50 protein-coding genes and 2 pseudogenes (1 of these 52 running past the window's edge) are annotated in these 57671 nt (G+C 68.4%); 33 read left to right on the forward strand and 19 right to left on the reverse strand.

All coding sequences use genetic code 11. From position 1 onward, the window contains the following. Window positions 1–576: 576 nt before the first annotated feature. Window positions 577–1373: pseudogene (locus ACWEKR_RS17605) on the reverse strand (IS5 family transposase). Window positions 1374–1470: 97 nt separating this feature from the next. Next, window positions 1471–2439, reverse strand: a complete 969-nt coding sequence (locus ACWEKR_RS17610; RefSeq protein WP_452355336.1) for a helix-turn-helix transcriptional regulator — start codon at window positions 2437–2439, stop codon at window positions 1471–1473. Between ACWEKR_RS17610 and ACWEKR_RS17615 the strand changes: the two genes are divergently transcribed. The 6 genes from ACWEKR_RS17615 (at window position 2440) to ACWEKR_RS17640 (ending at window position 10019) form a co-directional block, all read left to right on the forward strand. Continuing rightward, complete coding sequence (locus tag ACWEKR_RS17615) at window positions 2440–4794, forward strand: ATP-binding cassette domain-containing protein (protein ID WP_452355337.1); 2355 nt, start codon at window positions 2440–2442, stop codon at window positions 4792–4794. 100 nt (window positions 4795–4894) lie between these two features. Then, entirely contained in the window at window positions 4895–5773 is an 879-nt protein-coding gene (locus ACWEKR_RS17620; protein ID WP_452355338.1) for a glycosyl hydrolase family 32, read from the forward strand. Between the two features lie 109 nt (window positions 5774–5882). Next, window positions 5883–7295 carry an L-fucose/L-arabinose isomerase family protein gene (locus tag ACWEKR_RS17625; RefSeq protein ID WP_452355339.1) on the forward strand — a complete coding sequence of 471 codons (1413 nt, stop codon included), beginning with the start codon at window positions 5883–5885 and terminating at the stop codon, window positions 7293–7295. A gap of 2 nt (window positions 7296–7297) precedes the next feature. Further along, complete coding sequence (locus ACWEKR_RS17630; RefSeq protein WP_452355546.1) at window positions 7298–8782, forward strand: FGGY-family carbohydrate kinase; 1485 nt, start codon at window positions 7298–7300, stop codon at window positions 8780–8782. A gap of 56 nt (window positions 8783–8838) precedes the next feature. Continuing rightward, the gene (locus ACWEKR_RS17635) at window positions 8839–9012 is read left to right on the forward strand and encodes a hypothetical protein (RefSeq protein WP_452355340.1); all 174 of its coding nucleotides are present in this window, start codon (window positions 8839–8841) and stop codon (window positions 9010–9012) included. After that, entirely contained in the window at window positions 9009–10019 is a 1011-nt protein-coding gene (locus tag ACWEKR_RS17640; RefSeq protein ID WP_452355341.1) for a glycoside hydrolase family 172 protein, read from the forward strand. The genes ACWEKR_RS17635 and ACWEKR_RS17640 overlap by 4 nt, the downstream gene beginning before the upstream one ends. Here ACWEKR_RS17640 and ACWEKR_RS17645 read toward each other — a convergent pair. Next, a complete protein-coding gene (locus ACWEKR_RS17645) occupies window positions 10010–10501 on the reverse strand; it encodes a hypothetical protein (protein WP_452355342.1) in 492 nt (163 codons plus the stop codon). The two genes, ACWEKR_RS17640 and ACWEKR_RS17645, sit on opposite strands and share 10 nt — an antisense overlap. Window positions 10502–10730: 229 nt before the next feature. On the opposite strand from ACWEKR_RS17645, the gene xylB reads away from it, so the two are divergent. Together xylB and ACWEKR_RS17655 are read left to right on the forward strand one after the other, a co-directional pair. Then, complete coding sequence (gene xylB / locus ACWEKR_RS17650) at window positions 10731–12137, forward strand: xylulokinase (RefSeq protein ID WP_452355343.1); 1407 nt, start codon at window positions 10731–10733, stop codon at window positions 12135–12137. Between the two features lie 153 nt (window positions 12138–12290). Continuing rightward, the gene (locus tag ACWEKR_RS17655) at window positions 12291–12920 is read left to right on the forward strand and encodes a maleylpyruvate isomerase family mycothiol-dependent enzyme (protein WP_452355344.1); all 630 of its coding nucleotides are present in this window, start codon (window positions 12291–12293) and stop codon (window positions 12918–12920) included. 63 nt (window positions 12921–12983) lie between these two features. Here ACWEKR_RS17655 and ACWEKR_RS17660 read toward each other — a convergent pair whose 3' ends face one another. Together ACWEKR_RS17660 and ACWEKR_RS17665 are read right to left on the reverse strand one after the other, a co-directional pair. Then, complete coding sequence (locus tag ACWEKR_RS17660; protein WP_452355345.1) at window positions 12984–13376, reverse strand: hypothetical protein; 393 nt, start codon at window positions 13374–13376, stop codon at window positions 12984–12986. Window positions 13377–13579: 203 nt separating this feature from the next. Beyond that, window positions 13580–15250 (reverse strand): 2-isopropylmalate synthase, encoded by a 1671-nt coding sequence (locus ACWEKR_RS17665; protein WP_452355547.1) that lies wholly within the window; start codon window positions 15248–15250, stop codon window positions 13580–13582. A 257-nt stretch (window positions 15251–15507) separates the two neighbouring features. Between ACWEKR_RS17665 and ACWEKR_RS17670 the strand changes: the two genes are divergently transcribed. From ACWEKR_RS17670 to ACWEKR_RS17680, 3 genes are all read left to right on the forward strand, one after another. Then, window positions 15508–16179 (forward strand): FadR/GntR family transcriptional regulator, encoded by a 672-nt coding sequence (locus ACWEKR_RS17670; RefSeq protein WP_452355346.1) that lies wholly within the window; start codon window positions 15508–15510, stop codon window positions 16177–16179. Beyond that, window positions 16176–16982, forward strand: a complete 807-nt coding sequence (locus ACWEKR_RS17675) for an ABC transporter ATP-binding protein (protein ID WP_452355347.1) — start codon at window positions 16176–16178, stop codon at window positions 16980–16982. Before ACWEKR_RS17670 ends, ACWEKR_RS17675 begins: the two co-directional genes overlap by 4 nt. A 140-nt stretch (window positions 16983–17122) precedes the next feature. Further along, complete coding sequence (locus ACWEKR_RS17680; protein ID WP_195091252.1) at window positions 17123–17620, forward strand: hypothetical protein; 498 nt, start codon at window positions 17123–17125, stop codon at window positions 17618–17620. Between the two features lie 239 nt (window positions 17621–17859). Here ACWEKR_RS17680 and ACWEKR_RS17685 read toward each other — a convergent pair whose 3' ends face one another. Further along, a complete protein-coding gene (locus ACWEKR_RS17685) occupies window positions 17860–18360 on the reverse strand; it encodes a hypothetical protein (RefSeq protein WP_452355348.1) in 501 nt (166 codons plus the stop codon). Beyond that, the gene (locus ACWEKR_RS17690) at window positions 18357–18722 is read right to left on the reverse strand and encodes a hypothetical protein (protein WP_452355349.1); all 366 of its coding nucleotides are present in this window, start codon (window positions 18720–18722) and stop codon (window positions 18357–18359) included. Before ACWEKR_RS17690 ends, ACWEKR_RS17685 begins: the two co-directional genes overlap by 4 nt. Window positions 18723–18743: 21 nt before the next feature. On the opposite strand from ACWEKR_RS17690, the gene ACWEKR_RS17695 reads away from it, so the two are divergent. Beyond that, entirely contained in the window at window positions 18744–19337 is a 594-nt protein-coding gene (locus ACWEKR_RS17695; RefSeq protein ID WP_452355350.1) for a TetR/AcrR family transcriptional regulator, read from the forward strand. A gap of 8 nt (window positions 19338–19345) precedes the next feature. On the opposite strand, the gene ACWEKR_RS17700 is transcribed toward ACWEKR_RS17695, so the two are convergent. Beyond that, window positions 19346–19996 (reverse strand): HAD family hydrolase, encoded by a 651-nt coding sequence (locus ACWEKR_RS17700; protein WP_452355351.1) that lies wholly within the window; start codon window positions 19994–19996, stop codon window positions 19346–19348. A gap of 199 nt (window positions 19997–20195) precedes the next feature. Between ACWEKR_RS17700 and ACWEKR_RS17705 the strand changes: the two genes are divergently transcribed. After that, the gene (locus tag ACWEKR_RS17705; RefSeq protein WP_195091261.1) at window positions 20196–20873 is read left to right on the forward strand and encodes a PaaI family thioesterase; all 678 of its coding nucleotides are present in this window, start codon (window positions 20196–20198) and stop codon (window positions 20871–20873) included. A gap of 493 nt (window positions 20874–21366) precedes the next feature. On the opposite strand, the gene ACWEKR_RS17710 is transcribed toward ACWEKR_RS17705, so the two are convergent. The 3 genes from ACWEKR_RS17710 to ACWEKR_RS17720 are packed head-to-tail and all read right to left on the reverse strand — an operon-like array spanning window position 21367 to window position 24479. After that, window positions 21367–22530, reverse strand: a complete 1164-nt coding sequence (locus ACWEKR_RS17710) for a sulfotransferase family protein (protein WP_452355352.1) — start codon at window positions 22528–22530, stop codon at window positions 21367–21369. A 9-nt stretch (window positions 22531–22539) separates the two neighbouring features. Further along, on the reverse strand, window positions 22540–23316 hold the full coding sequence (locus ACWEKR_RS17715; protein ID WP_195091266.1) for an SDR family oxidoreductase: 777 nt from the start codon (window positions 23314–23316) through the stop codon (window positions 22540–22542). Further along, the gene (locus tag ACWEKR_RS17720) at window positions 23316–24479 is read right to left on the reverse strand and encodes a hypothetical protein (protein ID WP_452355353.1); all 1164 of its coding nucleotides are present in this window, start codon (window positions 24477–24479) and stop codon (window positions 23316–23318) included. The genes ACWEKR_RS17715 and ACWEKR_RS17720 overlap by 1 nt, the downstream gene beginning before the upstream one ends. Window positions 24480–24563: 84 nt before the next feature. Between ACWEKR_RS17720 and ACWEKR_RS17725 the strand changes: the two genes are divergently transcribed. Genes ACWEKR_RS17725 through cysC form a run of 3 tightly spaced genes read left to right on the forward strand, consistent with a single transcriptional unit; the run spans window position 24564 to window position 28240 of the window. Beyond that, window positions 24564–25463 carry a helix-turn-helix domain-containing protein gene (locus tag ACWEKR_RS17725; protein WP_452355354.1) on the forward strand — a complete coding sequence of 300 codons (900 nt, stop codon included), beginning with the start codon at window positions 24564–24566 and terminating at the stop codon, window positions 25461–25463. Between the two features lie 9 nt (window positions 25464–25472). After that, window positions 25473–26405, forward strand: a complete 933-nt coding sequence (cysD, locus tag ACWEKR_RS17730) for a sulfate adenylyltransferase subunit CysD (protein ID WP_452355355.1) — start codon at window positions 25473–25475, stop codon at window positions 26403–26405. Then, on the forward strand, window positions 26405–28240 hold the full coding sequence (gene cysC / locus ACWEKR_RS17735; protein WP_452355356.1) for an adenylyl-sulfate kinase: 1836 nt from the start codon (window positions 26405–26407) through the stop codon (window positions 28238–28240). The genes cysD and cysC overlap by 1 nt, the downstream gene beginning before the upstream one ends. A gap of 97 nt (window positions 28241–28337) precedes the next feature. Here cysC and ACWEKR_RS17740 read toward each other — a convergent pair whose 3' ends face one another. Beyond that, window positions 28338–28628: a hypothetical protein gene (locus tag ACWEKR_RS17740; RefSeq protein ID WP_452355357.1), complete on the reverse strand. Its 291-nt coding sequence runs from the start codon at window positions 28626–28628 to the stop codon at window positions 28338–28340. Window positions 28629–28830: 202 nt separating this feature from the next. On the opposite strand from ACWEKR_RS17740, the gene ACWEKR_RS17745 reads away from it, so the two are divergent. From ACWEKR_RS17745 to ACWEKR_RS17760, 4 genes and pseudogenes are all read left to right on the forward strand, one after another. After that, entirely contained in the window at window positions 28831–29262 is a 432-nt protein-coding gene (locus ACWEKR_RS17745) for an ATP-binding cassette domain-containing protein (protein ID WP_452355358.1), read from the forward strand. After that, window positions 29259–29501: a hypothetical protein gene (locus ACWEKR_RS17750; RefSeq protein WP_452355359.1), complete on the forward strand. Its 243-nt coding sequence runs from the start codon at window positions 29259–29261 to the stop codon at window positions 29499–29501. Before ACWEKR_RS17745 ends, ACWEKR_RS17750 begins: the two co-directional genes overlap by 4 nt. An 825-nt stretch (window positions 29502–30326) precedes the next feature. After that, window positions 30327–30548: pseudogene (locus ACWEKR_RS17755) on the forward strand (adenylyl-sulfate kinase); the annotation flags it as partial. Between the two features lie 291 nt (window positions 30549–30839). Then, window positions 30840–31337: a helix-turn-helix domain-containing protein gene (locus tag ACWEKR_RS17760; RefSeq protein ID WP_452355360.1), complete on the forward strand. Its 498-nt coding sequence runs from the start codon at window positions 30840–30842 to the stop codon at window positions 31335–31337. Window positions 31338–31353: 16 nt separating this feature from the next. Here the strand turns inward: ACWEKR_RS17760 and ACWEKR_RS17765 are convergent, their stop codons facing one another. The 4 genes from ACWEKR_RS17765 to ACWEKR_RS17780 form a co-directional block, all read right to left on the reverse strand. Continuing rightward, entirely contained in the window at window positions 31354–32343 is a 990-nt protein-coding gene (locus ACWEKR_RS17765) for an FAD-dependent monooxygenase (RefSeq protein ID WP_452355361.1), read from the reverse strand. A 4-nt stretch (window positions 32344–32347) separates the two neighbouring features. Next, the gene (locus ACWEKR_RS17770; protein ID WP_452355362.1) at window positions 32348–33484 is read right to left on the reverse strand and encodes a hypothetical protein; all 1137 of its coding nucleotides are present in this window, start codon (window positions 33482–33484) and stop codon (window positions 32348–32350) included. Further along, window positions 33481–34029, reverse strand: a complete 549-nt coding sequence (locus tag ACWEKR_RS17775) for a hypothetical protein (RefSeq protein ID WP_452355363.1) — start codon at window positions 34027–34029, stop codon at window positions 33481–33483. The genes ACWEKR_RS17770 and ACWEKR_RS17775 overlap by 4 nt, the downstream gene beginning before the upstream one ends. A 285-nt stretch (window positions 34030–34314) precedes the next feature. Next, window positions 34315–35235: a LysR family transcriptional regulator gene (locus ACWEKR_RS17780; RefSeq protein ID WP_452355364.1), complete on the reverse strand. Its 921-nt coding sequence runs from the start codon at window positions 35233–35235 to the stop codon at window positions 34315–34317. 24 nt (window positions 35236–35259) lie between these two features. Here ACWEKR_RS17780 and ACWEKR_RS17785 point away from each other — a divergent pair, with 24 nt between their 5' ends. Both ACWEKR_RS17785 and ACWEKR_RS17790 read left to right on the forward strand, forming a co-directional pair. Continuing rightward, a complete protein-coding gene (locus tag ACWEKR_RS17785; RefSeq protein WP_452355365.1) occupies window positions 35260–36831 on the forward strand; it encodes an MFS transporter in 1572 nt (523 codons plus the stop codon). A gap of 54 nt (window positions 36832–36885) precedes the next feature. Next, complete coding sequence (locus ACWEKR_RS17790) at window positions 36886–37170, forward strand: hypothetical protein (RefSeq protein WP_452355366.1); 285 nt, start codon at window positions 36886–36888, stop codon at window positions 37168–37170. A 315-nt stretch (window positions 37171–37485) separates the two neighbouring features. On the opposite strand, the gene ACWEKR_RS17795 is transcribed toward ACWEKR_RS17790, so the two are convergent. Continuing rightward, window positions 37486–37827: a hypothetical protein gene (locus ACWEKR_RS17795; protein ID WP_452355367.1), complete on the reverse strand. Its 342-nt coding sequence runs from the start codon at window positions 37825–37827 to the stop codon at window positions 37486–37488. Between the two features lie 188 nt (window positions 37828–38015). Here ACWEKR_RS17795 and ACWEKR_RS17800 point away from each other — a divergent pair, with 188 nt between their 5' ends. Beyond that, window positions 38016–39239: a helix-turn-helix domain-containing protein gene (locus tag ACWEKR_RS17800; protein WP_452355368.1), complete on the forward strand. Its 1224-nt coding sequence runs from the start codon at window positions 38016–38018 to the stop codon at window positions 39237–39239. A gap of 139 nt (window positions 39240–39378) precedes the next feature. Here ACWEKR_RS17800 and ACWEKR_RS17805 read toward each other — a convergent pair whose 3' ends face one another. Both ACWEKR_RS17805 and ACWEKR_RS17810 read right to left on the reverse strand, forming a co-directional pair. Then, window positions 39379–40524, reverse strand: a complete 1146-nt coding sequence (locus ACWEKR_RS17805) for an epoxide hydrolase family protein (RefSeq protein ID WP_452355369.1) — start codon at window positions 40522–40524, stop codon at window positions 39379–39381. 138 nt (window positions 40525–40662) lie between these two features. Beyond that, entirely contained in the window at window positions 40663–43503 is a 2841-nt protein-coding gene (locus tag ACWEKR_RS17810) for a hypothetical protein (RefSeq protein ID WP_452355370.1), read from the reverse strand. A gap of 892 nt (window positions 43504–44395) precedes the next feature. On the opposite strand from ACWEKR_RS17810, the gene ACWEKR_RS17815 reads away from it, so the two are divergent. The 10 genes from ACWEKR_RS17815 to ACWEKR_RS17860 form a co-directional block, all read left to right on the forward strand. Then, entirely contained in the window at window positions 44396–47374 is a 2979-nt protein-coding gene (locus ACWEKR_RS17815) for a helix-turn-helix transcriptional regulator (protein ID WP_452355371.1), read from the forward strand. A gap of 375 nt (window positions 47375–47749) precedes the next feature. Then, entirely contained in the window at window positions 47750–49543 is a 1794-nt protein-coding gene (locus ACWEKR_RS17820) for an acyl-CoA dehydrogenase (protein WP_452355548.1), read from the forward strand. A gap of 46 nt (window positions 49544–49589) precedes the next feature. Further along, window positions 49590–50201, forward strand: coding sequence for a QsdR family transcriptional regulator (locus ACWEKR_RS17825; protein WP_324198408.1), 612 nt, complete (start codon window positions 49590–49592; stop codon window positions 50199–50201). Further along, window positions 50198–51193, forward strand: a complete 996-nt coding sequence (locus ACWEKR_RS17830) for a 1-aminocyclopropane-1-carboxylate deaminase/D-cysteine desulfhydrase (protein WP_452355372.1) — start codon at window positions 50198–50200, stop codon at window positions 51191–51193. The genes ACWEKR_RS17825 and ACWEKR_RS17830 overlap by 4 nt, the downstream gene beginning before the upstream one ends. Window positions 51194–51429: 236 nt before the next feature. Further along, complete coding sequence (locus ACWEKR_RS17835; protein ID WP_452355373.1) at window positions 51430–52185, forward strand: GntR family transcriptional regulator; 756 nt, start codon at window positions 51430–51432, stop codon at window positions 52183–52185. Continuing rightward, window positions 52186–52413, forward strand: a complete 228-nt coding sequence (locus ACWEKR_RS17840; RefSeq protein WP_039797742.1) for a 4Fe-4S dicluster domain-containing protein — start codon at window positions 52186–52188, stop codon at window positions 52411–52413. Between the two features lie 12 nt (window positions 52414–52425). Next, entirely contained in the window at window positions 52426–53853 is a 1428-nt protein-coding gene (locus tag ACWEKR_RS17845) for an ABC transporter substrate-binding protein (RefSeq protein ID WP_452355374.1), read from the forward strand. Further along, window positions 53850–54707, forward strand: a complete 858-nt coding sequence (locus tag ACWEKR_RS17850; protein WP_452355375.1) for an ABC transporter permease — start codon at window positions 53850–53852, stop codon at window positions 54705–54707. Before ACWEKR_RS17845 ends, ACWEKR_RS17850 begins: the two co-directional genes overlap by 4 nt. Next, window positions 54704–55444 carry an ABC transporter ATP-binding protein gene (locus ACWEKR_RS17855; protein WP_452355376.1) on the forward strand — a complete coding sequence of 247 codons (741 nt, stop codon included), beginning with the start codon at window positions 54704–54706 and terminating at the stop codon, window positions 55442–55444. Before ACWEKR_RS17850 ends, ACWEKR_RS17855 begins: the two co-directional genes overlap by 4 nt. Further along, window positions 55441–57671, forward strand: partial view of a fumarate reductase/succinate dehydrogenase flavoprotein subunit gene (locus tag ACWEKR_RS17860; protein WP_452355377.1) — the 5' portion only. Its footprint extends 478 nt past the window's final position; the window shows 2231 of its 2709 coding nt (coding positions 1–2231); its start codon is at window positions 55441–55443; the stop codon falls past the right edge of the window. Before ACWEKR_RS17855 ends, ACWEKR_RS17860 begins: the two co-directional genes overlap by 4 nt.

Here is a 57671-nt window from a genome sequence, read left to right on the forward strand (position 1 = left end):
TCAAACTCTCCGTTGAAGACTCACAATCACACCCCGAAAGATGCAATCAGATCAAAAACCAGAGTCCGAAAACCCAGCAAAACAATCGCCAGCCGGAAAATAGCTGACAAAAAATGCCCGACCCTCCACACGGGGAGCGGAAGAGCCGGAACCAAAAAATATTTGGCACTGACATTCATCGACACACTATTGAGTTCTCAAAGAACACACGCACACACGTTCATTCCGGAACAACCGAAACTTCAGTGAGGCAACTTTCCCAGCTTAGCCCATTCGTTCACCCGATCAAAATCGGGCTCCCTATCGAGCCAGTGTGATCGCCAGGCGCTCCTCGTCCTACCTCGTTTCCCAGTCCTTCCGCTCAGCGTCTCCGCCTTGCTTCTCGGCTCCGGGTCGGTGTCCGTGTCGCTCTGACCTGGAATAAGTTACGCGGCGTCGAACGCTTCGTCAAATCGCCTGCCCAGCGCGCTAATTCGCAGGTCAGAGGCGCGCGACCCGCGCGATCACGGCCTGAATGACACAAGTGTGATTCAGACCACGACAAGATCGATTCGCGCCTAGGGCCTGTCCTGTAACTCATCGCAGCCAGAGGATGATCGCAGCGATGGTGATTTCGGCCTGGTAGTACGCGGCACGCTTGGCGTAACGGGTCGCCAGCCCACGGAACTGTTTGAGCCGGTTGAAACAGCGTTCGACCACATTGCGCTGCTTGTAGACCTCGGAATCGAAGGCCGGTGGCCGGCCACCGGCCGAGCCCTTCGAAGCGCGGCGAGCGATCTGATCGTCGCGTTCGGGACTGACGAACCGGACCCGCCGTCGCCGCAGCGCGGCCCGTGTCGAGGGATGGGAGTAGCCCTTGTCCGCGATCACGACCTCCGGCCGCATACGTGGCCGGCCCAGTCCGAGCCGCGCCACCCTGATCCCGTCCAACAGCGGCAGGATCTGCGGGTTGTCACCGGCCTGACCACCGGTGATCAGAACCCGCATCGGCAGGCCACGGCCATCAACAGCGAGGTGGATCTTGGTGCTCAGCCCGCCCCGGGATCTGCCGAGTGCTTCACCGTCGACGCCGACGGCGCCCCCTTTTTCCGGGCTCCGGCAGCATGCTGATGGGCCCGCACGACGCTCGAATCGACCGAGACGATCCATTCGACCTCACCGATCGAGTCGTCCTTGACGATCACCTCGTCGAGAATCTTCTGCCAGGTCCCATCAGCCGTCCAGGTCCGCAGCCGCTCATGCGCGGTTTTCCACGGTCCATACCGTTCGGGCAGGTCACGCCACGGGGCGCCGGTGCGGAGTTTCCACAGGATCGCGTTAATCACCTGCCGGTGATCACGCCACCGCCGCCCACGTCCCGAGACCGGCAGCATGGGCTCGATCCGAGCCCATGCCCGATCGGTCAACTCACCACGACCAACCACACCCGAAAGCTAACACCAACCACCACAACGAATTACAGGACAGACTCTAGCCGGCGTTCCCCGATGCCCGGAGCAATTTGGCGCCGAGCCTTGCCAGGAGGTCTTTCATTTCGGTGGGTTCGACGACCTCGAAGTCCAGGTCCAAGTGCGCGATGCGAACGGCGGTCCATTCCAGTGAATCCGCGGAGGTGCGCAGGAGACAGGTCCGCCCGTCCAGCGGTTCGATCTCCTGCGCGCGCACACGGAACCCCTCCACCAGGACGTCCGCGGCGGCATGGACCCGCAGGACCACGTGGCGAACCGGCCGGGAGCGCGCCCATTGGCTGGTGACGAAACTCGCCGCGTCTTCGGCGGGCAGGGGCCGGGGCGCGCAACGTATGCCGATCGGCTGAGGTGACGACAACCGGTCCACGCGGAAGGTACGCCAATCTGCGCGGTCGACGTCCCAGGCCACCAGATACCAGCGGCGGCCCGCGGAAACGAGGCTGTGCGGTTCGGCGAGACGGCGGCTGTCCGCGTCCGTCTTGTCGCGATAGCGGAATCGGATCCGTTCGCTGTCGCGCGCGGCGGCGGCCAGGGTGACGAGCACCTCGGGATCGACCATCGGACCGGCGGCCGGTCCCCCGAGCGACACGGTGGTGGCGTCTATCGCGTCGACCCGGCGGCGCAATCGGGACGGCAGGACTTGCTGCAGTTTCACCAGGGCGCGGGCGGCCGATTCCTCGATCCCGATGACCGCGCCCTGCGCCGCGCCACGCAGTCCGAGGGTGATCGCGACCGCCTCCTCGTCGTCGAGCAACAGCGGTGGCAGCGCCGCGCCCGCTTCCAGGCGGTATCCGCCGAGGGGGCCGAGGCCGGCCACCACCGGATATTCCAGCTCGCGCAGACGGTCGACGTCGCGGCGCACCGTGCGCACCGTCACCCCGAGCCGCGCGGCGAGCTCGGGGCCGCTCCATTCGCGGCGGGTCTGCAACAGCGAGAGCAGTTGCAGCAAGCGCGCGGCGGTCTGGGTCACATGGCCCAGTATGGCCGCGAAGGAGGACAGATTCCGACCTCATCGGCCCCTAGCGTGACGATCGTGCAAGCTCATCGAGACTCCATCACGATCGTCGGCGCGCGCGAGAACAACCTCCGCGACGTCTCACTGACGATCCCCAAAGGCAAGATCGTGGTCTTCACCGGCGTCTCCGGATCGGGCAAGTCGTCGCTCGTCTTCGGCACCGTCGCGGTCGAGTCGCAGCGACAGCTCAACGAGACCTTCACCTGGTTCATCCGCAACCGGCTGCCCAAATACGAGCGGCCGGAGGCGGATGCGATCGACAATCTGGCGCCCGCCGTGGTCGTCGACCAGAAGCCGATCGGCGGCAACTCCCGCTCGACGGTGGGAACGATGACCGATATCCAGTCGATCATCCGCGTGCTGTTCTCCCGGCACAGCGTGCCGAGCGCGGGCGAGGCGACGCGCTACTCGTTCAACGATCCGCTGGGCATGTGCCCCGCGTGCGGCGGCCTGGGGCAGGTGGTGCGCCCGGATCTGGACAAACTGCTCGATACCGGCAAGTCGCTCAACGAGGGCGCGATCACCTTCGGGCCGTTCGCGGTGGGAACGTTCCAGTGGCAGCTCTACGCCGAGTCCGGGCTTTTCGATCCCGACAAGCCGCTGCGGGATTTCGGTCCGGAGGAATGGCGACTGTTCCTGCACGGCAAGGGATTCCGGGTGCCGCGCAAGAACCGGAACGGCTCGGCGGGGAACAACGCCTACGAGGGTCTGCTGGAGCGGTTCGATCGCCTGTATATCAAGCGCGACCTCGCCGCGTTGTCGGACAAGAATCGGGAAGCCGCCTGCGCGGTGGTCACCGAGGAGGTCTGCCCGGACTGCGGGGGCGCCAGGCTCAACGCCGCCGCGCTGGCGAGCCGCATCGACGGGCTCGGCATCGCGGACTACGGCAGGCTGGAGGTCACCGACCTCATCGAGGTGCTCACGGGCCTGGCTGATCCGGTGGCTCGCCCGATCGCGCAGGCGGCCATCGCCCGGCTGCGCCGGATCGAGGAGGTCGGGCTCGGCTATCTGTCGCTCGATCGGGAGACCGCGACCCTGTCCGGCGGCGAGGCGCAGCGGCTGAAGGTCGTCCGGCATCTGGGCTCCAGCCTCACCGGCATGACCTACATCTTCGACGAGCCGAGCGTCGGCATGCATCCCCGCGATGTCGGACGCCTCAACTCACTGTTGCGGCGGCTCCGGGACAAGGGCAACACCGTGCTGGTGGTGGAGCACTCCCCCGATGTCATCGCCGTCGCCGACCATGTGGTCGACATGGGGCCCGGCGCCGGTTCGCACGGCGGGCAGGTCGTGTTCCAGGGCACGGTCGATCAGCTGCGGGTCGCACCGACACCCACCGGCGCGGGATTGCGCCGCGCGCGGCGGGTGAAGGAAGAGGTCCGTCGGCCGACCGGTTGGCTCACCGTCGCCGATGCCGACGCCTACAACCTCGAAAACCTGACCGTCCGGTTCCCGACAGGCGTGCTCACGGCGGTGACCGGCGTGGCCGGGTCCGGCAAGAGCACGCTGGTATCGGGGGCGTTCGTCACCGCGCACCCACAGGTCATCGCGGTGAACCAGTCCGCGATCGCCGCCTCGCGACGTTCCAGCCCCGCCACCTATCTCGGCATCATGGACCCGCTGCGTCAGCTCTTCGCCAAGCGACACGGCGTCCGACCGGGGTTGTTCAGTTTCAACTCGGACGGCGCCTGCGGCGAATGCGACGGCGCGGGAGTGATCTTCACCGACTTGGCATACATGGACCCGGTCACCACGGTCTGCCAGAGCTGTCACGGGCGCAGGTACCGGCCCGAAGCGCTCGCCTACGAGATCCACGGCGCGTCGATCGCCGACGTCCTGGAGATGTCCGCGGAAGCGGCGCTCGATTTCTGGGCACACGACGGAGACCGGCGGATTCGCACACCGTTGCGCGCACTGCTCGACGTCGGTCTCGGCTACCTGACTCTCGGCCGCGCACTCTCCTCGCTGTCCGGCGGCGAGCGCCAGCGCGTCAAGTTGGCCGATCATCTCCAGCGGCGCGACGGCACGGGGGTCTACGTGCTGGACGAGCCGACCACCGGGCTGCACATGTCCGACGTCGACACCCTGGTGGGGCTGCTGGACCGGCTGGTCGACGCGGGCAACACGGTGATCGTCGTCGAGCACGACCTGGACGTCGTCGCGCGCGCGGATTGGGTGATCGATCTCGGACCCGGCGGCGGAAAGCACGGTGGCGAGATAGTTTTCGCCGGCACCCCGGCGGCCTTGCTGGCGGATCACCGGTCGCTGACGGCGAAGTATCTGCGGCGCAGTGTCGCCGTTCGCGTATGACCGCGCGCAAGCAACTGTCCCGGCAGACGACGCCGATGCCGGGATCCACCGATATCCGCAGGATGGCACACGGACGCACACCCCGGCGCATTATGAACCTATGACGACACGGGAGGTGGTTCGGGCGGGAGCTTTCGGACGGATCTACGACCCGAGCGCCGGTGAAACGGAACCGTGGTACATCAACGACCACACGATTGTTCGTGACGATGCCGGGCGGTGGCATCTTTTCGGAATCACCCATCCCGAACCGGCGGACCCGTTCGACGAGACCGAGTTCGCCCACGCCGTCGCGGACCGGCTGCACGGGCCGTGGACCAAGCACGATTGCGCCCTGCGAGTGGACCCGGACTACGGCGAAACGCATCTGTGGGCGCCTTACGTGGTCGACGCCCATGGGCAGTACTACATGTTCTACGCGGCGGGTGGTGCCGACCGCACCGGCGCGGCGATGAATCTGGCGATCTCGCCGGACCTGTTCCGCTGGACCAGATCGCCGGCGGGGCCCGTGTTCCACGACGGCTACGACGCGCGCGACCCCATGGTGGTGCGCGTGGGCGACCAGTGGGTGCTGTACTACTGCGCGACCAGCACCCCCGCGGGGGGGCATCACGTCGTCGCCTACCGCACCAGCACCGATCTCGTGCACTGGGGCGAGCGGCACATCGCCTACACGGACCCCGTCAAAGGCACCGAAGCGGGCAATACCGAATCCCCTTACGTCGTCCGGCATGACGGGTGGTGGTATCTGTTCATCGGTCCACGCCCGCGATATGTCGGCACCGATGTCTTCCGCAGCGACAGCCCTTTTCGCTTCCGCATCGGAGACAAGGTCGGCCACATCGCCGCGCACGCCGCCGAAGTGATCCACGACGACGGCCGGTGGTGGATCACCAGCGCGGGCTGGGGGCAGGGCGGGGTCCATCTGGCGCCGCTCCGCTTTCCGCGGTCGCGCGTCGTCAAAACGGTTCCGCGCTAGGCGGACCGGCGCGCGGGATTTCGGCGAATCGCCTCTGCGGCCCGGCCGCGGCTGGTATCTGTTGATCGAGTCGAACTCTCCGATCACCCCACCTACGGGAGGGACCGGCATGGCCCGTATCGGCGTTATCAGCATTTCCGATGGCCGCGACTATGTGCATGCGGGCATCGCCGATTTCATCGCCTCCAGCGAGGACCGGCTGGTGGCCGCGCTGAAGGCGGCGGGCCACGACGTGGTCCGCGGCGCGGCGCCGGTCAGTGACAACGCGCTGGCGAGTTCGGTGGCGCGCACCGTCGCGGCGGCGGGCGTCGATCTGACCGTTCTGCACTATGCGGTGTGGGCGTTCCCGCACTTCACCATGCTCGCGGCGGGCGCGATACCGGGGCCGCTGCTGTTGCTGTCGAATATCGACCCGGTGCAACCGGGCATGGTGGGCATGCTCGCCGCGGGCGGCGCGTTGGATCAGATCGGGCGCAAGCACGGCAGACTATGGGGTGACCCGTCGGATCCCGAACTCGTCGAGGCCATCGGCGTGCGCGCGCGAGCCGCGGCGGCCGTATCGGGCTTGCGTGGTTCGACGTTCGGGCGGTTCGGTGGGCGGCCGATGGGCATGAACACCGCGGTCGCCAACACCGATCAGTGGCAGCGGCAGTTCGGCATCGACGTCGAGGAAATCGATCAGTGGGAGATCGTGCGGCGCGCCGAATTCGCCGACGCCGGCGAGGCGAGGGCCGCGCGGGAGTGGCTGGAGCGGCACACCGCGGGCGTGCACTACGACGGTGCGAAGCTCACTCCGCAGCTGCTGGAACGCCAGATCCGCTCCTATCTGGCGGTCCGCGAACTGATCGCCGAATGGCGACTGGACTTCTCGGGGATCAAAGGACAGCCCGAACTCACCCAGAATTTCGCCACCATGGACGTCACCGAGGCGTTCCTCAACGATCCCTACGATTGGAACGGCCCGAAGGAACCGCACGTCTGCGCCACCGAAGCGGACATGGACGGCGCGCTGACCATGCAACTGCTCAAGCGGATCGCGGACACCCCGGTGCTGTTCGCCGATGTCCGGCACTACCACGCCGATCGCGACATCTGGGATCTGTGCAATTCCGGCCAGCACGCCACCTGGTTCGCCGCGCGCAGCGCCGATCCCGCGGAAAACCTGGCAAAGGTGCACCTGTATCCGGAGGTGTTCTTCTTTCCCGCGGGCGGAGCCTCGGTGCACCATCTGGCCGCGCCGGGACAGATGACCTTGGCGCGGCTCACCCGTCTGGACGGCGCCTACCGCATGCAGCTGATGCTCGGCGAATTCGAGCACTACGACCAGCAGACCAACGACGCGCTGATGAAGCAGTCGACCTGGGAGTGGCCGCACGCGTTCGCCCGGCTGGACGCGCGCGCCGAGGACTTCCTCAACCGCTTCGGCGCCAACCACATCCACGCGGTGCCCGGCGACCACCGGGCCGCCGTGCGCGCGACGTGCGAGTTGCTCGACGTCACGGTGGACGAGTTCACGCGGTGACGATGGTGTTCCTCGGCATCGACATCGGGACCTCGAGTTCGAAGGGCGTGCTCACCGACGCCCGTGGCAGGATCGTCGCCAGAGCCGAGCGGGCGCACGAGGTGTCCATACCGCGTCCCGGCTGGGTGGAGCACGACGCGGAGACGATCTGGTGGGCCGACTTCGTCGCGCTCGCCCGTGAGTTGGTGGCGGCGGCCGACGGCGCCGCGCCGGTGGGTCTCGCGGTGTCCGGTATCGGCCCGTGCCTGCTGCCCGCCGACGCGCAGGGCAGGCCGTTGCGCCCGGCCATCCTCTACGGCGTCGACACCAGGGCCGGTGCCGAGATCGCGGAGCTGAACGCCGAATTCGGCGCGCGGGCCGTGCTCGACCGCGCCGGGTCACCGCTGACCAGCCAGGCGGTCGGCCCGAAGGCCCGATGGCTGGCCCGGCACGAGCCGGACATCGCGGCGCGCACCGCGATGCTGCTGATGGCGAGCTCTTTCCTGGTGTACCGGCTCACCGGCCGCTACGTTCTCGACCACCAATCGGCCAGTCAGTGCGTACCCCTGTACGACCTGCGTGCACGAGCGTGGGCCACGGATTGGGCGGAGCGGATCGTACCGGGCTGGACGTTGCCGGAGCTGGCGTGGCCCACCGAGATCGTCGGCCGGGTGAGCGCGGACGCGGCTGCCGCCACGGGACTGCCTGCGGGACTGCCGGTCACCACCGGGACCATCGATGCCTGGGCCGAGGCGGCCAGCGTCGGCGTCCGCGCGCCGGGCGACGCGATGATCATGTACGGCACCACGATGTTCCTGGTGCAGGTGCTCACCGACCCGCGCCCGCATCCCGGTCTCTGGGGCACCTGTGGCACCTGGCCGGATACGTACACGCTCGCCGCGGGCATGGCCACCTCCGGCGCGGTGACCGATTGGCTGCGCAAGCTCGTGGGCGGAGAGTTCGCCGACCTGGTCGCGGCGGCGGCGGACGTGCCCGCGGGCAGCCGGGGGCTGCTCGTACTGCCGTATTTCGCCGGGGAGCGCACTCCATTGTTCGACCCGGACGCTCGCGGAGTCGTCGCGGGACTCACCCTGGGGCACGGACGGGCCGAGCTCTATCGGGCGGTTCTGGAGGGCATCGCGTACGGGGTGCGGCACAACCTGGAGGCCATGACCGAAGCCGGCGGGCGGGCGGGGCGTCTGGTGGCGGTGGGCGGTGGCACCAAAGGCGGGCTGTGGACTCGGATCGTCTCCGATGTCACCGGGCTGCCGCAGCAGTTGCCCGCCGATACCGTCGGCGCGAGCCTGGGCGACGCTCTGCTCGCGGCCGAGGCGGCCGGGGTCGACACCTCGGGGTGGAATCCCGTCGTGGACACCGTGCGGCCGCACCCGGAGCGCGTCGCGAAATACGCGGAGTACTACCGGCACTACCGAGATCTGTACGATCGCACGACGGATACCGCGCATTTCCTTGCGGCCGAACAACACCGTGCCGGCGTTTCTTCCTGATCGCGGATGTCCGTGTGGCGACGCAGAGTTGGTTCGCAGAACGATACGAGGATTCCATGCCCACGATCACTCCGACCCAGGACGATTTCGGCTCCGTCGTCGCCTCCCATCCGATCGTGGAGTGGTGGACCGGCTGGAGTGCGCAACCGGCCGCGGCGGGCGGGACGAAGACCGCGCGCCGAGGGGGGCCCGCGCCGACCGCGCCCCGATACGGGTGGCCGGGATCGTGACCGCGCCGGGCGGTGAGCTGTGGCGGCTGGACGGCACGCGAACCCGGTCGGTCAGCGCCGAGAATCCGACGGGTGCGCCGGGTGCGGGCGCCCAGGCGACCGACGGCACCGGAGCGCATGCGGCGCGCCTGTTGGGCCCGGGCTGGAAGGTCTCGCCCTCCATCGCGCTCGCGCACGGTGAGACCGCCACGTTGGCCGATGTTTCCGGCCCCGGAGTGTTCCGGCATTTCTGGCTGACCACCGAGCGTTCCGTCCTCCGCGGGCTGACCCTGCGCATGACCTGGGACGACGCACCAGCGCCCGCGATCGAGGCGCCCCTCGGCGACTTCTTCTGCAACGGCTGGGGCGAGACGGCCCTGCTCGGTTCCGAGATGGTGGTCGTCGCGCCCGCCGGTGGCTTGAACAGTTATTGGCCTATGCCGTTTCGGCATCGTGCGCGCATCACGCTGGAGAATCGGTGCGGCCGCGAAGTCCCGGTGTACTACCAGGCGACCTACACCGAAGAGGACGTCCCGGACGACGCGGGGTATCTGCACACACGATGGACGCATACGACCGGCGTGGGGAATCCAGCCGTTCACACGATTCTCGACACGGTGCCTGGGCCCGGCCGTTACGTCGGCACCTACCTCGCCATCCGCCCGTGCGCACCGGGATGGTGGGGTGAGGGCGAAGTGAAGTTCTTTCTCGACGGGGACACCGACCACCCCACTATTTGCGGCACGGGTACCGAGGACTATTTCGGCGGCGCCTGGAATTTCGACCTCGACGGGACCTACCGGACGTATTCCACGCCCTATCTCGGGTTGCACCAGGTACTGCCGCCGGAGGAGATCTATCGCCCGGAGCAGCGGTTCGGCATGTACCGCTGGCATGTGCGCGATCCCATCTGTTACGAGCGGGAGCTGCGCGTCACCGTGCAGGCGCTGGGATGGCAGGACGCGGCGACCTATCTCCCGCTGGCGGACGCCGAGTTGGCGACCACAGCCTGGTGGTATCAGGCCTGATCGAGGTCGTCCGTATCGGGCGGAAAGTCCGATGTCAGCAGTTCGTCGGCGCGCGCAAGTGCCGCGTCCATGCCGGCGGTGAGATCGTCCAGCACGGTGAGGCCGTCCAGCAGTCCGGTGAGCTCGTCCTGCACGGCGCGCAGTTCCGCGATCGCCGGGTCGACCGGGAACCACGCGACCGAGTCGCGCCACCACGGATCCTCGGAGAGCCAAGCCCACAGCACGTCGCGCACCAGCACCGGGTCGGAGGTGTACATCTGGAAGGTTTCCGTCGCCGAACCGGCTCGGTGCTCGAGCTCGTAGACACCGTCGGGCAGCAACCGGGCCCGGATCTCGTGCAGCTCGGCGCGGCCGAGTTCGAGCACGGCGTGCCCGGGTCCGGGCGGTTCGCCGAGCGGGTCGCCGAGCGCGTCCTCGGTGAGTTCCGGCAGTTGCGTCCCGTCTCCCGTGCGGATGCGCACGTCGGTGGGGTCGATGCTCATCGCGCCAGTCTGCCCCATGCGGCCGACGCGTACGCGATATGCGCCGGCGCGGGGCCGTCGGGGTGCAAGGTGTTCGTATGGGTGTGCTCGGAAGGTTCGCCGGATCGCGCGGCGGGTTCGTTTTCGGCAGGCGGCCGGCTTCGTGCGAGGCCGCCTTCATCGGCCCGCGTCCGCCGCGCTCCGGCTGCCGTGGCGGCGATATCGGCCGGATTCGCCGGGGGTGGGCGGGATGACGACGGTCGCGGGAATCGACAGTTCCACCCAGTCGTGCAAGGTGGTCGTCTGCGACGCCGACAGCGGTGCGGTTCTCGGGCGCGCGCGGGCCCCGCACCCGGAGGGAACCGAGGTGGACCCGGCCGCGTGGTGGGACGCGCTGCGGGTGGCCGGTGCCGGATTACTCGACGGCGTCGACGCGATCGCCGTCGCGGGGCAGCAGCACGGCTTGGTCGCGTTGGACGCTGTGGGCGCGCCGGTACGGAATGCGTTGTTGTGGAACGATGTTCGCTCCGCAGACGCGGCGGAGGACCTGATCGATGAATTCGGCGGGCGGCAGGCCTGCGCCGATGCGGTGGGCAGCGTGCCGGTGGCGGCCTTCACCGTCACCAAACTGCGCTGGCTGGCCGACCACGAGCCGGAGCTCGCCGACCGCACCGCGCACGTCGTGTTGCCGCACGACTATCTGACCTGGCGGCTACGCGGCGGCGGACCAGGCCGCATGCTCGAGCCGACCACCGACCGGGGCGATGCATCCGGTACCGGGTATTGGTCGCCCGCCGGCGGCGGCTATCGCGAAGACCTGCTGGCCCTGGCCTTTCGGGGACGTCGCCCCGCCCTGCCCCAGGTACTCGGCCCGGCCCAGCCGGCCGGGCGCACCCCATCGGGCGCACTGGTGGCCGCCGGAACCGGGGACAATGCCGGGGCCGCGCTGGGCTTGGGCATCATGGAGGGCGACGTGGTGGTCTCCCTCGGCACCAGCGGGACGGTTTTCGCTCGTGCCGACCGGCCCGCCGCCGACGCGACCGGCGCGGTCGCCGGGTTCGCGGACGCCACCGGCGCGTTCCTGCCGCTGGTCTGCACGCTGAACGCCGCCCGCGTGCTGACTTCGGCCGCCGATCTGCTCGGTGTGGACCTGCCCACGCTCGAATCGCTGGCCGCGCAGGCGCCGCCGGGCGCGGACGGCGTGGTCCTGCTGCCCTATCTCGCCGGTGAACGCACCCCCAACCTGCCGCGCGCCGCGGGCAGCTTGCACGGGCTGCGGCCGGAGGCGATGCGCCCGGGCACGGTGGCCCGCGCCGCCTTCGAGGGTCTGCTGTGCCATCTCGCCGACGCGCTCGACCACCTCACCGGCACTGGGGTGACGCCGCGGCGCGTGCTGCTCATCGGCGGCGCCGCGCGCTCACCGTTGGTCGCGGAGACCGCCGCGCAGGTGTTCGGCGTCACGGTGACGATTCCGGAACCCGACGAGTACGTCGCGCTCGGCGCCGCCCGCCAAGCGGCCTGGGCCCTGGCGGGCACATCCGGGCCACCGTCCTGGCCGGCGCGCTCGGTCGCGGAGATTCCGGCCCCGGCCGATGCCGCGCTCGGACGAGAGATCCGTGCCCGATACCGGAGCGCACGCCAGGCACTGTACGGCTGACCACGCTCTTCGTGCCCGGCTGTGCGCCCAGCGCGCACGGGTCGGAATCCGCGCCGACCGCCTTCGCCACTTCCCGAGTCGCTGATTTTCGTCGCCGGGTGGCGCCTCGACGGCGTGCGGGGTTGGATCACCTCGTCGAAGAGAGGTGGACGAATGATCGATACCCAGGTGCGAAGGGCGGTGACGGCGGAACGGACGGAACTCGCCGAACTCTTGGCCGGGCTGGATGCCGCGGGCTGGGACGCGCCGACGCTGTGCGCGGGCTGGCGGGTCCGCGAAGTGGTCGCGCACATCACCATGCCGTATCGCCTGTCGAGTGCACGCTTCACGCTGGGGATGCTCGCGGCGTTCGGGAATTTCAACCGCATGGCCGACCGCACCGCCCGGATGGACGCCGCCACGCTCAGCACCTCGGATCTGCTGAAATCGCTGTGGGACAATGTGGATCATCCGTGGCGGCCACCGGGCGGCGGACTGTCCCACGCGTTGAGCCACGACGTCATCCACGGGCTGGACATCACCGTGGCGCTGGGGCTGGATCGCCGGGTGCCCGAGAATCGGATGCGCTTGGTGCTGGACACGATCGAACCCAGGACCGTCAAACTGTTCGGCGCCAAACTCGGCGGTGTCCAATTGCGCGCCGACGACCTGGACTTCCGCTACGGCTCCGGCGCGGTGCTCTCGGGCAGCGCGCAGGACCTGCTGCTGGTTCTGTGCGGGCGCAAGTTGCCGCCCGGGCACCTGGCGGGCGAACCCGCCGAGCGGTTCACCGTATCGGAATGAGCCGGGAGGAGGCGCGGCACTCACCGGTCCAGCGCTGAATCGCGCAGGTAGGCAGCCGTTTTGTCATCGGCAGGAAAGTACGCCTCGACGGCGATCTCGTCGAGTGTGAGGTCGAAGGCCGCGCCGAAGGTGGTGATCGTGCTGAAGAACGTCAGGTCCGCGTCGCGGTGGCGCAACCGGACCGGCAAACGTGATGTCCACCGGATCACTGTCCGCACCACTCGCGGCGCCATAGGAGCGCAGTTCCTCGTACAGAGCCGCCGGCTGCGGATCCCCGGTCGCCATCGCCTGTCGTGCCGGCCGGGGCAGCAGGAAAGCCCGGACCTGCTCGAGGTTGCGCAACCGGGACGCGAAGCCGCCGGGGTGCTGTCCGAGCCGCATCATATTGATCGGCGGTTCGAGCAGTGCCGGATCCACGCCGTCGAAGAACACGGCGACGCAGTCGTTGGCCTGCACGAGATTCCAGCGCTGGTCGACCGCCGGCGCGGGATACGGTTCGTGCAGATGCAGGACCTCGCTGCACGGCCTCGCGGGCGCGCCGCAGGGCGGGATCGGTCCAGTCGCGACGCCGGTACTCGGGGCGCGTGGCCCGCGGCGATCAATCGATGCGTCTCGCCGCGCATTGTCACCTAGTCCGCCGGACCGGCCGCGTCAGACGTTCATCGGCGTGCCGAACGTGCGGCCGCGCGCACGACCGCAGCCAGTGCGGCCGCCACGGCAGAATCCGCTCGGCCGCAGGACCAGCCGGTGTGTCCGCCGCCGCGGTACTCCAAATAGGCGATCTCGGATCTGTCGTCGTCTCGCCCGATCGACTGCGGGGTCAGTCCCAGCACCTCGATCGGATACCCGGCATCGGCCAGCGCCTCGGTCAGCACTTCGAGCGGGCTGCCCGTGCGCCGCGTGCGGCGGGTGACCCCGTCGACGATCAACGTGACCTCGGTGCTCGCCTCGTCACCGCTGGTGCGCCAGTCTTTCAAGGCCAACCCCGACGGGTCGTCGAAATACACCGCCTCGAAAAGATCGCGCAGCTCGGCGGCGGTGATCTCGACTCCCGTGTCGTCGGCGAGCGCCTGTACGTGACCGGCGAAATCGATCTGCAGGCGCCGCGGCAGGTCCATGCCGTATTCGGTGTGCAGTAGATAGGCGATGCCGCCCTTCCCGGACTGGGAATTCACCCGGATCACCGCGTCGTAGCTGCGGCCGAGGTCGGCGGGATCGATGGGCAGATACGGCACGTGCCAGTCCAGTGCGCGCTCCGCCTTGCCCGTCGCGGCGGCCCGAGCCCGGTGCTCGGCCATGCCCTTCTTGATCGCGTCTTGATGGGTACCGGAGAACGCGGTGTGCACCAGGTCGCCGACGTACGGGTGCCGTTCGTGGATCGGCATGCGCGTGCAGTATTCGACGGTGCGCCGGATCTCGTCGATGTCGGAGAAGTCGATCATCGGGTCCACGCCCTGCGCGTGCAGGTTGAGGGCAAGCGTGGCGATGTCGACATTGCCGGTGCGCTCGCCGTTGCCGAAGACGCAGCCCTCCACGCGTTGCGCGCCCGCGAGCACCGCCAGCTCGGCGCACGCGATGCCGGTGCCGCGATCGTTGTGCGGATGCACCGACAGGATGACGCTGTCGCGCCGGGCGAGATTGCGGTGCATGTACTCGATCTGGTCGGCGTAGACGTTCGGTGTGGCGACCTCGACGGTGGCGGGCAGGTTCAGGATGACCGGCCGCTGCGCGGTGGCGTCCCACAAAGTCGTCATCCGGTCGCAGATATCGAGCACGTAGTCGGGCTCGGTCAGGTTGAACACCTCGGGCGAGAACTCGAACCGCGCGTTCGGCAGGTCCGCGGCGCAGTCGAGCACGGCGCGGCCGCCGTCGAGGATCAGCTCGCGCAGCGCCGCGGGATCCTTGCCGAGCACGATGTCACGCCATGTGGGCGCGGTCGCGGTGTACATGTGGATCACGACGTCGTTGGGGATGCCGCGGATCGAGGTGACGGTGCGCTCGATGAGATCCCGCCGGGCCGGGGTGAAGACGGCGATCGTCACGTCCTCGGGCGCGATGTCGTCCTCGGCGAGGAGCCGGACGAAGTCGAAGTCGGTCTGGGAGGCCGACGGGTAACCGACCTCGATCTCCTTGTAGCCCATAGCGACCAGCAGCTCGAAGAACCGGCGCTTGCGCGCCGGGTCCATCGGTTCGGCGAGCGCCTGGTTGCCGTCGCGCAGGTCGACCGGCACCCACAGGGGCGCCCGCGTGATCCTGGCTTCGGGCCACTTCCGTTGCGTGAGTGGTACTTCTACCCGCTGGTGGACGTCGCGGTAACGATACGAAGGCATCTGGGAACGCCGCTGGCGATTCCACGCCGGAGCCTTGCCCGGTATCTCGCCCGCGGGAGTGTCGATGCTGGGAAAAGCGGTGCTCATGGATCTGCTTCCTGGCCATTGCGGCCGTCACGACGAACGGTGACCGGCCACGACGAAGCCCCACGGCGGGCGGCCGGTCGTTCAGGCCCCGCCGTGGCGGCTAAGCAGAAGCATGGTGCGCATGATGGCTAGACTGTACACCACTCCTCAGACAAGTAGAGAGGTATCGGATGATCTCCCAGGTACGACGCCATCCGCTGGCCGCGCAGGCGGCCGACGTACTGCTCGCCCGCATTCAGGCAGGCGAATGGCCGCTGGGTCATCGCCTGCCCGGTGAGACCACGCTGGCCGCGCAGCTCGGCGTCGGCCGCTCGACGCTGCGGGAAGCCATCCGCGAACTCGCCGGGAAAGGCGTGCTCGACAGCCGCCAAGGCGCGGGCGTCTTCGTGACGGCGCTGGAGGTGACCGAGGAGTGGGACGCGGTGCTGCGCCGCGCCACCATCGCTTCGGTGATCGAAGCGCGCATCGCGATCGAGGCCGAGGCCGCCGCCCTGGCCGCGCAGCGGCGCACCGCCGCCGACCTGCGTGCGATCCGCCGGACCCTGGCCGCCAGGAAGGCCCACGGCGAACCGGTGGCCGAGCACGTCGACGCGGATATGGCGTTCCACCGGGCGGTCATCGTGGCAGCGCACAACGACGTGCTGACCCAGCTGTTCGACACCTTCCTGCCCCGGCTGCGCCTGGCCATGATCGACATGCTGAAGATCCGGCCGGTGCCGTCGGAGTCCGCCGATCACGCCGCGCACCAGCGACTGGCCGAGGCGATCGCCGCCCGCACCCCCGCCGCCGCGGCGGAATACAGCCGCGCCCACCTGACCACCCTGAAAGAGGCTTTCACGTGACCGATCCGGTGCTGGAACTGACCGATGTGACGTTCCGCCGCGACGGCAAGAAGATCATCGACGGGATCTCGCTGACCGTGCGCGCGGGTGAACGCTGGGCGCTGCTCGGCCCCAACGGGGCGGGCAAGAGCACACTGCTCGGCTTCTGCGGGGCGGTCACCTTTCCCACGTCCGGGTCGGTCCGGGTGCTCGGCGCGGAACTCGGCCGCGTCGAATTGCAGCGGCTGCGCCGTGGCATCGGTCAGGTGAACCCACGCCACCCGCTGCGCTCTCCACTGACCATCCGCGAGGTCGTGTTGACCGGCCTCACCGCGACGATCGACACCCCCATGCGCTGGATACCGACGCCCGGCCAGCTCGACCGGGCCGACGCGATGATCGACACCGTTGGCCTGACCGGGAAGGCGAACGAGGTCTGGCCCACGCTGAGCCAGGGCGAGCGCGGCCGGACCCTCATCGCCCGAGCGCTGATCGCCGAACCGCGCTTGCTGTTGTTCGACGAACCGTCCACCGGGCTGGACGTCGCCGCCCGCGAGCAGTTGCTGGACACCCTCGACACCCTGGACCGGACCCACCCCGAGGTCGCCTCCATCCTGGTCACCCACCATTTGGAGGAACTGCCCAGCACGACGACGCACGCGTTGCTGATCGCGGACGGTCACGCCGTCGCGACGGGCCCCGCTCCGGAAACGATCACCACCGAGAACGTCACCGCCGCCTTCGCACACCCGGTGGAGGTCCGCCACGACGACGGTCGCTGGACCGCGCGAGCGGCCCGCAAACTTTCCGCGTGGCCGGAGTAGACCCACGTCGAGTCGCGCTGTGCGCCAAGACTTCCCTTCGACTCGACCGCACCACGGTGGTAACGCCGCTGTAATCGACACACCGCATTCCCGTGTGAACATGCAACGAAATCGTCTCTCACCGAAGGGAATGCGGCTACGTGTGGCAGCTCTATCGGGCAGTACTGCGCACCGACGACCACCTCGTGCTCGGCTACGTGGACGTGGGCGCGCGGCTCATGGCCCACGCGAGGATCGGCCACCACCTGGTCCAAGGAATCGAACGACTGCTCGCCGAGCCCGCCAGGGTCACCTGGGCCGGACGAGATGCACGTCCGCCGTCGATCGGCGAAAATCTCTATCGCACGGTTGATTCCGTTGCCGCGCTGGTTCCACCGGAACACGGTGCCGTCGGCCGCTACCTGCTCAATCACGACCTGCGGATCTTCGTGGACAAAGCAACCGTGTTGGAGAACGAAGCCCGTCATCGCATCCACCCGTTGCCCTTGCTCACCGCCGACCCCACACCGGACACCGGCCGAACGGTGGGCGACCACACCCTCCTCGGATCGTGGGCGCACGCTCTGATCTCGGTGCGCGACACCGTGCCGAAGGGCTTCGAACAACGAAAATTCGACCTGGTCGAACGCCTTGGCTGAGCGCCGCCTCGGCCCGCACCGGTCAGCCACGCGTGGAGGGCCGTCGTGCCGAATCCGACCCGGAGCCCGGCGAGTCCGGTCGTCACCGCACCAGCACGATCACAGCGGCCACCGCGAGGGCGAGGACCAGCAGGTCACTCGGCCGGGGCCGCCGTGTTCGTGGAGGGCGCGGGCTCCCCGAAGCGGAAGCGCCCTAGGCACGATCAGGCAGCACGACACCTAACCGGCGAGAACGCAAACTACGCCGTCGAGGTGGCGCGGTGCTCGGCTTCGGCGAGCTCCTTCAGCGTCAGCAGTTGCTTGCGCATCATGATCAGGTCGCCGAGGGCGAGCGCCACGGCGACGAACTTCGGTGCGTTACAGCGTATCCGGACCAGGAGCCGGGTTCCCGCGCCTTCGGGACGCACCGCGTAGGTGACGCACACCTTGTTCGCGAGCAGAGTGATGTGCCTGCCCAGAACGAAGGAGACGAGCTCGAACTGGGACATGAATCGCTGCCCCACCGCCAGTTCGGTGAGTACCGGGTCGCGACGGCGCGGACTGGGCTTGCCGAAGTTGTCCAGCAGGTCGTAGCTGTAGGGAGCGACGCGCAGTTGGCACAGCCAGGCATAGACGAGAGCGGGCGGCGCGTCGATGCTGATCGCGCGATCTGCCTGCAGACCGCCGGGTTGCCGATCGTCGCACGGCAGGGGAGCTTCGCGCTCGGCCTCGGTAGCGCCCCACACCGTCCCGGGGATCATGCCGCCGCCGCGATCCGGCGAAGCATCTGGCGCACGACCAAGCGGTGACCGCCCGTTCCCACCACCAGCGCACGGTAGATCCGACCGTGGAGACCGGGAAAGTCGCCGAAACTGCGGGCGCGGACGCGCGTCCGGCTCGGGCCCTCCTCGTCCAATTCGAAGATCAGCGCGTACTTCGCGAACCAGTGCTGCCCACGCAGCGCCAGACGGTGCGGTTCGGCGACGGAATCGATGACGAACCCGCTCGGCGCTGACGGCTCGTGCGGGTCGTGACAGACGACTTTCAGCAGCGCCTTCCACGCCCGATCGGGATTCGCGTCGATGGATCTGGCATGCTCATCTATATAGGACAAACGCTCCATATAGAAGGAACGTACTAGTACATGGCGCCACCCCGCAAGCACGACACCGACGTGATCCTCGACGCAGCGCGCAGCCTGGTGCTCGCCGAGGGACCCCGCGCGGCCAGCGTGTCGGCCATCGCCGAGGCCAGCGGCGCCCCGGTCGGCACCCTGTACCACCGCTTCGGCAACCGCAACGGCGTGCTCACCGCGGCATGGCTGCGCGCGCTGCACCGGTTCCAGGACGGCACCCTCGCGGCCGCGGACCAACCGGACCCGGTGGAGGCGGGCGTCGGGATGGTCCGAGCCGCCCTGCGATTCGGGCGCGAACTACCCGACGACGCCAAACTCCTGCTCGAATTGCGCCCCCGCGACTTGCTCGACGGCGGGCCGGACGACGAGTTCCACGCGACCCTGGCCGCCATGAACGCGCCGCTGATCGGCCATCTGCGCCGCATCGCGCACGCGCTGTTCGGCCGGGACGGCGAGCGGGAGATCGATGCGGTCAGCCGCGCGATCGTCGATCTGCCCTATGCGGCGCTGCGCCGCCACGCCAACGCTCCGGAGCTGCCCGCCTGGCTCGAGGACGACCTGGCCGGCGCCGCCCGCGCCCTGCTGACCTCCTACCGCCCCTGACCCGGGAGTCACCCGGCGATCAGCGCAGGAGTGAGTTCGTCGAGGCAGGAGACGACCTTCGCGGCCAGGGCCAGCGCGTCGGCGGCGGGCGGGTACTCCGGACGCGGCGCCGCGATCACCCGCATCCCCGCCGCGTGGGCGGAACGCAGGCCGTTGCTGGAATCCTCCACGGCCACGCAGTCGGAGGGGCGCTGACGCAGGAACGTCGCGACCGTCATGTAGACGTCCGGCGCCGGTTTACCGCGATCGACCTCCTCGGTGGAGAAGGTGACGGAGAAGTACTCGATCAGCCCCGTGCGGCCGAGCACCGTGTCGATGAGCGTGCGGGGCGACGAGCTGGCCAGCCCCAACGGCCACTGCTCGCTGATTCGCTGCACGGCCGCGATCGCGCCCGGCAGCAGCGGCACGCCCGCGTCGTAGCGCTCGGCCATCCGGTCGATCACGTCCCGGGCGACGGTCTCCGGCGACTCGCCGACCCCGAGTTCGCCGCTGAGATAGGCCGACCACTCACCGGTGCTCATCCCCATCAGCCGCTGCTGGGTGTCGGGCAGCCACCGGCCACCTTTCTCCGCGACGTAGCCTCGCCGCACCGCTTCCCAGACCGGCTCGGAATCGATCAGCACGCCGTCCATATCGAACACGACCGCGGTGATACCCATGCGCACAGAGCCTTTCGCCAGCCGAAACGGTCAGAGGTCGCCCGCAGCCGGATTGCGCGTCCAGCCGCCGGAACCGTGCCGGTGCCGCCCGGGAGCAGGCGATCTCCGGTCGCGCCCCAGCCTAGGCGGTGACGGCCGGTGACGACGGACACAGCACCCGCGCGGCGAGCATTCAGCGGGCAACCGATAACTTGTTCTTATGAACGAACCGCAGGCCGGCGACTCGCTGCCGAGCAAGGAGCACCACGAGGGCGGGTTCCGGCCGATGACCGAGCTGATCGCCGCCCATGAGGCCGCCAAGGACGACATCTCCCGCGGCGGGCCGCACTACGGGCAGTTCATCGAGCAGGTGCGCGGCCTGATGGACCGGGTCCGGCTGGCCTCGCCCTCCGACGAGCTGGCGGTGGAGGCGATCGGCATTCTGAAGGAGCTGAACGACAAGCTCGACGCCGCCCGGGTGGACGAGTGGTCCACGCCCAACTGGACCCGCTTCGACCTGCCTGCCCGCGGCAACATCACCCTGCCGCCGTTCTTGATCGATCACGTCGACCCGCAGCAGGGCGTCGACGCGCGCCTGACCTTCCGCACCTTCCACCTCGGCGGCAACAGCGCCGCCCACGGCGGCCAGATCGCCATCGCCTTCGACGATCTGCTCGGCATGGCGGCGGCGGTGCGCTCGGGCTCGGTGACCAGAACAGCGTCGCTCACCGTGGACTACCGCTCGATCACGCCGCTGAACACCGAACTGAAGGTGCGGGCCTGGGCCGAACGACAGGAGGGGCGCAAGGTCTACGTGCGTGCCACCCTGCACGACGGCGACCGGCTGTGCGCGGAGGCCAACGGCCTGTTCATCGTGCTCAGGCCGGGACAGCCCTGACTCACGGCGCGCGACCTCTCGAGGAACTGCGGCCGATCCAGCGCCTCCGCCGCTGAACTCCGATCGTCGGCGTGGCGTCGGAACGCGGCGGGCGGGTGAGCCCGATGGCGACTGGCTGAGCGCAACGCGTCCGCCGGTTTCACGTCCGCTATGCCTTGCCGCGGCCTGCACAGCACCCGCGCTGTGGCGCATTCCAGGTAGGGCCCGATGCGAGATCGAGCGGGCACGCCTGCGACGCAATCGCTGTACGCCATCAATTCGCCGCGACCGCCTACCGCGCTGAGCACCTCGGGAACGGCACAGTGTGCACGACTGCATGGAATGCCGTGCGGAGCAGCCTGTTTCGCGTTGATCAAGTGAATGCTGGTAGGTGCGGCGCCCGGGAACGCGGGGCGGTCCGCGCCTGCACTCGATGCAATCGCGCGTGGAATGCCCTCGTCGGCAGGGCACTCGGCGCTCGCCCGCGCTCTCGCGACCGGCGACCGCCGCCTGATCACCGCCCCGGGAAATGCGCTTCCCGGTACGCGCCGAACCGGGCGTCCACCTGCTCGGCCGTCAGCCCGAAATCGTCGAGGGTGTAGCGGTGCGCCGGACGCGCGGCGCCCGAGGCGCTCTCCGCGTGCAACGCGGTCATCGCCGCGCTCGCCTCGCCGGTCAGCGGCAGCCCGAAGTGCCGGTAGATCGACTCCACCGTGCCGATCGGGTCGGCGACGAACTCGTCGTAGTCGACGTCGCAGAACTGCGCCGCGTCGTGGCGCTTGCGGTCGACGAGGAACCGCTCCGCGCCGCGCGCCCACAGATCCAGCTGGGCCGTGCCGACCACCGGGCCGCGGAACTTCTCCGACCAGCCCGCCGACGCCTGCTCGTTCAAGCTGCACACCGACGCGATGATGGTGCGCGGATCGCGGTGCATCTGGATGATCAGCGCGTCCGGATAGACCTCGAAGATGGCATCCAGCGCGAACAAGTGGCTCGGGTTCTTCAGCACCCATCGCTTCTGCGCGTCCGGCAGCCCGATCAACTGGAGGTTGCGCCGGTGCCTGCGGTAGGCGGGCGTCCAGTCCCGGTCGCGCAGCCACTCGGAATAGGTGGGCAGGTAGGCCAGGCACTCGTAGGACACCGACATGGCCGATTGCCGCAGCAACTGCCAGCACTCCTCGACCTGATCGGCCGAGATGTGGTGGACGCCCATGAATTCCGGATGCTCCACGTGGTGCTTGTCGTAGGCGGCCGCGAGCCGCTGGTAGACCGGGTTGCTCGCCCAGGTCTCGCGCGGCGGGCGCGGTTGCGGCATCTCGGTCAGCCACATCTCCAGCCCCTGGTGCGCCGGGTCGGCGTTGAGCAGGCGGTGCACCGCCGTCGTGCCCGAGCGCGGCAGGCCGGTCACGAAGATCGGGCGTTCGATCGCCACGTCGGCGTGCTCCGGAAACTGCCGCCAGGCGGACTCGCTGAGCAACCGGGCGATCAAAGCGCCGCGCAGGAAGGCGCGATTGACCTTGTTGCCGAACGGGGTCAGTTCGGCGTCCTTGGCATAGGACTCCAGCAGCACTGCGAGTCCCTCGCGGTAGTCGTCGGTGCCGAAATCATCCAGCCCGACCACCTTCGTAGCCGACGCGTGCAGGTCGTCGATGGTTCCGACGTCGTCCCTACCGATCACGGTCATCTCCTAGTGATGGAATTCGCCGGCGTTGACGTCCAGGCACGCGCCGGTGATCGCGCGGGCCATGGCGGACGCGAAGAACACGACCGCGTCGGCGATCTCGTCGGGTTCGGGCAGCTTGCGCAGGTCGGTGGTCTTCGCGGTCTCGGCGTAGACCTCCTCGGGGGTGATCCCCCGCTGCTGCGCCAGGTAGTTGAAGTACCACTTCAGGTTGTCGGCCCAGATGTAGCCGGGGGCTACGGAATTCACCCGGATGCCCTTCGGGCCCAGTTCGGTGGCCAGGCTCTGGGCCAGCGCGAGCAGGCTGGCCTTGGCCATCTTGTACGGCCCGAAAGTCCGCCGGGAGTGGTGCAGCACCGCCGAGTTGATCATCACCACCGAGCCCTTGCTCTCCGCCAGAGCGGGGACGAACAGCCGGGTCAGACGCAACGCGGCCAGCACGTTCGTCTCGAAACCCGCGCGCACCTGATCCAGATCGACGTCGGTGAGATCCACGATGGGCGGGATGGCGAAGGCATTGTTCACCAGCGTGTCGACCTTGCCGAACGCGCTGTGCGCCGTCTCCACCAGGTTGGCGGCTGCCGCCTCGTCGTCGATGTCGGTCGGCACGACCACCGCGCGCCTGCCGAGTTCGGTGATCTCCTTGGCCACCTCGGTCAGCCGCGACTCGGTCCGGGAGGCGAGCACCACGTCCGCGCCCGCCTTCGCGCTCTGCACGGCGATCGCGCGCCCCAGCCCCGGCCCGACACCGGAGACGACGACTACTTTGTCCTGCAACAACATCAGCCGAGCATCCTCTCCGCGACGGCGACCTGCCTGGCCGCGATCCGGTCGCGCCACTGCTGCGGCGTGACCCGAGCCTGGTCGTAGAACGGCAGGCGATCCGGTAGATCCGCGACGGAGACCAGCTCCACCGTCGGCCCGTCGTCGGGCTTCATCTCCCGCGACAGCCGCTGCCAGCGGAACTGCAGGTATCCCCTGGCGTGCCCGGTGCGCTCGATCCAGTTCGCCAGCCCCGGGTCGCGCTCGCTGACCACCAGCCGGATCATCCCGTCCGGGTCCACGTGCGCCTGGTCGGCGGTGAGGCTGGTCTGGTGGTTGATGTAGTCCAGCGACAGGTACCACATGCTGCCCAGCTGGAAGCCCTGGTACGGCGCGTCGGACTTGGGCACCGTGATGATCATGGCCTGGTCGTCGTCCAGGTCGTAGTGCCCCACCGAGGAGAACTGGGTGCTGAGCCCGCCCGGGGTCTGCCTCGGCTCGGTCAGCGTGTTCACCGGCAGGTTCAGATAGAACCACTCCGGGAAGGCGAGGAAGGTCCGCAACCGCGACACGAGCATCTTGCCCGCCACGCCGTACCGCTTGGCCAGCAGGTCCTTGGTCGGCGGCGGCGGCGCGTCGCCGATCCGGTCCGCGCGTTGGATGCGGATCGTGCCCGCCTTCTCGGTCGCCCAATCGCTGTGCACCTCACGCACCACGAGCATCGCCGCGTCGGCGCCGAGGTGGACGTAGCCGGGGCCCGCCTCGCCCGGCCCGAAGCGGATCTCATAGGTGCCGTCCGGCCGGATGTCGAGCTCGCGGTCGTCGAAGGCGGTGAGGCTGTCGGGCACGTCCACCGGGGAATAGTTGCCGTTGAGCACCTGGAAGCTCAGGTCGCGGGTGGTGCCGCGGGTGCCGGTCACCACGTATTCCGCGTCCGGCCGCAGATAGGAGTGGTAGTAGAGGGTGTCGGGGTTGTCCAGGCCCATCTTGGTGTACGGCCCGGTGGACATGACGAAGAACGGGAAGTCCAGCTCATAGGCCCAGGCCATCTGCAACGACGCGCGGATGCTGCCCGCCAGATAGTCGTAGCCCTCGACGAGGTCCTGTTCGGTGCGGATGTGCGCGGCTCCGGTGATGATCTGCTCGGCGGCGGCGATGGCGTCCGCGAACGGCTGTGTCAGCAAGAGGCTCTCTCCGGTGTTCCAAATATGTACCACTCTGGTACATTTCGATAGGAGAAAGATTAGAACGTGTTCTAGGAGTGGTCAATGGTCGGCCGTCGTTCCGCGCCCACCGCCCGCGTGGTGCAGGTCCTGGATTTCTTCGTCGAACAGCGCGGGAAACGCTTCGGGCTCTCCGAGCTCGCCCGCGAACTCGACCTGGCCAAACCCACCTGCCTCGGCATCCTCACCGACCTCACCGCGGGCGGTTACCTGATGCGCGACGCCCAGACGCGCACCTACGGGCTCGGACCGGCGCTGATCGCGGCGGGCCGGGTGGCGCAGGACAGCTTCGCCATCTCCGCCCTCGCCCGCGTGGAGCTGGAGAAACTCTCCGCGCGCTACCACACGACCTGCACCGCCTCCGCGGTCGTCGGCGAGCAGATCATGGTGCTGGAGAGCACCGGGCCCGGCCTGGTGAAGGTGGGCGCGGCCTACCACTTCGCGCCTCCGGTCGGCTTGATGTACGTGCTCTGGGACACCGACGCGGCCTTCGACGCCTGGCTGGCCAAGCCGCCCGCGGTGCCGCTGCGCCAGGACGAAGCGCGCCTGCGCCAGGTCGTCGCCGAATGCCGCGAGCGCGGATTCCTGGTGGAGAGCATGACCACCGCGGGACGGCGGCTGTACTCGCTGCTGGCCGGCGTCGCCGACCGCGATCTGCCTCCCGAGCTGCGCGAACTGGTCGGCGAGCTGGTCACCAGCCTGGGCGAGCGGGTGTATCTCGGCGCGGATCTGCGGCCCCGCAAAGAGCACGCGGTGAGCCTGCTCGCCGCGCCGACCTACGACGGCGACGGCAGGCAGAACATGGTGCTCACGATGTACGTCGGCCGCTCCGTCACCGGGGCCGAGATCGCCCGCCGCGGGAGCGCGCTGGTGGCCGCCGCCGATGCGGTGACGGCGAACTCGGGCGGACGCAGACCATTGACCAACAACCGAAACGTGTTCTAGTTTTGCGGTGTGAGCCAGTACGCGAAGTCGACGGTGAGCACCTACGAGCTGCCCCTTCTGGACGCGCTCGAGGCCGAGTCGGCGCACATATTCCGTGAAGTGGCAGCGACATTCGAGCGCCCGGTGTTGCTGTTCTCCGGCGGCAAGGATTCGGTGGTGATGCTGCACTTGGCGACCAAGGCCTTCTGGCCCGCGCCGCTACCGTTCCCCGTGCTGCACATCGACACCGGGCACAATTTCGACGAGGTGATCGCCTACCGCGACGAGACGGTGGCGCGCCTGGGATTGCGCCTGGTGGTCGGGCGGGTGCAGGACGACATCGATGCCGGACGGGTGGTCGAGGAGACCGGGCCGCGCGCCTCCCGCAACCGGTTGCAGACCACGACGTTGCTGCGCTCGATCCAGGAGGGGGCCTTCGACGCGATCTTCGGCGGCGCCCGCCGCGACGAGGAGAAGGCCCGCGCCAAGGAGCGGGTGTTCAGCTTCCGCGACGAGTACGGCCAGTGGGATCCGCGCAGGCAGCGCCCGGAGCTGTGGAACCTGTACAACGGCAGGCACCGGGCCGGCGAGCACATCCGGGTGTTCCCGCTGTCGAACTGGACCGAGCTGGACATCTGGAGCTACATCGCCGCAGAAGGCATCGAACTGCCGCCGCTGTACTACGCGCACCGCAGGCCGGTGGTGCAGCGCGATGGAATGTTGCTGGCGCACACGCGTTTTCTCCAGCTGCTCGACGGCGAGGAGCCGTACGAGGCCACGGTGCGCTTCCGCACCGTGGGCGACGCGACCTGCACCGGCTGCGTGGAGTCCACCGCGGCCACGCCCGCGGAGGTGGTCGCCGAGGTCGCCGCGGCGCGGGTCACCGAGCGCGGCGCCACCCGAGCCGACGACCGCATCTCCGAGGCGGGGATGGAAGACCGCAAACGCGAAGGCTACTTCTGATGACGACCACACTGTTGCGCCTGGCCACCGCCGGCAGCGTCGACGACGGCAAATCCACGCTGATCGGCAGGCTGCTGTTCGACTCCAAGACGCTGTTCACCGATCAACTCGCCGCGGTGGAGCGGACCAGCCGCGACCGCGGCGACGACTATCCCAACCTGGCACTGCTCACCGACGGCCTGCGCGCCGAGCGCGAACAGGGCATCACCATCGACGTGGCGCATCGCTATTTCGCCACGCCGAGAAGGAAATTCATCATCGCCGACACCCCGGGGCACGTGCAGTACACCCGGAACATGGTGACCGGCGCGTCGACCGCCGACCTGGCGCTGATTCTGGTGGACGCCCGCAAGGGCGTGGTGGAACAGACCCGCAGGCACGCGTTCCTGGCCAGCCTGCTCGGCATCCCGCACCTGGTGCTGTGCGTGAACAAGATGGACCTGGTGGATTGGTCTCAGGAGCGGTTCGAGGAGATCCGTGCGGAGTTCGCGCGGTGGGCCTCCAAATTGGACGTCGCCGATCTGACCTTCGTGCCCGTGTCGGCGCTGCACGGCGACAACATCGTGCATCGCGGCGCGAGCATGCCGTGGTACGAGGGCACTCCCCTGCTGCACCATCTCGAGGAGGTGCACATCGCCTCCGATCGCAACCTGATCGACTCGCGTTTCCCGGTGCAGTACGTCACGCGCAGCCACGCACAGGATTTCCGCGGGTACGCCGGCACCGTGGCGGGCGGGGTATTCAAGCCGGGTGACGAAGTGACGGTGCTGCCATCCGGTTTCACCACCACGGTGCAGGCGATCTGGGGTCCGGGCGGCGCGCCCGTCGCGGAAGCCTTCCCACCGCAAGCGGTCACCATCCAACTCGCCGACGAGCTGGACATCTCCCGCGGCGATCTGATCTGCCGCCCGAACAACCGGCCGACCGCGGGGCGCGATCTGGACGCGATGGTGTGCTGGTTCGCCGAGGACACCCAGCTCACGCCCGGCGCGACGTATACCATCCGGCACACCACGCGCGCGGCCACCACCGAGGTGCGTTCCCTGGACTATCGGCTGGACGTGAACACCCTGCACCGCGACGAGCACGCGGAGTCGTTGGCGCTCAACGAGATCGGCCGTGTCCAGCTGCGCTCCCGCCAACCCTTGCTGTTCGATCCGTACCGCCGCAACCGTGCCACCGGGAGCTTCATCCTCGTCGACGATACGACGAACAACACCGTCGCCGCGGGCATGATCACCGGCCCCAGCCTCCCGTCCTCCCGGGTGGTCTGGCACTCCACCGCCGTCGAGCGCGACGAGCGCGCCACCCGCGGCCTCACGGTCTGGCTGACGGGGTTGTCCGGCTCCGGGAAGTCCACCGTCGCAGTGGAGTTGGAGCGCAGATTGGTCGCCGCGGGCCGTCCGGCGTTCCTCCTCGACGGCGACAACCTGCGCCACGGCCTCAACTCGGATCTCGGGTTCAGCGCGGCCGACCGCGAGGAGAACGTCCGCCGCGTCGGCGAAGTGGCGAAACTGTTCGCCGAAGCCGGTGTGGTGGCGGTCGTTTCGCTGATCAGCCCCTACCGCGCCGACCGCGATCGCGTTCGTGCCGCCCATGAGGCGGCGGGCATTCCGTTCCTCGAGGTATTCGTGGACACGCCACTGGCGGTCTGCGAAGCCCGCGACCCCAAGGGCATGTACGCGAAGGCCCGCGCGGGCGAGATCCGCGGTTTCACCGGTATCGACGACCCGTACGAAGCGCCGACCGAAGCCGAGATCATCCTCCGGCCCGACCACGGCGATCCCGCATCGATGGCGGCGACGATCATCGCGCGGTTGAGCCGAATGGACTGAGCCCGCGTCGGCGCCGACTATCCGGAGATCAGCAGCCATGCGGGCGCCGATCTCCGGATGTACCGCGTCAGCTCTGAGGAGGACAGCGCCATCGCAGTCAGCGGACGATACCCGCGCTCGGAACGATGTATCGGATGCGGTCGGTGTTGTGCGGCTCCGCTTTGAGATCGACCACCGTCGAGTCACCGATCTGTTCGACGAGGTCCACGCCGATCTCGACGGGCACCGGGTAGGCCGAGTCCGATCCCAAGTCGTCGGGTGCGCCGAAGATCCATACTTTGTCGATCAAGCTGTGCGTAACACCGTCGGCGTCGGTGAACTGTACCTCGATGACGCCCGGCTGAGTATCCGACACCCATCGAACGGCGTTCCCCCATATCATGGCCATTTGATCAGTATGCCAGCGATCCACTGCGGCACGGGACGGCGAACGCGTCCACCGGCCGCCAGGGGTACCCACAGTCGGCCAGCGGATCCCCGATCACAGCTACCGAGGGCAATACTTTCGTCACGGCTGTTCATCCGGGATTCGCTTCGCTATTGTGCTTCCAACGTATCGTGGGGGTTGGCATGGGGGATAGTGTGCGATCATGAGCTTGCTGATCAATGATGTGAGCTTCTCGTATGGAACTCGACCGGTGCTGCGCGGCGTGACATGGGAGCTCGAGCAAGGCGTGACGATGCTGCTCGGCTCCAACGGCGCAGGCAAGTCTACACTGCTCGGACTCGTCGCAACCAAGTTCGCTCTGACGGCCGGCGGCATCACCGCAGACGGACGTTCTTGGTCCGCACCAAGCGATCTGGAAGCCATCCGGCGTCGCATCGGCTGGGTGCCACAGGCATTGGACGTGGACCGCGCGATGCGTGTGCGCGATTTCGTGTCCTACTGCGGATGGAAGGCCCCGCACTGGCGACACCGGCTGTCGACGGGCCACCCTTCGTCGCGGCTGGTGGGTACTACCCCGTCGGTCTGGGTTACTACCGCGGCGGGTCCAGTTTGGAGCCCAGGGACAGCGACGTGAAAATACGGGACGGCCTGGTACAGGTAACCCATGGTGTATCGATCCACCGGGACGCCTCGAAGGTCGAACGCTTCGGTGGAGCGTACGCGGTGATGAGTATCCCATCGACGCTGAGGATCACCCAGCGTGGTCGGGACAAAGAACACTTCGAGATTGCTCCCGCCGAACCGATGACTCTAGAGAATTACAAGGCAGAACTCCGACGTGTCGAGCTGAGGCTCGCCCAGCGCGTGGGTTGATATGTGGTCGGGTCGTTTCCGTTCATCGGTACCGACCCGACCCGACCCGACCCGGTCCGGCCAGACCGTATTCGTTGTCCACGTTCATTCATCCAGGTGTGGTGTACTCGAATCCGGCCGGTTCAGACCATGATCGGAACAGCCGCGGCGGGCAGTGAGGAAGCCTCCGACAACAGAGCGATCCACCGCAGTGTCAGAGTTGCAATCCTCCGCCGAGACACGAGGAGCCGATCCGGGCCGCCAACAGCTGTCGGGCGGCGAGCCTAGGTGTAGGACTGCACCACCGCAGCTAGGGAGTTCGCGCAGCGCAGCGACTTTGCCAGCACGATTCGCATCCTCGATGGCGGCGGTTGCTTTCCGCTCTGCCGCACGTGAAACGCGATGCAACGCATCGCCGATCAACACAGTGTCCGCATTGCGCCATCGCCCACCGGTTCGAGTTCGTACAGTGCGATCCGCTGGCTCACCTCGAGTGCTCGAGCACGTCCGGCACCGGTGCGGCCCGCAGTGCGTCGAGATCGGTCGCAGTGGCACGCGGAAGCGGACACTGCGCCTACCTGAAATCAGAACAATCCGTCGCGGCTGTCTCCCGCGTACCCGCCACGCCATCCGCGTGCGACCAGAAGTGCAATACGTTGGGCGGTAGGCGCGCACGGGACCGGGCACCGGATCAAGGGCCCGGTGTAGGCGGATTCCCTGGCATCGCCGAGCATGCGACCAGTGGCCGAGCCCGGACCGGCCGCACCGACCAGTAATCACCCCGCGCGGTCGCGGGGATAGGCCCGAGTCTCATAGGCATAGGGGCCCCGGTTGCTCCAGACGTTCCCGGAGCTCGAGGTATTCGTGGACACGCCACTGGCGGTCTGCGAGGCCCGCGACCCCAAGGGCATGTACGCGAAGGCCCGCGCGGGCGAGATCCGCGGTTTCACCGGTATCGACGACCCGTACGAAGCGCCGACCGAAGCCGAGATCATCCTCCGGCCCGACCACGGCGATCCCGCATCGATGGCGGCGACGATCATCGCGCGGTTGAGCCGAATGGACTGAGCCCGCACACCGAAGGGCAGACGGCGCTCGTCCGTCTGCCCTTCGACTCCCCCGAATTGTCGTCGGTCCACTCTTCGAAGCCCCCGGCTTCGTGGATCGGCTATCCCCTCCACAGTCGATACACGAAGCCGGTTTGTGGCGACATCTTCCCAATCGGTTCGGATACGAGCGTAGAGCGATAGGATCTGATTGTAAAGCGCTAGATATCTAGCCGATGCGCTCTGATCCTTTACCGCCGGATACCATGTTTTCACGGTGACGGGCCGAATCAGGAGGTTGGTGGCACAGGTCGTGTCTGGGGACGGAGAGGACATCGCCGAGGAACCGACGGAGGACGCCGGTCCGATCGCGCGGCACCTCAATCGGGTGATCGCCGTTGCCCAGCAGCGGGATGCACGGGGCTACTCCAACAAGGACATCGCCGAACGCTCGACCGCGCTCGGCTATCCACTCAGCCCGGCTCAGGTCTCGCATATCCGGCTCGGACGCGTCCGCAATCCCAGTTTCCGCACCATCGAGGGGATTTCCGTGGCGCTGGGCGTCGACGTGCGCGAATTCCTCGACGGCGCCGCCGCACAGCAAGCCGGTAGGGAATCGCGGCTGGCGGCGGAACTCTCGGAGGCGGGCGTGGAGGCGATCGGCTTCCGGCTGTCCGAACTCGGCACACTGAACGAACTCGGCAGGTCGACGTTCGGAGCCATAGTCGGCAACATCCTGCGTGATCTCCAGCAGCACGAGCTCTACCGCCGACCGGAGACCACGGGCGAGGAACCTCCGGCATCCGAGTGACCGGCTGCCGCTCGGGTCAGAGCCGCAGATCCGCCGCCGAGACGCGCGGAGCGGACCCCGGCCGATAGGTCGCTTGCGCGATGGGGCGACGGACTTTCGTGTAGGACTCCAGTGCCAGGGCGATGGAATCCGCGCCACGCAGGGTCTTCGCCAAGACGATCGCGTCCTCGACGGCAGCAGTCGCCCCCCGTCCCGCCGCCGGTGAAACAGCATGCGCCGCATCGCCGATCAGCACGGTGTCCGCGTTGTGCCAGCTTCCATCGGGTTCGAGTTCGTACAGTGCGATAGGTGCGCTCACCTCGGAGCGCTCCAGCACGTCCAGCACCGGCGTGTCCCGCAGCGCCTCGAGGAACACATCGGGATCCATTGCTGTGGCCGCGGAAGCGACGTTTCGTCTGCTGAACCAGAACGATCCGTCGCGATCGTCCCCCACATACCCTGCCACTCCGTCCGGATGTGACCAGAAGTGCAGCACGTTCGTCGGCAGCCCGCGCACCGGAGCCGGGAAGTGCCCGTAGCGGATCAATTGGCCGGTGTAGGTGGGCTCGCGGCGATCACCGAGCATGCGCCGGATAGCCGAACGCGCGCCGTCCGCGCCGACCAGCAGCTCACCCGTGCGTTCGCCGGGCTCGGCCCGAGTTCCGTATGCGCAGGGAATGCCGGCTCGGTCCAAGCCTTCGCGCAACACGGCCAGGAGATCTCTGCGCCACACGTGGGTACTGGACCAGCGATGACCGGGCTCGGTACGCGCGAAGGAGCCCGCCTGCCCGGTGACCGTGTCGACGGTGCTGACGCCGACCACCGGGAATCCGGCCGCCCTGACTCGCTCCCCCAGTCCGATCTGGTCCAGCGCGGTCGACGCCGCGGGGCCGAGCGTGACCCATCCACCCACCTCGGCCGTGCGCGCCGCGCTCTCGTAGACCTGGACCGTGGCACCCACTTTCGCCATCGCGAGTGCGGCACATGCCCCTCCGATACCGCATCCGACGACTTCGGCTCGAAACATCAGCTCACACCTTCGCGGCGGGGCGGAACCATCGACGACGCACCCGAATCATGTCTTCCCCCAGGCTGGCCGCCAAGGCCACGAGCAGTTTACGGTCGGCGTCGAACGTATCAGCCTTGTCCACGGCCGCGCGGTGCGGCTCGCCGTACAACACCGGCCGCTCGCGATTGGCCGTGGCGACGCGCTGCAGTTCGCGCGCGTACCCCGACAGGGTGGCGGTGGATGTCGGGTCGACCTGGGGGCTGAGCAGCATCAGGGCATCGCGGATGTCGACCATCATCGCTTGACGCCGTTCCAGGACGGCCGCCAACGGTTGCCGGAGACGGAAACCGGGGTTCGGCCGCTCCGGAAGGAACCGGGTGATCACGCCGACCGCGAAACGCCACAGCCGCCAGAGCAGTAACACGTCACGCACCGCCCCGAGGCCGACGACCACGGCTCGGATCCGCATCACCAAGCCATACCAGGACACGCCCAGAAGGAAGATGAACTGCCCCAGGTAGACCTCCCATCGACCGAGCACGACGAGCGCTCGCGGCGGCTTCGCCGATGCGGCGTAATACCCGAGCTGGATCGTGAACGCCACGGTGGCGGCGAGCATCAACACCGCGCCTATCACTGCCAGCATGATCCCGTGCGCAGGCGTCCCCGACAGCAGGCGCAGGTAGGCGACGCAATAGAAAACGATCAACACCCCGATCGGCACGGTGATCACTTTCTCCCCCAGCGAGAAACCAACCACGGCAGGGTCGGTGAACCCATAGGGTTTCGCGTCCGGGCCTGCGGCGACAGCACACACCGCCAGCACGGCGATGGAGCCGAGCAGCGGAACGGCGATGGCGAGCAGGATCTTCTTCGTCTGCGCGGTCTGCCGCGCGGCGAACACGAAGAACGCGACGATGCAGACTTTGCCGCCCACCAGCAGCACGGTGCCGATGAATTCGTATTCCATCGCGGTCAGCAACCACGGGTCCGAGCGGTCCTGGACGTACTCTCCGAAGGAATATCCCGAGGCGAGGAAGAAGAACGCCCCGACCACAGCGAGCAGAGCGACGTCCTTGTTGCGGCGATACTGATTCGCTTTCCAGATCATGGCCACGGTGAATGCCGCGATGAGCCACCCGTGCGGTATGTAGATCACAGCCAGCCCATTCTCTCCTGCAGCGGCAGGGACAGATCTTCGGTCCGCTGCAGCGGACGCAGGGCGCGTTGCCGATCGAGCACCCGGCCGACCTGGTACGCCCACCGGGCGAGCAGGTTCGCCGTGTACTCCGCTTCCCATTCCCGCTCCGGGGACATCGCCGAATGGCGATGCACGCTTCCGGTCTCGTAGTGCCCGGCGATGATGTGGCCGAACTCGTGGCCGATGCCGTGGTCCTGATGCCAGGCGGGTGTCGCCTTCTGATATGCGATGACATACGTGTCGGGCGGCGCCGAGAGTTTCAGCGTCATCGCGAAGAAGCAGTCGACCGGCAGCAGCCTTTCCTGCAGAAGCACCGTCGCGCCGGTGAATTCACAGTAGCGCTCGATCAGCTGGCGCATGGTCAGCAGTTCACGCACCTGCATGCGCTGGAGCAGCAGTCGGGTGCGATGTTCGATCTGCCGCACCATCGCGGGATGCGGGACGAAGCGAGATTCCGCGTCCCGCCCGCTTATCGCCGCCGTATCGGCAGTCGCGCGTCTCACGCGCCCGCGCCACACGGGAATCATCAGACGTCACACTCCGCAGCCCACCCCACCGCCCGACCTTCGGCCACCGGTGCGTCGAACGGTACGAATACGATGCCGAGCGCCGCGCCGGATCGACCGATGTCGTCCCAGAGCCCCCGTGCCCGGCGGTTCGGCGTTCAAAGTACCACTCCCGGGACCGAACAGCATCAACCCGAATCCTCTGTGGCAACGTCGCATTCGCGGCCGTTCGGTCGTCATCGCACGGCTCGGCGCGAGACTGGTCGCTCGGCCCGGAGGGGCCTAGCCTGTGTTCTCGCCGTGCGGCGGGCGAAGAGCGGCCCGGACCGTGTCACGTAGCCAGCGCTGAGCCGGGTCGGCGTCGAGACGGGCGTGCCAGTGCAGGCGCACGTCGACCTCCGGCAGGGCGGCGGGCAGGGGAAACCAGCGAATACCCAGGGTGGGGCCGTACTGCTCGGCGAGGCGCTGTGGGACGAGTCCGACGTAACGGCCTGCGGAGACCAAAAGCGCCGCGACGGCGAAACTCGGGACGACAGCGGCGATGTGGCGGTGCAGGCCGACGGCGGCGAGCGCGTCGTCGAGCGGACCGCGTGCGCGTCCGCGGCGGGAGGCCGAGACGTGAGGATACCGGCACAATTGCCGCGACGTCGGGCGGCGATGCCTGCCCAGCGGACTGTCGGCGCGGACGATGCCGACCATCCGCTCGCGGTACAGCACCGCGGTGCGGATGTCGGGAGCCGCGTTGTCACCCACGCCGATATCCAGATCGATCGAACCGTCACGGAGCGCCTCGGCGCTTTCACTGCCCTCCGTGACGAACCGCAGCACCACACCGGGAGCGACCGCGGCCGTGGCTTCGACCGCCGCCGTCGCGAGAGTCGCGGCGACGCCGTCGTTGATGCGGATCGTGAAGGTGCGTTCGAGGTCGGCGATCGCTATCTCGTGGTCGGCGCTGATCAGGGCGGAAGCTTCGTCGAGCAGTGACCGCACGCGCGGCGCGGTGCGCAGCGCGAACGGTGTCGGGGCCATTCCGCGCCCGGCACGCACCAGGATCGGGTCGTTCATCGCCCGCCGTAACCGGCTCAGCGCCCGGCTGGTCGCGGGGATGGAGAGGTTCAGGCGCTCGGAAGCGGCGGTGACGCTGCCTTCCCGCAGCAGCGCGTCGAACACGCGCAGGAGGTTCAGATCCAGCTGCTCGGGCATAGTTGCATCGTACGCAACTGTTGGTTGTCAAAGTTGCGTGGCGAGGAGTTCACCCAGGTCCTTACCGTCGTGGGCATGCCGTTCAATGTCATGCTCCGGGATCGTGCTCCGTCGTCGCGAGACTCCTCGTCCAGCCCCGTCGTACCGCGCGGCTTGCTCGCGCTCATGTGCGCTTGTGTCGTGCTCGTCGTCGGGATGGTCGCCGCCATCAATCTCGCCGTACCGATGCTCGCCGCGAGCGCGCTCCACCCGTCCGCCTCGGCGCTGGTCTGGATCGTCGACACCTACGTGGTCGTCTTCGCGTGCCTGGTCATTCCCGGGGGAGCCGCCGGGGATCGCGTCGGGCGTAAGGGAGTCCTGCTCGCGGGACTGGCCCTGTTCGCGGTGGGCGCACTGATCTCCGCGATCGCACCGAACGTGGCGCTGCTGCTGGTGGGCCGCGCCATCACCGGAGTCGGCGCCGCCGCCGTGCTGCCCAACACTCTTTCGGTCCTGCTGCACGCCGTCCCCGCCGAACGCAAGGGTGCGACCATCGCCACCTGGGCCTCGATGACCGGCATCGGCGGAGTCGTCGGCAACGTCGGCGGCGGGTCGATCCTGTCGGGCGGCTCGTGGCGATGGTTGTTCGCCGCCGCCGTGCCGATCTGCCTGATTCTCGCCGCGCTCGTGGGACGCGCCGCGCCGGTGTCGCCGCGCCATGATCGCCGCCTCGACCCGCTCGGCGCGGCGCTGCTCGTCGGTGCGTCGGTCGCGCTGCTGCTCGGCATCGTCCAAGGTCCGGAGGCGGGCTGGGACAGCGTGGTCGTCGTCGCCGGGTTCGCCTGTGCCGCCGTGTTGTTCACCGTGTGGACGATCGTGGAACTGAAGGTCGAGCATCCGCTGCTGGATCCCCGTTTGTTCCGCGTGCCCGGCCTGCGCAGCGCCTGCCTCGGCATGACGGCGGTCTTCTTCGGGATGTTCGCGCTGTTCTATGTCAACGCGTCGTTCTTGCAGTACGGCAAGGGGTTCGGCGTGCTGCGCACCGGGCTGGGCATCGTCCCACTGACCGTTCCGATCATCCTCGGGGCGCGGCATGCCGGACGCGTGTCGGGCCGCATCGGCCTCGACGCCACGATCGCCCTGGCCTTCGCGCTCGTCGGCTGTGGGCTGCTCGGGCTGTCCGCGAGTGGCACGCAGACGTCCTACCTCGCCTACGGGGGGTGGCTCGTGGTCACCGGAACCGGTGTGGCGCTAGCCCTTCCGACGCTGTCCGCCGCCATCGCCGGTTCGTTGCCGCCGGAGCAGGCCGGAGTCGGAGCGGGACTGCAAGCCACCACCCGGGAATTCGGCAGCGCGTTGGGGGTCGCGGTCATCGGCACGGTGCTCACCGCACGCTTCACCGCCGCCCTGCCACCGGACATCCGCGCCGGCCATTCCCCGCACACCGTGGCCGAAGCCCTCGCCATCACCGCACCCGAGCGCGCCACCGAAGTGATAACGGCGTTCGTCTCGGGCGCGGACGCCGGATTCCGAGTGATCGGCGTGACCGTCCTCGTGCTCGGCGGGCTCGTCGTCCTGCTGTCACTGCTGTCCCGGCGAAGGGTCCGCATCGACTGATCAGTGGAGGACATCAGTGCTCGGGACGACGTATCGGGTGCGGTCGGTGTTCGAATGCCGCGAGCAGCGACGCCACCCGCGTACTGCTCGGCTGGCCCCCAGCGGCACCTACTGTTCGAGGACCTGGCCAGCGGGTGGCTACTACCGCTGGCAGTCCGTTATGCCGAGGAGACCACCAGCCCGCCGCGAGGACGGGCCGGTGATTGCCGTAACTCGCGAAGCGCGCGGCGCGACCCGCCCGCGCTGATCCGCGCGGGCGTCACGGTGCGATGGTTGCCGACCGACCTCACCAGCGGTCTGGTCGGCGCGGGTAGGTGGAAGGGCGCATCCGCCCGGTGATCCGTAAACTCTCGACCGCCGCCCATTTCCACGAGCATTCGTTCGCGTCACACTTCACATGCACCTGCATGAGCGCGTGCGCATCACCGGCAGCGAATTCCGGGCCATCAGTCCGCGCTACCGCAGGCCAACCCAGCGGCGGCCAGCCCAGCAGGCACAGTTGCTCATGACCCACACGTTCGGCGACGTGATATACGCTCGGACCGCGCAACGGCTTCCGCCACCATCTGCTCGCCGCGAAGAAGACCGTCAGCAATACCCCGACCGCCGCAGCCCCCACCATCAGGGCCGTGCTGAACTCGGACCAGCCGGACATCAAACACCCACCCCGGTCTCCGACGACCCGAACGGCGGCCAGCGGTGCCCGCGCTCCCACATCTGCTCGGGCACGACGACGATGAGCGCCACCTCCCCCGTGAGCCCACGCCGGGCGGTCCATATGTGCTCTCGAGTCGGAGCGATGACGACCGTAGCGCCGATCCTGCGGATGGACTGCACAAGCAGAAGCGTCGGCATCAGCGCGTCCCGATCCACCACAAGCACTTCTGGCTCGGGATAGCCCTTCCGCTCGGCTAGCGCCCGAATCGCGCGCTCCTCACCTGCGTAATCGTTGCCGGACTGATCCAGCCTGATATAGCCGAGCGCGATTTCCGCCATGTCCACCCTTCTTCCGTCGATGTGGTGTGGCACCCGGCACCGGGGATCCCTGAACCCCGGGAACCCAATCGGTGCTGAGGACGAGGGATGCGCTCACCCGGCGCCGAGGCCGGAACCGACTGTGACCGAAGAACAAGACAGCGAATCGGCAAAACATTTGTCACCCTGGGGATAAGGAAGTCTGTGGAATGGAACCCGTGATGACGATGACCCAGGAATCCGGTGTCGGCGACAAAGTACGTGTCGCAAGGAAGCTAGCGGGTTGGAGCCAGGAGAAACTCGCGCGGGAAGCGAACTTCTCGGCGAGCTTGGTCCGCAAGGTCGAACGCGGCCGGGCGCCCGCGTCTCCTGCTTTCGTCGCGGCGTGCGCCCGCGCGCTGCGGGTGAACCTCGCCGACCTGCTCGAGCAGCCCTACCCACGCCAGACTCGCGACGAGCAGCAAGTGCATGCCGGTGTACCCGAGATCCGCCGTGAACTGGCCGCGTACAGAATCGAGCCGGACGGCACGGTGAACGCACGGCCCGAGCGCGAACTCGCCGCCGACGTTGCAAGGGCGTCCGCAATGCGTCACTCCGTCAGCCTCGGGGATCTCGGCACACTCCTGCCCGGCCTGCTAGCGGACCTCCGAGTCGCATGGCACTCAGCGACCGGAGCGGAGCGAGAGCGCCTCTTCGGGCTTCTCGCCGAAGCATTCGCCGCGACCGGGCAACTCGTGTACAAACTCGGCTATATCGACCTCTCCTCACTGTGTGTCGAGCGGTACGAATGGGCAGCAGCGCAATCCGGTGATCAGCTGGCCGTGCTCGCGGGCGATTATCAGCGCGCGGGCGAGCTGATCTGCACGGCCGACTGGTCGACCGCCCTTCGCTTCCTCGAAGCCAGCCGGTCCACCATCGAATCCGAGATCGGCGGCAGCGACCCGGCTGTCCTTAGCATGTGGGGCAATCTGCACTTGAAATCCGGTCTCGCCGCAGCTCGCGCGGGGCGGCGCGGCGTAGCCGACGAACACCTCGCCGAAGCACGGGAGGCCGCCCGCCGCCTCGGTGGCGACCGAGACGACTACCGGCTCTGCTTCGGCATCACGAATGTGGACATCTGGTCCGTCGGGCTGGCCGTAGAGATGATGGATGGCACCGAGGCGGTGAAACGCGCCGAGCACGTGCGTCTCCCGGCCACGACGCCCCGGGAGCGCGCGGGCCACCATTACATCGACCTGGCCCGCGGATTCCTGCTCCACGGCGACCGCATAAAAGCCCTCAGCTCGCTGCGCAAAGCCAAGGAGATCGCGCCGACGCAAACCCGCTATCACCCAATGGTTCACGAGACCATCCGCGCCCTCGCCCGTGACGACGCACGCAGCAATGAGAGCGTGCGAGGTTTCGCCGCGTGGTGCGGGATCGATCGCGGCTGACGTATTTCCGTTAAGGCACCACGTTCCCGCATTTGACTGGCCCGTCTAGCACGAGCTGCGTCCAACGAGCTGCCACGATCAGCAGCGGCCGTGGAATCGAAAGGTAGGCGACGACCGCGCCTACCCTCGGCTCAGCCAATCAGCCGAGCGACCGGAAGAACTCGCGGACGTCGCCGATCAGCAGTTCCGGGACTTCCAGGGCGGGGAAATGTCCGCCGGAGTAGAACTCCGACCAGTGGGTGATGTTGTGGGTTCGTTCGGCGAAGCGGCGGATGGCGTAGTCGCCGTCTTTGAAGACCGCGACGCCGGTGGGGACGGTGCCCTTCGGTTTCGGGGCGAACATGGTGGCGTCGTGGAAGCGCTCGTAGTACAGGTTGGCGACGCTGCGGGCGGTGTCGGTGAACCAGTAGATGCTCACCGTGGTGAGCAGGCGGTCGAGGTCGACGGCCTGGTCGGGCAGGTGGTGGGAGCGGTCGGTCCATTCCTGATACTTCTCGACGATCCAGCCGAGCTGGCCTGCCGGGGAGTCGGCGAGCAACTGAGCGATGGTGTTCGGGCGCGAGCCCTGCAGATTCATGTAGGCCGAGCCGTCGTCCTGGAATTCCTTCATCGCGGCGAGCCGCGCCTTCTCCGTGTCGGTGAGGGCAGCCATGTCGGCTGGGTCGCCGGTCGGGAAGGTGACCAGCGCGTTCACATGCACACCGACCACGTGATCGGGGTCGATCCGCGCCAAGGCGGGGGCGATGAACGCGCCGTGGTCGCCGCCCTGCACGCCGTAGCGCTCGTAGCCGAGGAGGGCCATGAGTTCGGCGAGGGCCGCCGCGATTTGGCCGTCGTTCCAGCCCGTTTCGGTGAGCGGCCCGGAGAAACCGTGGCCGGGCAGCGACGGGATGACCAGGTGGAAGGCGGGTGCGTCCGGGGTGGGGTCGGTGAGCGGGCCGATCACGTCGCGGAAGTCGGCCACCGAACTGGGCCAGCCGTGCAGCAGCAACAACGGGGTGGCGTCCTCCCGGGCCGAACGCACGTGCAGGAAGTGCACATTCTGGCCGGTGATAGTGGTGATGAACTGCGGGTAGGCATTCAGTTGCGCCTCGGCGGCGCGCCAGTCGAACTTCTCGGCCCAGTACCAGGCCAGCTCCTTCAGATAGGCGGTCGGCACACCGCGCTCCCACCCCGCGCCGGGCAGGTCATCGATCCAGCGGGTGCGGGTCAAGCGCAGCCGAAGCTCGTCCAGGTCGGCCTGCGGAATGTCGATATGAAAGGGGCGAATCGCGTGGTCCATCATGCCATCGATACTTCGCGTAAAGAGGGGCGGACCGAATCACGAGAATTCGTTATCCCGCTGCTCGGACGCGCGGTTTCCGCCACCGCAGGGTAGTCGCCAGCCGCAACTGGAGTAGCTCGACCTATTGCGAGACACAAGCTAGTACGCGCATCCTTCACGGTAGGTCAGTCCAGGCGCGTAGAACGCCCATAGAGTCTTGTCGAGCACAGATGACATACGGGCGCAGGCGGCACGCAAGAGATTCTCGCGAACATCGTTCAGCCCCTCCAGATCCCAGAGTGCGACTGCACGGTCGGGAGTTGCGAGGGCCAGAGTCTGCCCGTTCGCCGCGAACGCTACCGGTGGCACCGGACCGGTAGTTTCGATCGGTGAGCCGATGGGGCGTGGGCGCTGGCGATCGGTTATATCCCATAGTCGCGCAGAGTCGGCGACCACGACGAGTGTTCCTCCGTCAGGAGCGAAGGCCAATCGCCGAACGCCCCCGACGTAACCCGGCAAGGGCCGGCCTATAGGAGACGGACGGTCACGATGCGTGATATCCCACAATATGACGGCGGGATTCACCCCGCCTGTCGCGAGGGTCCGCCCATCCGGCGAGAAAGCTATGTCAGTGACGGATTGATGCGCGCCGCGCAACTCGTTGATCGGCTTGGTCACGTCGGACACATCGTAGAGCGCGACGTCCGATCCTCGGGCCGCGGCAACCGTATGGCCGTCCGGTGAGAAGGCGAGTCTCGTGGTGGTACTCGTCCGTCCGACCGGAATCGGGCTCAACCGCTGTGGGCGCTCGGGATCAGTGACATTCCATAGCATCATGGCCGGATGGCCTGTGACGGCGAGCAACCGGCCGTCCGGGGAGAACTCGACCGAAGTGACGCGATTGGTGAAGTCGGTCAACGGCTTTCCGATCCGCCGGGGCTCGGACAAGTCGTCGATGTTCCACAGCGTCGTCTGGTCATATCCACCGACCGCGAGGATGCGGCCGTCGGGTGATATCGCCATCCCACCTACCGGTTCACCCGGGCGTTGCACCTGACCGGCGGCTTCAGGCCGGTCGGTCGCGAGATCCCACAGGCGCACCTTGTCGCCACCGGACACTGCGACAACGGGCCGTCGCCGAGCGAACACCACCGCCGAGACATCCGCGTCCAGCCCACCCAACGTCGCAGGCAGGCGCCGCGGCCGATGCGAATCGGTCAAATCCCACAGGATCACCTGGCCACTGATGCTTGCGGTGGCGAACCAGCGGCCATCGGCAGACAGCGCGGTCTGCTTGATATCCCCGGCGTGTTCTATGGGGAGTCGCCGAACTTCCCGCGGCGCCTCTGCCGACGTGATATCCCACCAGATCACTACACGGCCGGCCGCCGTCGGGGCGACCGTGATCGCGACACTGTGATTCGCCGTCGATCTCGTGTTCCACAGATCGATCGGCGTCGCGAGCGAACCGGCGGTCGGAAGGACCGCCGGAATACGACCGTCGAGACGGAGGGACGCGAGATCGCTCTCAGCCGAAGCGATGATCCGCGAGTCGTCGTGCGACAAACCGAGGAGTGCGTGGGTCAGGGAAGTCGTCGCCCAGGAGCCGGTGAGATCCCGGATATCCGCGGCGTCACGCACTTCCCAGATACCGACGAAATTATTGGCATACGGGTCGCGATAACCAACCGCTAGCGTCGTCGCGTCTGCGAACGCCACTGATTCGACGGTCCCGTACCGACCGACATCGATTGCACCGATGATTCGGGGAGCGGTCCTGTCGCTCAGACTCCACAATGTCAGGGAATCCCCGAATCCCGCAGCCAGCAGCCGGCCGTCCGGCGAGAATTTGAGCGCTCTTATGGAATTGATCTCCGGGGGCGGAAGCGATACCCGAACCGGTGCCGCCGGATCTGCGATATCCCATAAGGTTGCCACTCCATCGCCGGCGGCTGCCAGCAGCTTCTCGTCCGGCGAGAGTGCGAGAAACTCGATCAAATGGCCGTTTTCCAATGGCTTGCCCGATAGGACGGGCCTGCCCCCGCCGATATTCCACAACTGGAGTATGCCTGCATCCGCAGTTGCCAGCAGCGTGCCATTCGGGGAGAACACCATCCTGGCCTGCTGTCCGAATCGGTGCGGTAGCACAGCGGCAAGGGGGCTGGAAAAAAGTGTCTGCGCCAGGCTCGACGCAGTCTCCGGGCTCGGCATATTGGCATACGCGGCCGCCCCCAACCGCAATGCGGTATCGATGTCCGGCGGGCTGTTGTCCCTGACCGCATCCGACGCGGTGATCAACGAACGAGCTGCGGCGACCCGTTGCTGATCTTGCGCCTCTCGTCTGGCCACCACGGCGAGGACGGTTGCCGTGAGTGCTCCCACCAATAAGATGCCGAGCACTCCGATCGTGCCGGTCTTCAGGCGGCGGATGACACGTTGTTGGCGGATGTCCTCGCCCTCGATCTTGTCTTTGTCCACACCGATGATCGCCGCGGACAAGCCGGCGACCTCGCTGCGGAACCGACTGTGCTGCAGAGATAAAGCTTCCTTCCTCGCCCACCGGAGGTCCGCGTAGTTCGGCTCAGCGGTGAACCAGCCCGACAAGCACTGCGGAAGCGCATCCGTCCGCGTCCAGTCGAAATCGCCCGTGGCTTCGTCCCATACGATCTCGCCATCGGTCAGCGCCAAGAGCATGGTCGACGCAGAGCGATGCGACTGCCACCATTCGACCTCCCGACGCACCCACACCGATCGGGCCGCGAGTGGCGAAGCAAGGAGAACGAAATGATCGGACTTCGACAACGCCGATTCGATGCCCGCCCATAAGCTCGGGTTCACGCCGAGGCCAGTCCTGTCGCGAAATACCCGGAGTGCATACGGACGATCCCACCGCCGCCCCAACGCCCGTAGTCCTTTCTGCAGCTCCGGTGCCAGTTGGTTGTCGAGTTTCTGGCTGTAGGACAGGAAAACGTCGTAGCGAGTGGAGTTCTGCGTCAGCAAAGGTCTCTCCCGGACGTACCCTTGCAGACGCCCGGCGGAAACCTCCACATCAGGCGGGCTGACACGGGATCACGCGTGTATTCCGGCGGCGCCTTCGGCAGTCGTTCCAATACGCCCTCTTCGTGGAGCGATTTACATGCGTTGCCGCGCACCTCCGGATCCACACCTATAACACATGCGCCACCGGGCCGGGTCACGGTGAATGTGCAAGTCTTTGACCGGGGCCCTTCATCACATCCATACCATTCGAAACCATCTCGCGGTTCCCGGCTGTAAATGGACCCGCTCTTGTAGGTCGCTTCCAAACGCATGACTGCGACATTCTCCGGAATGAGGAGACTGCACGGCGGCACGACATGATTGGAAGGTGCACCGCACTCGGCTCCGGAATCCGATCGAACCAGGATGCCCCATGGATGGTCGCCACCCCCGAGAATATTGAGCTTCGATCCCGGTGCGATCGTGGCCCGCTCCGGCGTTGTCGACCCCGGAGAGGTATTCGGCTCCGAGCCGATCCATGAGCAGGCGGCCGATCCGGCGACGAGCTGCATTATCAGCGAAAGGACTATGAGCAATCCACGCCGACTGCGACGGTGCGGAACTGGTTTCCGCCGAGTCGATTTCGGAGTCCGCTGGTTCATGGCCGCACCCTCCCCGCTGGCCGATCCGATCGGATGTGCGAGGCTCAATCTAGCGCGGAAAGCACCGATTCGAGACGCGTTTGCGCTAAGACGGCGCCCGCGGTTGTGGTGCGCCGCGGCGGAGCAGCGACCGCACTGCGTGGTGTGCTACCGGGGAGCATGCGGCGCGATCGCATCCGGGCGAGGCGAATTCCGGTCCGATTCGGCATCCACGGTTGGCGTCGAGCGCGCCGTAGGGGCATGATCGCGCCGTGGTCAGCCTTCCGGTCAGCGGCGCCTTCGTCGGGCGGGCCTCCGAGCTCGCGGCGTTGCAGGATGCCTATCGAGAGCCTGCGGTGCATACCGTGCTGGTCGGGGGTGAAGCGGGAATCGGCAAGTCGCGGTTGGTGGCGGAGTTCGGGATGCGGCTCGATGCTCGCACGGCGGTGGTGTCGGGACGGTGCCCGGAATTCGGCGCGAGGGGAGTTCCGTTCGCGCCGTTCGTCGCGGTCATGCGCGCATTGCTGCGCGACAAAGGCGTGGAGGCGCTCGCGACGCTGCTTCCGGCGCGACCGGCGCTGGCGGGCTGGCTTCCCGGACTGGCGGCGCGGGCCGGCGCGGCGGAGGCCGACAGCGACCGGATCCGGTTGTTCGGCGAGATCTTGACCGTGCTGGAACAGTTCTCGATGACCGAGCCACTGGTGGTGGTGCTGGAAGATCTGCACTGGGCCGACGACACCAGCCTGGACCTGCTCGCCTTCCTGGTGGCCAACATCGCCGAACGGGATCTGTTCTTGGTCGGCACCTACCGGCCCACCGATTCCGGCCCCTTGCGCAGATTGGTCTCCGGGCTGCGCCGCGACCCGAGCGTCCGTCTGCTCTCGACGGCACCGCTGACCAAGCACGAGGTCGGCAGGCAGCTGGCCGCGCTGCGCGGCAGCGAACCGGAACCGGGGACGATCGCGCGCGTCTTCGAACGCAGCAAAGGGATCCCGCTGTTCGTGGAGGCGCTCGGCCCCGCACCCGAGGACACGCCCGCCGAGCTGTCCGAGCTGTTGCTCGGTCCCCTGTCGGACCTTCCCCCTCAGGCGGCATCGGTGCTGCGGCTGGCGGCTGCGGCCGGGTCGCCGGTTCGGCACACCGTGCTGGCGGCCGCCGCCGACCTCGCCGAGGAGGCGCTGACCACAGCGTTGCGGCTGCTGGTCGACCGGCAACTGCTGGTGCCCGACGACACCGGTTACGCGTTCCGGCACGTTCTCATCCGGGACGCCGTCTACGCCGACTTGTTGCCCGTGAAGCGGAAACAATTGCATCGCGATATTTCTCGCGCTCTCATCGCGCTCCGCGAACGCGATGCGGACGCCTGTCCCTCCGGCGAGTTGGCCCATCACGCGTATGCCGCCGGAGAATTCTCCTCGGCGCTCGAGGCCGCCTGGGAAGCGGCGGCCGAAGCGGAAAGTATCGGGGCGCATCGTGTTCAAGTGCGCCATCTCGACCGAGTGCTCGAATCGTGGGATCGGGTGGCGGAAGCGGCGAGCCGAGTGGACGCCGAGCGGATCGAGGTCGTGGAAGCGGTCGTGGCGGCGTGCTATCGGGGCGGCGTCGTCGAACGCGGGATCGCGGCGGCCGACGAGGCGCTGGCCGCCATCGACGCGGAGACCGAGCCGGAGCGTGCCGCCCGGCTGCACTACTACCGCGCGGGACTCCGCAATCAAAGCAGCGGCGGCGGCGAAGACGACCTGCTCGCGGCGCTGGCATGTCTTCCTTCGGACCGGCCGACTCTGTTACGCGGCGAGATCCTCGCCGAACTCGCCGCAGCAAGGGCGTTCAGCGGCGCGGCAGCCGCGGCCGAGCACGACGCGCGTGCCGCCGTCGAGGTGGCCGAACAATTGCGTCGTGTCCCGAGCGCTGAGGACACCTCGCCGGTCACGGCTGGGGCTCTCCACCCGCCGGGTGCGATCGAGGAGGCGGCCGGTGCGGATGTCCCGTCCGCAGTGAACCACCGGTGGCGTTCGAGTGTCCTTCGCGCGGACCGCGTCGCAGCGTCGCTGGCCGCACGTGCCCACGCCTACCTCGGGCTGGCCACCGCGGATCGCCCGGACGTCGCCATGCCCCAGTTCGAGCGGGCACACGCCGCCGCGAAAGCCGCGGGCGATCCGGGCACACTGCTGACCGTGGTGTTGTGGGAGACGGCGCTGCTGGTGTCGGCAGGCGCAGACGAGGCGGCCATCGCGGCGATCCAGCAGGGGTTGCGCGCCGCGCACGAGAGCTACCGATTCGCCGAGGCCGCGCCGATTCTGCTGGTCAAATGGGCGCAGGCGCTCACAGCCCTGGGCCGCTGGGACGAGGCGCTCGATCTGATCGACGAATCGCTCACCGAGCAGTTGCCGCCGTTGAGCACCGCCGCCCTGCTGCTGTGTCACGCGCGGATCATGCTGGCGCGCGGCGATGCCGAGGCCGCGGCGACGAGCGCTGCGAACGCGCAGCTCTTGCTCGGTGATCGTCGCTGGGCCAGGCAATATCAGATCCAGCTGCACACGGTGCAGACCGAGATCGCGCACGCGGCGGGCAATCCGCAGCGCGCCGCCGAGATCGGCGCATCGACGCTGACCGCGGACGATCTGGGCGCGCACCATCACGAGGCGTGGGCGCTGGCCGATGCGGTGGCCCGGACCCGCTGCGCTCCACTGGTTCTCGATTCCGTGACGGAACGGCTGCCGGTGACCACCGCGGTCGACGCCGCATACCGGAATTCCTGCCACGCCGTGCGCAGCCGTCGTCCCGCCGACTGGGCCGCGGCGGTTTCCTCCTGGGGAGCCCTGCGTCGGCCGTACGAAGTGGCGCGCGGCATGCTCGAATCCGGGCAAGCCGAATTGGCAGCGGGCGATCGCCCGGCGGCACGCAGCGCACTGCGGTCGGTCCTCGGGCTGGCGGACGAGTTGGCGGCGGCGCCACTCGCCGAGCAGGCCAGGCAGTTGGCCGACCGCGCCGGGATCGACCTTGCCGACGCCGGGAACCGGCCCGCCCCGGCCCGACCGGCGAACACCTCGGGCCTGACCCCGCGTGAACTCGACGTGCTGCGCCTGGTGGCCACGGGCGCGAGCAACCGTCAGATCGCGGCCGAGTTGTTCATCAGCGCCAACACCGCCGGTGTGCACGTCTCGCGAATCCTCGTCAAGCTCGGCGTGTCCAGTCGCACCGAAGCGGCCGCGACCGCGCGGAACCGTGGATTGCTCGGTGCGGAGGGATAGACCGGCCACGTCGTGCAACGCGGCCCCGCTCGACTGCCGCCGCTCCGTCAGGTCGGCTACCCACGCTCGGACCGCGCGGCCATGCCCCGGCCGCGAACCCGGCCGGAGGCGCCGACGACGGCCTCACCCCCGCCGGACACGCGATCAGCCGGCGGCGGCGAAGACGACCTGCTCCGGCGCCGGGAACGCGCAGTCGCACCGGTGCCGCGAGGATTCCGCTCGTGCGGTCGAATCCACGGCATCACCCGCTGATGCCGACGAGGTGCTACCGCCGTTCAGCTGACGATCATCGTCCTGCGGGGAGGTGGCCGGTAGACATCCGGCCACCGATCCGTAAGATACAGTAAGTCGAACATGTCTCGAAAGGACTGGCTGATGCGGTCGACCCTGCTGTCCCGGCGCGATCTCGATTTCCTGCTCTACGAGTGGCTGGACGTCGAGGGGCTGACCAAGCGCGCGCGGTACGCCGAGCACTCGCGGGAGACCTTCGACGCCGTGCTCGAGCTCAGCGAGCAGCTCGCCACCAAGTACTTCGCGCCGCACAACAAGCTCAACGACGCCAACGAACCCACCTTCGACGGCGAACGCGTGACCATCATCCCGGAGGTCGGCCAGGCGCTGGCCGCTTTCGCCAAGGCCGGGCTGCCCTCGGCGGCAATGGATTACGAACTCGGCGGCGCACAGCTGCCCGCGACCGTCGCGCAGGCGAGCTACGCCTGGTTCCAGGCGGCCAACCCCGGCACCGCGGGCTACCCGTTCCTCACCGTCGCCAACGCGAATCTGCTCATCGCCCATGGACCCGAGCACGTCGAGAAGTTCGTCGGCCCCATGCTCGAGGGCCGCTTCTTCGGCACCATGTGCCTGTCGGAGCCGCAGGCCGGGTCGTCGCTGGCCGACATCGTCACCCGCGCCGAACCACAGGACGACGGTACGTACCGCCTCTTCGGCACCAAGATGTGGATCTCGGGCGGCGATCACGAGCTCGGTGAGAACATCGTGCACCTGGTGCTGGCCAAGATCCCCGGCGGGCCCGCGGGCACCAAGGGCATCTCGCTGTTCGTGGTGCCCCGGTTCCTGGTCGGCGACGACGGATCGATCGGCGAGCGCAACGACGTCGCGCTGGCCGGGCTCAACCACAAGATGGGCTTCCGCGGCACGGTCAACACCGTGCTGAATTTCGGCGAGGGCCGCTGGACGCCGGGCGGCGCGCCCGGCGCGGTCGGTTACCTGGTCGGCGAGCCCCATCGCGGATTGAGCTACATGTTCCACATGATGAACGAGGCGCGCATCGGCGTGGGCCTGGTCGCCACGGCGCTCGGCTACACCGGGTACCTCGAGTCGCTGGACTACGCGCGCACGCGCACGCAGGGCCGGGCCAAGCTCCCCGCCGACCCGTCCGCGCCGCAGCGGCCGATCATCGAGCACGCCGATGTGAAGCGCATGCTGCTGGCGCAGAAGTCCTATGCCGAAGGCGCTCTGGCGCTGGTGCTCTACTGCGCGCGACTGGTGGACGAGCAGCGCACCGCCGAATCCGAGGACGAACGCCGCGCGGTCACCCTGCTGCTGGACATCCTCACCCCGATCGCCAAGAGCTGGCCGTCGCAGTGGTGCCTCGAGGCCAACAGCCTCGCCATCCAGGTGCTCGGCGGCTACGGCTACACCCGCGAATACAACGTCGAGCAGCATTACCGGGACAACCGGCTCAACCCCATCCACGAGGGCACGCACGGCATCCAGGGCCTGGATCTACTGGGACGCAAAGTAACCCAGCAGGGCGGCGCCGGCCTGCTCGCGCTCGGTGCGCGCGTCGACGCGACCATCACGGCCGCACGCGCGGCGGGCGGCGAGGCGGCCGAGCTCGCCGCGGAGCTGGATTCGGCATGGCGGCGGTTGGTCGAGGTGACGGCCGGACTGTTCGCCTCCGGTGATGCCGAGGCCGCGCTGGCCAACAGCTCGGTATACCTGGAAGCGTTCGGGCACACTGTGCTGGCCTGGATCTGGCTCGAACAGTTCCTCGCGGCCGGGGATCGTTCCGGCGATTTCTACGATGGCAAGCGGCACGCGGCCCGGTTCTTCTATCGTTTCGAATTGCCCAAGACCGCGCCGGCGCTGGATCTGCTCGCCCGGCTGGACCGGACTACTCTGCAGATGCGCGACGCCTGGTTCTGAACACAGCCCGTTTCGATACACCGTCTTGAGGATGTATCATTCCGCGGTGATCGATTCCAGCCAGCGGACCACTCGCCCTCCCGGCCGACCGGCCTCCGCGACCAGGGAACAGGTCATCGAGCATGCCCGCCGGGCGTTCCTGGCCGGTGAGCGGGTGGACATCCAGGCGATCGCCGGACAGCTCGGGCTCAGCCGCGCGTCGGTCTACCGCTGGTTCGGCTCCCGCGACGGGGTGCTCGGTGCGGTCCTGGCCGGGGAATTCGAGGCGCTGCTCACCCGCGCCGACGCCCGCCGTCGCTCCACCGGAGCGCGGCGCATCCTGGACGTGCTGTACCGGGTCAACCGGTGGATGACCGACAACGAACCGTTCCGGCGCTACTTCGAGAACGAGCCGCTGTCCGGGCTGCGCATTCTCACCGCGGGCGACGGCCCGGTGCAACCGCTGGTCGTCGGCACCGTCCAGGAGCTGATCGTCCGCGCGACGGAAGAGGACGGCTATCAGCCCCCGCTGGAACCGGCGCTGCTGGCCTACGCGCTGGTCCGGCTCGGCGAGGCGTTCTTGTACAACGACAGCGTCGCGGGCATTCGCGGCGACATCGACCGGCTGCACGAGGTCCAGGCGGCGCTGCTCGGCATCCCCGAGGCGATCACGCCGTGACCGGAGCGCTGCTGCACGCGCGCTTTCCCGAGGTGGCCGAGACGTTGCCGTTCGTCCGCCTCGGCACCGCCCCGACGCCCGTACGCCGGTGCGACCTCGGCACCACGGCTGAGCTGTGGTGCAAGGACGAGAGCGGATACGGCGACGGCGGTTGGGGCGGCAACAAGGTCCGCAAGCTGGAATGGCTGCTGCCGGAGGCACGGCGACGCGGCGCGCGCACCATTCTCACCGTCGGCGGCACCGGAACGAACTGGGGGCTCGCCACCGCCTTGTACGGGCGCGCCCAGGGCATCGATACCGCGCTCGCCCTGGTCGACCAGCCGGTCGACGACCACGTGCGCGCCCAACTGCGGCGGCTGCGGAACTCGGGCGCCGCCTTGTATTTCACGCACAGCAAGGTGCGCACGATACTCGCGGCGCCGTGGCTGTATCTGCGCAGGATCCGTGGCGGCACACGCCCGTACTTCCTGCCCGCGGGCGGGTCGTCACCGGTCGGCGCCCTGGGCTACGTCGAGGCGGCTTGCGAAATCGCAGCCCAGGTCGGCGCGGGCGAACTCCCCGAACCCGGCCACATCGTCACCGCCGTCGGATCCGGCGGCACCGCCGCCGGACTCGCTCTCGGTCTGCGTCTGGCCGGGTTGCGCACGCGCGTCGTCGGCGTGGTCGTCAACGACGCGCTCCCCCTCGACGCGAAGCGCATCGTGCGTCTCGCCACCCGGACCGAACATCTGCTTCGCGCCCGCGGAGCGCGCTTCACCCCCACCGGGCTGCGGCCCGAGGACGTCACGATGACCACCGATTGGCTCGGCCCCGGCTACGGCCACACCACGCCCGCCGCGCGGGAAGCCGAGCAGCGCGCGGGAAAGGCCGGACTGCACTTGGAAACCGTCTACACCGCCAAAGCACTCGCCGCGCTGCTCGCCATGGACGACGCGGGCGGCTTCGGCGCGGGTCCGGTGCTGTTCCTCAATACTTACGGTCCGCGATCGTAGATTCGCACTGCGCGGACCGTACGGCCCCGCTTTCGAATCGCTGTGATCGGAATTCGGCCGCCGACGTCCGACGTGGCGTATTGAGCGGTCCGCCGCGCATATCGCCAGGTCGGGCCACGACGGACCCGGCGCAATAACATCCCCTGATTTTTCTCGGCGGAAATGCGGGCGAATTCGCCGCCACCACCCCGTTATCGTCGCTATTCGTGCAGGTCAGCGATGGAAAGGCGGAGACGGTGGCAGCGGAACCCACGCCGGTGCGGCAATTGCGCGCCGATCAAGCGCGGCGGGTGGCCGACATCCTGCGGCACCAACTGCACGCGGGCGCGTTCGACGGCGCGCTGCCGAGCGAACAGGAACTCGCCGCCGAGTACGGCTCCTCGCGCAACACCGTCCGCGACGCGTTGGCGCTGTTGAAGGACGAGGGTTTGATCGATCGGGCGCCCAAAGTGGGCACCCGGGTGGCCACCCGCAAATTCGACCACGGGCTCGACGCGCTGCTCGGCTTGCAGGAGACGTTCAAGGGCCACGGCACCGTGCGCAACGAGGTGCGCGCGGCGATGCACGTCACCGCGCCGCCCGCCGTCGCCCGCAGGCTCGGCCTGGCGCCGGGCGAACGCGTGGTCTACCTGGAGCGGCTGCGCTACCTCGCGGATCTGCCGCTGAGCCTCGACCTCACCTACCTCGTGCCCGACATCGGCACCGAGGTACTCGGCCACGACCTCGAGCACACCGACGTCTTCGTGCTGCTGGAACGCATCAGCGGCCACTCGCTCGGCTCGGCCGACCTCGCCCTGGAGGCGGTGCCCGCCGACCCGCACACCGCCTCCACCCTCGACGTCCCCGGCGGCGCGCCGCTGCTGATGCTGGAACGACTGACCCGGCTCGACGACGGCCGCCCGGTCGATCTGGAGTACATCCGCATGCGCGGCGACCGCATCACCATGCGCGGCAGCCTGACCCGCAGCACCCCCGAATGGAAGGTCCTCTAGATGGCACTCGTGAACCAGCGCGCCGACATCCCCGTCACCATCGACGAGTCGCTGTGCATCCAGGGCTGCACGCTGTGCGTCGAGATCTGCCCGCTCGACTCCCTGGCCATCAACCCCGAGAACGGCAAGGCCTTCATGCACGTGGACGAGTGCTGGTACTGCGGCCCCTGCGCGGCCCGCTGCCCCACCGGCGCCGTCACCGTCAACATGCCCTACCTGCTCCGCTGATCTGGAAGACCGATGAAAGTGAAATTCGCCCCCGTCCTGCTCGCCGCCGCGCTCGCGCTCGCCGGGTGCTCGCTGGAGCAGAGCGACGACACACCGGCGGGCACCGTCAAGGTGGTCGTCGGCTACCAGTCCAAGACCATCAACACCGTCACCGCGGGCACTCTGCTGCGCGCGCAGGGTTACCTCGAGCAGCGGCTGCGGAAGATCACCGCGGGCGGCGGAGCCGAGTACCAGGTCGAGTGGCAGGACTACGACACCGGCGCGCCGATCACCGCGCAGATGGTGGCCGAGAAGATCGACATCGGGTCGATGGGCGACTACCCGCTGCTGATCAACGGCTCCCGCACCCAGGTCAACGAGCGCTCGCGCACCGAACTGGTGTCGGTCACCGGGTACAACCCCAAGGGCGCGCTGAACATGGTCGTGGTGCCGAACGATTCGGCGGCCACCGGCATCGCCGACCTGGCCGGGCAGAAGATCTCGGCCAGCGTGGGCTCGGCCGGGCACGGCACGCTGGTGCAGGCGCTGTCGCGAGCCGGCATCGATCCGGCCAAGGGCGTGGAGGTGCTCAACCAGCAGCCGCAGGTCGGCGCGACGGCCCTGGAATCCCGTCAGGTGGGCGCACTGTCCCAGTTCGTCGCGTGGCCGGGGCTGGTCGTCTTCCAGAACAAGGCCAAGCTGCTCTACGACGGCGCCGAACTCGGCGTGCCGACATTCCACGGCGTGGTCGCCCGGCACGCCTACGCCGCCGAGCATCCGGAGGTGCTGCAGGCGTTCCTGGCCGCGCAACTGGACGCCACCCGGTTCTTGCAGGAGAAACCGTTCGAGGCCGCGAAGATCGTCGCCGACGGGTCCGGACTGCCGCAGGAGGTGGTGTATCTCTACAACGGTCCCGGCGGAACGAGTTTCGACACCACGCTCAAGCCGAGCCTGATCAACGCGCTCAAAGGCGATGTGGCATATCTGAAGTCGATCGGCGACTTCGCGGACCTGGACATCGACCGGTTCGTCGACGACGGGCCGCTGCGCAAGGCGTACGCGGAGACCGGCCGCGGCGACTACGACCGCGACCTGGCGTCCACCGCCAACCCGGCCCGGGTCACCGGCGCCGACCCGGTCTGCGGCAAAGCCGCGGAGAACCCCGCGCTGGCCGGCGAGCTGTGGGTGGACGGCGCAGCCCAACCGCAACCGGCCGCGGATCCGACCTGCCTACTGCGCGCCGTCCAGGCCGCGAAGGCGCAAGGCCGGACGATCCGCGCGGCCTACGTCCCCGATACCGAGCTCGGCACCCGCTGGTTCGCCGACAAGTCGATCTGGCTGCGCGACGGCGCCGCCTACCTGCCCTTCACCACCCCCGCGGCCGCGCAGCGCTACCGGCAGGCGCATCCGTCCGCCGCGCCGGTCACCTACGATCAGGCCGTCACGGAAGTACGCGGATGACCAGCGAACTCGCCGCACCGGCAGCGCCGGTCACGGCCGAACCCGCCGCCACCCGATCGGCGGCCACCCCGACGTCGCGATCGGCCTGGCGCTCGCGCCTGCTGCGAGTCACCTCGGTCGCCGTCGCGGTCGGTCTGTGGCAACTGCTCACGGTCAACAACGTGCGGGCGGGCCTGCGTTTCGACACGCTGCCGACCGTCACCGAGATCGTCGCCGAATTCGGCGCGCAACTGCGCGCCGACCAGTACTACCTGGACATCGCGCAGTCGCTGATCCGGATCGTCACCGGCTTCGGGCTGGCGGCGGTGATCGGCGTGCTCGCGGGCATCGGCCTGGGCCGGTCGCGGCTGCTGGCCGACACCTTCGGCCCGCTGGCCGAACTGGTCCGGCCGATCCCGGCCATCGCCCTGGTCCCGGTCGCGATCCTGCTGTTCCCCAGCGACGAATCCGGCATCGTGTTCATCACCTTCACCGCGTCGCTGTTCCCGGTGCTGGTGAGCACCAGACACGCGGTGCGCGCCCTGCCGACGATCTGGGAGGACGCGGTGCGCACGCTCGGCGCGTCCCGGCTGGACGTCCTCGCGCGGGTGGTGTTCCCCGGCATCCTGCCCGGCGTCTTCAGCGGACTGTCCGTCGGCGTCGGCGTGGCGTGGATCTGTCTCATCTCCGCGGAGATGATCTCCGGCCGCCTCGGCGTCGGCTACCGCACCTGGCAGGCCTACACCATCGTGGACTATCCGGCGGTGTTCGTCGGCATGATCACCATCGGCGTCCTCGGTTTCGCGACTTCGGGGCTGGTCGAGCTGGCCGGCCGCCGCATCACCCGCTGGCTGCCCAGGGAGGTCGAAGCATGACCACAGTGATCGACGCACCGGCATCGACCGGAATGCGATTGAGTCTCACCGGCGTCCGAATCGCGTATGGCGGCGAGCCGGTGCTGGACGGACTCGACTTGTCGATCGCGCCGGGGGAAATCCTCGTCGCGGTCGGCAAATCCGGATGCGGCAAGTCGACGCTGCTGCGCGCGATCGCCGGACTGCGCGCGCCGGAAGGCGGAGTCGTGCTGGCCGACGGCGACCCCGTCACCGGACCCGCGGCCGACCGCGCCCTGGTGTTCCAGGACGACGCGCTGTTGCCGTGGCGCACGGTACGCCAGAACATCGAACTCGCCCTGCGCCTGCGCGGCACGCCCCGGGCCGAGCGCAGAGCCACCGCCCTGCACTGGGTGGAGGAGGTCGGGCTCACCGGGTACGGCGACTACCTGCCGCGCGACCTGTCCGGCGGCATGCGCCAGCGCGTTCAGCTGGCGCGCAGCCTGGCCGCCGCGCCGCGCGCCGTGCTGATGGACGAGCCGTTCGGCGCGCTGGACACCCAGACCAGGCAGACCATGCAGCGCCTGCTGATCCAGACCTGGCGCGCCCACCCCACCACCATCGTCTTCGTCACCCACGACCTCGACGAAGCCCTGCTGCTCGGCGACCGCATCGCCGTGCTCGGCGGCGGCACGCTGCGCGCGCTGGTCCCCGTGCCCAGTCCGCGCGAGGCGATCGACCGGTCCGCGACGAAGGCCGAAATCCTGGAGAGATTGTGAACATTCCGCCGCTGTCGGAACGGATTCGGCTGGACTGCGACGTGCTCGTCATCGGCGGCGGCACAGCGGGCACGATGGCCGCGCTCACCGCCGCCGAGCGCGGCGCGAACGTGCTGCTGCTGGAGAAGGCCCACGTGCGGCACTCCGGTGCGCTGGCCATGGGCATGGACGGCGTGAACAACGCCGTGATCCCGGGTAAGGCGGAACCGGAGGACTACGTCGCCGAGATCACCCGGGCCAACGACGGGATCGTCGACCAGCGCACCATCTATCAGACCGCGACGCGCGGCTTCGCCATGGTGCAGCGGCTGGAGCGCTACGGCGTGAAGTTCGAGAAGGACGAGTACGGCGAGTACGCGGTGCGCCGGGTACATCGCTCCGGCTCGTACGTGTTGCCGATGCCCGAGGGCAAGGACGTCAAGAAGGCGCTGTATCGCGTGCTGCGCCAGCGCAAGATGCGCGAGAGGATTCGCATCGAGAACCGGCTCATGCCGGTGCGCGTGCTCACCGACAACGGGCGCGCGGTCGGCGCCGCCGCCCTGCACACCCGCACCGGCGAATTCGTGGCAGTCGGCGCGAAAGCGGTGATCCTGGCCACCGGGCCGTGCGGCAGGCTCGGGCTGCCCGCCAGCGGATACCTGTACGGCACCTACGAGAATCCGACGAACGCGGGCGACGGCTACTCGATGGCCTACCACGCGGGCGCCGAACTCAGCGGCATCGAATGCTTCCAGATCAACCCGCTGATCAAGGACTACAACGGCCCGGCCTGCGCGTACGTCGCCAATCCGTTCGGCGGCTACCAGGTCAACGCCGAAGGCGAACGCTTCGTCGACTCCGACTACTGGTCGGGCCAGATGATGTCCGAGGTCAAACGAGAGATCGAATCCGCGCGCGGCCCGATCTATCTCAAGGTGTCGCACCTGCCCGACGAGACGCTGAGCACGCTCGAAGGCATCCTGCACACGACCGAGCGCCCGACCCGCGGCACGTTCCACGCCAACCGCGGCCATGACTACCGCACCCACGACATCGAGATGCACATCTCCGAGATCGGCCTGTGCGGCGGGCACTCCGCCTCCGGCGTGTGGGTCGACGAGCACGCGCGCACCACGGTGCCCGGCCTGTACGCGGCGGGCGATCTGGCGTGCGTGCCGCACAACTACATGATCGGCGCGTTCGTCTTCGGTGATCTGGCCGGCGCGCACGCCGCGTCCACCCTGGACGAGATCACCGCGCCGAACGAACTGCCCGAGGACCAGCTGGCCGCGGCCCACGAGCTGATCTACCGGCCGCTGCGTCAGCCGGACGGGCCGCCGCAACCACAGGTCGAATACAAACTGCGGCGTTTCGTGAACGACTATGTCGCGCCGCCCAAGACGGCGACCAAGCTGGCCATCGCGGTGGAGACCTTCGACCGGATGCGCGCGGAGGTCGACAGCATCGGCGCGCGCACCCCGCACGAGCTGATGCGCGCGGTGGAGGTGTCGTTCATCCGCGATTGCGCCGAGATGGCCGCGCGCAGTTCACTGACCAGGACCGAATCCCGTTGGGGCCTCTATCACGAGCGCGCCGACCTACCCGAACGCGACGATGTCGAATGGCGATACCACCTCAACCTGCGCAAGAACCCGGACGGAACCATGGCGTTCCTGAAGCGGCCGGTGGCGCCGTACCTGGTTCCGGTGCCCGGGCTCGACGACCTGCCCTCGGCCGATGCCGAGGCGGTGCCGGTGCATCAGCCGCACCAGCTCGTCGGCCGTGCGCCGTACACCGGCGTCGTCGCTGAGCACGAGCGGTCCGAAGCCGGTATCGCGCAGCCCGCCACTCCCCCGTCACCCCGGATCGTCGCGCTGCTCGCGCTCGACGTGCCCACGGTGGCGCAATTGTCGGCCTACCTGACGGATCCGGACGCGGGCGTACGGGCCGCGGCGATCTCGGTGCTGACCGAGCACACGCCGGAGGGCTTCGCCATCGCCCTGGGCGAGGCGTTGGACGACGAGGCGGCTTCGGTCCGCCGCGCGGCCGCGGCCGGTCTGCGCGAACTCGTCGAGGTGCTGCCCTCGGCCGCGGGACTCGCCGACCGGCTCGATTCGGCGGATCCCGTCGTGCGGTCCACCGTGATCGATCTGTTGCGCGCGCTGCGGGCGGGCGAGGCCGCGCAGTATCGCGCCGCGCTCGCGGATGGGGACCATCGCGTCCGCATCGAGGCGGTTCGCGCGCTCGT

This window comes from Nocardia sp. NPDC004573, assembly GCF_053602135.1.

Excerpts from the sequence above, each read along its gene's own strand:
- ACWEKR_RS17645 (WP_452355342.1), bottom strand. The coding sequence starts at position 10,501 with ATGAGCATCGACCCCACCGACGTGCGCATCCGCACGGGAGACGGGACG.
- ACWEKR_RS17635 (WP_452355340.1), top strand. The coding sequence starts at position 8,839 with ATGCCCACGATCACTCCGACCCAGGACGATTTCGGCTCCGTCGTCGCC.
- ACWEKR_RS17685 (WP_452355348.1), bottom strand. The coding sequence starts at position 18,360 with ATGATCCCCGGGACGGTGTGGGGCGCTACCGAGGCCGAGCGCGAAGCT.
- ACWEKR_RS17845 (WP_452355374.1), top strand. The coding sequence starts at position 52,426 with ATGAAAGTGAAATTCGCCCCCGTCCTGCTCGCCGCCGCGCTCGCGCTC.
- ACWEKR_RS17800 (WP_452355368.1), top strand. The coding sequence starts at position 38,016 with ATGGAACCCGTGATGACGATGACCCAGGAATCCGGTGTCGGCGACAAA.
- ACWEKR_RS17620 (WP_452355338.1), top strand. The coding sequence starts at position 4,895 with ATGACGACACGGGAGGTGGTTCGGGCGGGAGCTTTCGGACGGATCTAC.
- ACWEKR_RS17780 (WP_452355364.1), bottom strand. The coding sequence starts at position 35,235 with ATGCCCGAGCAGCTGGATCTGAACCTCCTGCGCGTGTTCGACGCGCTG.
- ACWEKR_RS17665 (WP_452355547.1), bottom strand. The coding sequence starts at position 15,250 with ATGCCTTCGTATCGTTACCGCGACGTCCACCAGCGGGTAGAAGTACCA.
- ACWEKR_RS17820 (WP_452355548.1), top strand. The coding sequence starts at position 47,750 with ATGCGGTCGACCCTGCTGTCCCGGCGCGATCTCGATTTCCTGCTCTAC.
- ACWEKR_RS17805 (WP_452355369.1), bottom strand. The coding sequence starts at position 40,524 with ATGATGGACCACGCGATTCGCCCCTTTCATATCGACATTCCGCAGGCC.
- ACWEKR_RS17615 (WP_452355337.1), top strand. The coding sequence starts at position 2,440 with ATGGCCCAGTATGGCCGCGAAGGAGGACAGATTCCGACCTCATCGGCC.
- ACWEKR_RS17670 (WP_452355346.1), top strand. The coding sequence starts at position 15,508 with ATGATCTCCCAGGTACGACGCCATCCGCTGGCCGCGCAGGCGGCCGAC.
- ACWEKR_RS17790 (WP_452355366.1), top strand. The coding sequence starts at position 36,886 with ATGCCGCGAGCAGCGACGCCACCCGCGTACTGCTCGGCTGGCCCCCAG.
- cysC (WP_452355356.1), top strand. The coding sequence starts at position 26,405 with ATGACGACCACACTGTTGCGCCTGGCCACCGCCGGCAGCGTCGACGAC.
- ACWEKR_RS17655 (WP_452355344.1), top strand. The coding sequence starts at position 12,291 with ATGATCGATACCCAGGTGCGAAGGGCGGTGACGGCGGAACGGACGGAA.
- ACWEKR_RS17855 (WP_452355376.1), top strand. The coding sequence starts at position 54,704 with ATGACCACAGTGATCGACGCACCGGCATCGACCGGAATGCGATTGAGT.
- ACWEKR_RS17745 (WP_452355358.1), top strand. The coding sequence starts at position 28,831 with ATGAGCTTGCTGATCAATGATGTGAGCTTCTCGTATGGAACTCGACCG.
- ACWEKR_RS17725 (WP_452355354.1), top strand. The coding sequence starts at position 24,564 with ATGGTCGGCCGTCGTTCCGCGCCCACCGCCCGCGTGGTGCAGGTCCTG.
- ACWEKR_RS17765 (WP_452355361.1), bottom strand. The coding sequence starts at position 32,343 with ATGTTTCGAGCCGAAGTCGTCGGATGCGGTATCGGAGGGGCATGTGCC.
- ACWEKR_RS17630 (WP_452355546.1), top strand. The coding sequence starts at position 7,298 with ATGGTGTTCCTCGGCATCGACATCGGGACCTCGAGTTCGAAGGGCGTG.
- ACWEKR_RS17705 (WP_195091261.1), top strand. The coding sequence starts at position 20,196 with ATGAACGAACCGCAGGCCGGCGACTCGCTGCCGAGCAAGGAGCACCAC.
- ACWEKR_RS17850 (WP_452355375.1), top strand. The coding sequence starts at position 53,850 with ATGACCAGCGAACTCGCCGCACCGGCAGCGCCGGTCACGGCCGAACCC.
- ACWEKR_RS17695 (WP_452355350.1), top strand. The coding sequence starts at position 18,744 with ATGGCGCCACCCCGCAAGCACGACACCGACGTGATCCTCGACGCAGCG.
- ACWEKR_RS17840 (WP_039797742.1), top strand. The coding sequence starts at position 52,186 with ATGGCACTCGTGAACCAGCGCGCCGACATCCCCGTCACCATCGACGAG.
- ACWEKR_RS17715 (WP_195091266.1), bottom strand. The coding sequence starts at position 23,316 with ATGTTGTTGCAGGACAAAGTAGTCGTCGTCTCCGGTGTCGGGCCGGGG.
- ACWEKR_RS17700 (WP_452355351.1), bottom strand. The coding sequence starts at position 19,996 with ATGGGTATCACCGCGGTCGTGTTCGATATGGACGGCGTGCTGATCGAT.
- ACWEKR_RS17740 (WP_452355357.1), bottom strand. The coding sequence starts at position 28,628 with ATGGCCATGATATGGGGGAACGCCGTTCGATGGGTGTCGGATACTCAG.
- ACWEKR_RS17690 (WP_452355349.1), bottom strand. The coding sequence starts at position 18,722 with ATGGAGCGTTTGTCCTATATAGATGAGCATGCCAGATCCATCGACGCG.
- xylB (WP_452355343.1), top strand. The coding sequence starts at position 10,731 with ATGACGACGGTCGCGGGAATCGACAGTTCCACCCAGTCGTGCAAGGTG.
- ACWEKR_RS17795 (WP_452355367.1), bottom strand. The coding sequence starts at position 37,827 with ATGGCGGAAATCGCGCTCGGCTATATCAGGCTGGATCAGTCCGGCAAC.
- ACWEKR_RS17625 (WP_452355339.1), top strand. The coding sequence starts at position 5,883 with ATGGCCCGTATCGGCGTTATCAGCATTTCCGATGGCCGCGACTATGTG.